Origin of the sequence: Methylobacterium endophyticum (assembly GCF_050591105.1) — a bacterium.
GTDB lineage: Bacteria > Pseudomonadota > Alphaproteobacteria > Rhizobiales > Beijerinckiaceae > Methylobacterium.
The window spans coordinates 111,781-165,404 of sequence record NZ_JBNHES010000006.1; the positions used below are offsets into that span (position 1 = coordinate 111,781).

Sequence of the window (53,624 nt, forward strand, 5' to 3'; positions counted from 1 at the left end):
GCGGCGAGGGGTTTTCCGAGGAGGATCTCTCCGCGCGGGGCGCCAACCGCAGCCTGATCCATATCGACTGGATGATCGGCTCGGCCGAGGTCGACGTGGATGGGCTGACGCCGGAGGGGCGCCCGGTTCCGGTCATGCGCAAGGGGGAGTGGGTCTGAGGGCGGGGATGGGTCCGAGGCCCGTTCAGAGACCCGGTCCGCGCGCCGCGCCGTAGATCCGGCCGGCCCGGCCGCCGGACATTGTCTGGAGCAGGATCGCGTAGGAATCCGCCTCCCGCACGCGCGCGGCCGAACGGGGCGCCTCGAAACGGACGGCGCGTCCCGTCCAGGTGCCGATGCGCTGGACGCCCCGCGCCGCGTGGACGTAGAGGGCGCGCCCCGGCCGCTCGCCCCCCTCGATCGCCACCGTGCGGCTGCGCAGGACGGGGACCAGCAGCACCTCGGCGCGGACCGACGGATCGGCGGCGGCTCCGACATCGACGACGATGCGCTCGCCCTGCTCGTTGCACGAGACCGGCACCGAGGCAGCCCCCGACATCTCCCGCAGCGCCCGTTCGAGCGTCATCCGGTCCGACCCGACGACGGAGAGCTTGCCGTTGACCACCGATTCCGGGGTCAGGATCTGGCGCTCGCCCCGCGCGGCCGCGTAGCCGCGCTGGCGCTCGGCGGACGCGGGCTGGGCGAGGGTGTCGCGCCAGCCGAGATAGTCCCAGTAGCCCACCGGCCATGTGAGCAGCAGCAGGCCGGGCCGCTTGGACAGTTCGGCCGCCAGAAGCTCGGCGGGCCGGCAGCCGGGGCAGCCCTGGCTGGTGAACAGCTCCACCACGACGGGAGGCGCGTCCGCCGCCTGGGCCGCCGTCGCGAGCAGGGCGCCGAGGCAGAGGAGCAGCACGGCCGTCCCGCGCGTCGTGGTGAGGCGGAGGGAGCGGCGCATGCCGTCAGGACGTCCCCGGTCGCGACGGGGCCGCCGCCGCGCCGTCGGCCGCCGCCTTCGGCAGCATGTTCGGCCGCCAGCGCCGATGCATCCAGAGCCACTGGCCGGGGTTCTCGCGCACCCAGCCTTCCACCGTCGCGGTCATGGCCTGCATGGCGCCCTTCACGTCGATCTGCCCTTGCGCGTCGCGCGGCAGGTCGAGGGCGGGGGTGAGCTCCAGGCGATAGCGCAGGCCCGGCAGCCGCACGACGCGCACGCCGTGCACCGGGCAGTCGTAATGCCGGGCGAGCTTGGCGAGCAGCGGGTTGGCGAGGCAGGGCTGGCCGAAGAACGTGACCACCACCCCGCGGGTGAAGTGCTGGTCGATGAGCTGGCCGAGATGGCCGCCGCGCTCCACCACGCCCTGCATGCGGAAGGCGGCGCCCGGCCCCGCCGCGGCGAGCCCGCCCATGGTCTCCCGGCGCACCTCCTGGACGAGGCGGGCGGCGGCCGGGTTGTTCGGCGGCCGGAACACGGCGGTGGCCTCGAGCCCGTATTTCGCCGCGCAGATCGCCGGCAGCTCCCAGTTGCCGAGATGGGCGGAGAAGATCAGGCCGGGCTTGCCGTCGTCGCGCAGCGCCGCGAACTCGTCGATCCCCGAGACCTCGATGCGCAGGCTCTCGGGCATGGCGGGGTCGCCGTCGAACAGCGTGTGGAGATGGGCGTATTCCGCCCCCGTGCGGCCGAGATTGTCCCAGGCCTCGCGGGCGATGGCGGCGAGCGCCGCCTCGTCCTTCTCGGGGAAGGCCGCGCGCAGGTTCGCCATGGCCGTGCGGTGGGAGGGCAGCAGCGGCCCGACCCGTCTCAGCAGGGCGCCGCCGCAGTCGCTGGCGCGTTCGGCGCCGAGGGCGCGGGCGAGCCAGAACAGGCTTCGAATCAGGGGAAGCGTCGCCAGGCCCGCCATGCGGGGCAGGTGCCGCTTCAGGATGAAGGCGAGACGCAGCACATCGTCACTCTGGAGGGTGGCGTTCCACGCACGCCGATCTGGCGGCCACGCTTAGCGCATTTCGCGGGCGGGCGGCAGTCCACCCGGCGCGGCCGGGGCTCTCCGTCACAGGGTGACGAGGATCTTGCCGAAGACCTTGCGCGATTCCAGGCGTTCGAGCCCCTGCGCGAAGTCGGCAAGCGGGTAGATCGTGTCGATCACCGGGGTGAGGCCGCCGGCCATCTTGTCGAGGCTCTGGCGGATATTGGCGATGGAGCAGCCGAACGAGCCGGTGATCCGGTATTGCTGCTGAAAGAGCTGCATCAGGTTCATGGTGGTCGAGACGCCCGAGGTCGAGCCGCAGGTCACGAGCCGTCCCCCGCGCTTGAGGCAGAGCAGCGAGCCGTTCCAGGTGTCGGGCCCGACATGCTCGAACACCACGTCCACGCCCTTTCGCTTCGTCAGCCGCCGGACCTCCCCCTCGAAGCGCTCCGTGCGGTAGTTGACGACGTGGTCGGCCCCGAGGGCGGCGGCCTTGGCGCCCTTCTCGTCGTCGCCGACCGTGGTGTAGACGGTGCATCCGATGGCCTTGGCCATCTTGATCGCCGCCGTGCCGATGCCGGAGCCGCCGGCATGGACGAGGATGCTCTCGCCGGGCTCCAGCCTCGCGTTGTCGAACAGCATGTGCTGGACGGTGCCGAAGGCGATGGGCGCGCAGGCCGCGTCGGTGACGGAGACGGTCTCGGGCACCGGCACCACGAGCCGGGCCGGCAGGGTCACGAACTCGCGGGCGAAGCCGTCGAGATGGAAGCCCATCACCCCGCCGACATCCTCGCAGAGATTGTCCCGCCCCTCGCGGCAGGCGCGGCATTTGCCGCAGGTCATGGCGCCGTACATCGCGACGCGCTGGCCGACGCTCAGGCCCTCGACGCCCTCGCCGAGGGCGGCGACCTCGCCGGCCGCCTCCGCGCCGACCGTCAGCGGCAGCTTGCGCTTGGCGAAGGCCATGCCGCGAAAGCCCCAGAGGTCGAGATAGTTCAGGCCGACGGCGCGCACGCGCACGCTGACCTCGCCGGGGCCGGGCGGGGCCAAATCGGGAATCTCGGTGAGGCGCAGGTCGCGGTCGCCGAAGAGCTGGAGCGCTTTCATGGGGTTCCGTCCCGTCACTCGGGCGCCAGATAGCGCCGCCTCGCCCAGCCGAGCGCCCTGCCGAAGCGGACCCGGCACCAGGTGGTGGCGCTCGGGGTGTCGTTGGTGCAGCCGAAGCCGAGGACGCGCCGGCCCACCGGGATCTGCCCCACCGCCGCCGCCGAGGCGTCCGGCGTCTCGCGGATGGTGAGGCTGTCGCCGTAGGGCAGGCCGTCGACGCGGAAGGTGTCGGCGGCGGCGGCCGGCAGGATCGACAGCGCCACGGTCAGGCAGGCCGCGCCGACGGTGGTGAGGGGCGAGCGAGGCATCGGAAGCGGTCTCAGGAGCGGTGCACGCCCATCATCGCGGTGAGGCCGCCGTCGACCGGCAGCACCGCGCCGGTGATGTAGCCCGCGCCCTCCCCCATCAGGAAGGCCGCCAGCGCCGCGACCTCGTCGGTCCGGGCGAAGCGCCCGGCGGGGATCTGGCGCTCCATGCCGGCGCGATGGGCGGCGTAGGGGGCCATCATCTCCGTGTCGACGAAGCCCGGCGCGATCACGTTCACGGTGACGCCGCGCTTGGCCGACTCGATGGCGAGCGTCCGGCAATAGGCGATCAGCGCGCCCTTGCTCGCCGCATAGGCGGCGTTGCCGGCATTGCCGCGCAGCGCCGCCACCGAGCCGATGGCGACGATGCGGCCCGCGCGTGCCCGGATCATGCCGCGCACCAGGCTCTTGGCGATCCGCGTCAGCGACCAGAAATTGACCTGCATCGCCTCCTCGGCGCGGTCGCGGTCGAGCATGGCGGCGAGCGCGTCGGAGGACTGGCCGGCATTGTGGACGAGCCCGTAATAGCTCTCCCCCTCCGCCGCCTCGCAGAACGCCTCGACGGCGGCGCGATCCGACAGATCGAGCGCGCGCGCCGAGAAGGCGCGGCCGGGATGGGCGTCGCGCAGCTCGGCGAGCAGCGCCTCCGCCGCCTCCCCCGACGAGCGGAAGGTGAGCTCGACCTCGTGGCCCGCCGCGGCGAGCGCGCGCACGATCGCCGCGCCGAGCCCCGAGGCGCCGCCCGTGACGAGGACGCGCCCGCTCATGCCGGTTCGGCCCCGAGCACGAGGCAGGTGTTCTGCCCGCCGAATCCGAAGGAGTTCGACAGCACCCGCGAGACCGGCACGTCGCGGGCCGTCGCCACCACGTCGAGGGGAATGGCCGGGTCCGGCAGGGCGTAGTTGATGGTCGGCGGGATGCGTCCGTGGAGGATCGTCAGGATCGACACCGCCGCCTCGATGGCGCCGGCCGCCGTCAGCGTGTGCCCGATCATCGACTTGTTGGAGGTCACGGGCAGCGACCCGATGCGCTCGCCGAACACGGCGGTGAGGCCCTGCGCCTCCATCTTGTCGTTCTCGGGCGTCGAGGTGCCGTGGGCGTTCACGGTGTCGATGCCCTCGGGCCCGAGCCCGGCGTCGTCCAGGCTGGCCCGGATCGCGGCGACCACCGGGGCGCCGTCGGGGCTCGAGCGGGTGCGGTGGAAGCCGTCGCCCTTCTCGCCGCAGCCGAGCACGTAGCCGAGGATCCTTGCCCCGCGCGCCGTCGCGGCTTCCGCGTCCTCCAGAACCAGGGCGGCGGCCCCTTCGCCCATGACGAAGCCGTCGCGGTTCTTCGAGAAGGGCTTGGAGGCCCCTTCCGGCGGGTCGTTCTGGGTGGAGAGCGCCGAGAGCAGCGAGAACCGGATCAGCGATTCCGGGTTCACCGAGCCGTCCGTGCCGATGCAGAGCGCCGCGCTCATCTCGCCCCGGCGGATCGCCTCGACCCCGAGCTGGATCGCCGTGGCGCCCGACGAGCAGGCGGTCGAGAGCGAGATCGGCGAGCCCTTGGTGCCGAAGCGGTCGGCGATGTGGTCGGCCACCGTGCCGAAGATGAAGAGATCGTGCCAGGCGTCGAAGCGGCGGCTCGCGGCGGCGCGCTGGAGGCCGCCATAGGTGACGCCGTCCGTCTCGCCCGCCGCCTCGGCCAGGGCCTGCCGCTGCGGCCATTCCATCTCGACGGGAGGCACCGCGATGAACAGCGCGCCGGGAAAATCCCCGGCCTGTCCGATCCCGGCCTGCGCCACGGCTTCCTCGGCCGCCACCTCGGCGAAGCGCTGCGAGAGGGCGGGCGCCACCAGCGGGTCGGTGTCGAGGAAATCGACGGTGCCGGCGATGCGGGTGCGCAGGCCCTCCGTGGGAAAGCGCGCGATGGCGTGGATGCCGGAGCGGCCGCCCGTCAGCGCGGCCCAGTTCTCGCCCTGCCCGCGCCCGAGCGAGGTGACGAGGCCGATGCCGGTGACGGCGACCAGGGGCCGGCCTTTCGCGTCGCGGTGGGGCTGTCCTGACATGGCGCCGTCCTATACCGATTCCGCGTGTCTGGCGCGGCCGTTCACGCGACCACCCGCACCACGCCCTCCCCGCGGCGGTGGCCGACGGTGGTGACGGCGACCTCGCTTGCGCGTCCGCGCGAGACCAGGCCGGCGGCGATGGCCGCGCCGAGGGGCGCCACGACCTCCATGCCGTGCCCGGCGAGGTCGCCGAGCGCGGCGATCCGCGCGCCGGGGGCGAGCTGAGCCAGCGCCGCGCGCTCCTCGGCCGTGATGCCGGGAACGCCCGTGGCGCCGGAGAGGACGGCGCCGGGGCGCTCGATCCCCGCCTTGCCCCAGAGCGACGCGAGGCTCTCCGAGACGCTGCCCGTGGCCCGCCGCGTCCGGTCGCTCTCCACCGCCGCGAGGCGGGCGAGCGCGGTCGCGCCGCGTGCCGTCGCATGCGCGGCGGATTCGAGAACGAGGAACGCGGCGCAGCTTCCCAGGATGAAGCCGCCGGCCTTCTCGCTCTCGCCCGCCCGCGCGAAGACCGGGCGGTATTCGCCGTGGCGCAGGTAGCCGCCCATCTCGTGGACCACGAGCACGTCCGGCCGCTCGGCGTTGTAGGAGCCGCCCACCAGCATGGCGTCGTTCTGCCCGGCGGCGATGCGGGCATGCGCGATGCGCAGCGCGTCGACCCCGGCCGCCTCCTCGCCCATGAAGGTGCGCGAGGCTCCCGTGACGCCGTGGACGATGGAGATGTTGCCCGCGAGCAGGTTCGAGAGCTGGGCCAGGAAGAGCGTCGGCCGCAGGTCGTTCAGAAGGTGCTCGTTGAGATAGGCGCCGGGATCGGCGGCGTCCCGCAGGCCGGTGAGGATGGCGCCGTCGACGGCGTAGTCGCGTTCGCCGCCGCCGCAGGCCACCACGAGATGGAGCGCCGCCTTGAAGGCCGCGTCGTCCTTGACGCCGGCGGCCTCGAGGGCCAGCCCGGCGGCGTAGACGCCGAGCCGCTGCCACGCCTCCATCTGCCGCTGGTCGGATTTTTTGGGGATCTGCCCGTCCCAGGCGAGCGCTGGAGCCGGATGGACCGGATAGGGCGCGAAGGTCTCTGTATCCGTGCGCGGCGGCGTGCCGGCCTCGAAGGCACCGAGATGCGCGTCGAGCCCCTCGCCCGCGCAGGAGACGAGCCCGACCCCGGTGACGACGACCTCGCGGCTGCTCACGGCCGGGCTCCGATCAGGGTATCGAGCCCGATCCTGGCGGCCCGCTCGCGCATGGGCGCGTCGAGCCCCTCGGGGAAGGGCATGGTGCGGAAGCGCAGCTCCGCGTCGGCGAGCGCCTTGCCGTCGTGGCGGATGGCGGCCTTGGTGACGGCGTAGCCCGAGCCGTCATGCTCCAGGCTCGCCGTGACCTGGAGCGTCGCGCCGGGGCCGACGAAGGAGCGGAAGCGCGCCTTGTCGACGGCCATCAGGAAGGGCATCTGCGCGAAATCGAGATGGGCGAGCACGAGATAGCCGGAGGCCTGGGCCATGGTCTCGGTGAGCAGCACGCCCGGCACCAGCGGGTGGCCGGGGAAATGCCCCTCGAAGACCGGGCTCTCCAGGGGCACGCGGGCGATCGCCTCGATCCGGCCGGCGGCGCGGTCGAGCGCCACCACCTCGTCGATCATCTCGAAATATTCGAGGCGCATGGGCCGGTCCGCCCTTTGCTCTTTACGTTCGGCTCAGGCCTTGGCGGCCTTCTCGGCGACGAGGCCGTCGATGCGCGCGCAGAGGTTCTTGAGGACGAAGTACTCCTCGGCCGGGACCTTGCCCTCGTTGACCTCCTGGGTCCAGCGCTCCAGCGGCAGCTTGATCCCGAAGGCCTTGTCCACCGCGAAGGCGATGTCGAGGAAAGCGAGGGAATCGATGCCGAGATCGTCGATGGCGTGGCTCTCGGGGGTGATCTTGTCGCGCGGGATGTCGGCGGTGTCCGCGATGATGTCGGCGACCCGATCGAAGGTGCCGCTCGTGCCGGTGGTCGAAAGCTCTGACATGCTGACTCGCCGTTCCCGTGAGGTGGCGCCGGGGACCGCCGCCCGCGCCGGAAAAGGGCCGCCTCACGGCTCCTTGAAGGTGGCAAGCGTCTACACGAGGGGGGGGGACCGGGCAACCTTGCCGGCTTCACGGGACGGCGCCCGTTTCACTCGGGGCCGCCCCATCCTAGATGAGACGCGCGGCCCGGCCGCCGGGAGGCCAGTGAGGATCATGGAACCGAAGCTTCGCGCCGCCAACGATCTCCGCCCCGACGATCCCGGTCCCATGGACCGCCGCGACGCCGCCCGCTCGCAGGGGACCGCCCGGATCCTGCTGTCCCTGGCGCTGGCGGCGCTGGGGCTGTGGATCCTGCACGAGTTCCTGCCGGCGCTGGTCTGGGCCCTGATCCTCTGCATCGCGCTCTGGCCGCTCTACGCGCGGGCCGAGCGGCGGTTTCCGCCCGGCCGGCACAACATCCTCCTGCCGGTCCTGTTCACCGCGCTCGTGGCGCTGGTCTTCCTGGTGCCGCTGGTGGTGCTCGCGGTGCAGGCGGGCCGCGAGGCGCATGACGTGCTCGACTTCGTCCGCGCCGCCGAGAAGACCGGCATCCCGGCCCCCGAGCTCCTCGGCCGCCTGCCCTTCGGCGCCGCCCAGGCCACGGCCTGGTGGACTGAGAACCTCAGCCATCCCTCCGCCGGCTCGGAGCTGCTGCACCGGCTCGACAATTCCTCGGTGATCGACCTCTCGCGCGACCTCGGCCGGCAGGTGGTGCGGCGCGCGGTGCTGTTCGGCTTCTGCCTGGTGGCGCTGTTCTTCCTGTTCCGCGACGGGCACCTGCTCGCCCGGCAGGCGCTCGTCGCCTGCGACCGGATGTTCGGCCCGCGCGGCGAGCGGGTCGGCCGCCAGATGGTCGCCTCCGTCCACGGCACCGTCGACGGGCTGGTGCTCGTGGGGCTCGGCGAGGGCTTCCTGCTCGGGGTCGTCTATTATGTCGCGGGCGTGCCGCACCCGGTTCTGCTCGGCGCCCTGACGGCGGTGGCGGCGATGATCCCGTTCGGCGCGCCGGTGGTGTTCGGCATCGCGGCGCTGCTCCTGCTCGCGGCGGGATCGGTGGTGCCGGCGGTGATCGTGGTGGCGGCCGGCTTCGTCGTGACCTTCGTGGCCGACCATTTCGTGCGGCCGGTCCTCATCGGCGGCACCACGAAGCTGCCCTTCCTCTGGGTGTTGCTCGGCATCCTCGGCGGCGTCGAGACCTTCGGCCTGCTCGGCCTCTTCCTCGGCCCGGCGGTGATGGCCGCGCTGGTGCTGCTCTGGCGGGATTTCACGGGCGGGGACGGGGCGGCCGATCCGGCCTGACACTATCTCGAGCGGGGAAGGACGCCGGCAACGCCCTCCCCCGCCCCCGGTCCCGTCCTCACATGGGGGTGTCCCTCACATAGGCGGCGTGAGGCCGTCCTTTCCGACGCCGACGAGCTTGCCGTCGAGCGTCCCGCCGTCCCTGGCGGCGACCACGAAGACCTTCGATCCCTTGGCGAGGATCGCCCTGTCGGCCGGCTCGAAGGCGACGATGGGCGCCTGCGGCGGCACCGCGATCTGCTTCGCGCCGTCCTTGCCATAGGTGACGGTGAGCATGCGCTCGGCCCCGGTGCCGCCGGTCGATGACACGGTGCCGTTGGTCATGGCGCTCTTCACCTTCGGCGCGCCGGCCCCGCCGGCCTTCACCGTGCCGTTGGTCATGGCGCTCTTGACCTTGCCGCCGCCGGCCAGGGGGTCGGGGATCATGTCCCAGCCGTAATGGCCCTCCGCCGTGCCGCGCATGGATTCGGGGAAGATCACCACCTCCAGCGCCGTCATCGGGTTCTCGCCCTTGGTGGCGGTGCCGATGAAGACGCCGTCCCTGATGGCGTCGAGGCTCGATTTCGCCACCCAGGCGAACTTGGCGCCGGCCACCGAGACCGTCTCGGAGGTGCCCTCCGTGGTGGCGATGGTGAGCGTATCGCCGTCGATCTTGTCGATGGTGCCGCGCACCCGCTGGAGCTCGGGGGCCGCGAAGGCCATGCCGGACAGGGCCATCAGGCCGGCGGCGGCGAGGATCGTGAGGCGTCTCATCGGAATTCTCCCTGGTTGACCGGCAGGGAGATGGCGCGACGGAGCGCCGCGACGAGAGTTGCGCGCAATGAATTGATGCGCAATCGTATTAGAATGTCCTTATGAGAAAGGCGGCCGCGCAGGACGCGGCCGCCTTTCGTCATCGCGTTCGCCGGCAGCCTCAGGCGGCGAGCGAGCGCAGCACGTAGGGCAGGATGCCGCCGTTGCGGAAGTAGTCGAGCTCGTCCAGCGTATCGATGCGGCAGGTGAGCGGGACGTCCTTCTTGGTGCCGTCCGCCGAGGTGATCTCGGCGATCAGCGTCTGGCGCGGCTTCAGGTCGCCGGTGAGCCCGCGGATGGTCACGGTCTCGTCGCCCTTCAGGCCCAGCGACTGCCAGGACGTCTCGCCCTGGAAGACCAGCGGCACGAGGCCCATGCCGACGAGGTTCGAGCGGTGGATGCGCTCGAAGCTCTCGGCGATGACGGCGCGCACGCCGAGCAGCTTGGTGCCCTTCGCCGCCCAGTCGCGCGAGGAGCCGGTGCCGTATTCCTTGCCGGCGAAGACGACGAGCGGCGTGTCGGTCTCGGCGTATTTCTTGGCGGCGTCGTAGATGAACATCTTCTCGCCGGAGGGCTGGAACAGCGTCCAGCCGCCCTCGACCACGTTGCCGTCGCCGTCCCGCACCATCTGGTTCTTGATGCGGATGTTGGCGAAGGTGCCGCGCATCATCACCTGATGGTTGCCGCGCCGGGTGCCGTACTGGTTGAAGTCCTGCACCCGGACCTGATGCTCTTGCAGGTACTCGCCGGCGGGCGAGGCCGCGCGGATGTTGCCGGCGGGCGAGATGTGGTCCGTCGTGATCGAGTCGAGGAAGAGCCCCAGGATGCGCGCGCCCACGATGTCCTCGACGGGGGCCGGCGTCTTGGTCATGCCCTCGAAATAGGGCGGGTTCTGCACGTAGGTCGAACCCGGATCCCAGGCGAAGGTCTCCGCTTCCTTGACCTCGACGGCCTTCCAGTAGCTGTCGCCGCCGAAGACGTCGGCGTAGCGGGACTTGAACAGGCCCGAGGTGATGTTCGCCTCGATGAACTGGGCGACCTCGGCGGTGGAGGGCCAGATATCGGCGAGATAGACCGGCTTGCCGTCCGAGCCCGTGCCGAGGGGCTCCTTGGTGAGGTCCACCTGGAGCGAGCCGGCGAGCGCGTAGGCCACCACCAGCGGCGGCGAGGCGAGGTAGTTCGCCCGCACGTCGGGGTTCACGCGGCCCTCGAAGTTGCGGTTGCCGGAGAGCACGGCGGCGGCGACCACGTCGTTGTCGTTGATCGCCTTCGAGATCGGCGCCGGGAGCGGGCCCGAATTGCCGATGCAGGTGGTGCAGCCGAAGCCGACGAGGTTGAAGCCCAGCGCGTCGAGGGGCTTCTGGAGGCCGGCCTTCTCGAGATACTCGGCGACCACCTGGGAGCCGGGCGCCAGCGAGGTCTTCACCCAGGGCTTCGAGGTCAGGCCCTTGGCCACCGCGTTGCGGGCCAGCAGCCCCGCGCCGATCATCACGCTCGGGTTCGAGGTGTTGGTGCAGCTCGTGATCGCGGCGATCACCACGTCACCATGGCCGATGTCGTAGTTCGCGCCCTCGACCGCGTAGCGCTTGGCGATGTCGGCGGCCTTCTTGAACTCGGTCTCCATGGACTGGGCGAAGCCGGTCTTGGCGCCGTCGAGGAGCACCCGGTCCTGCGGACGCTTGGGCCCGGCGAGTGAGGGCTTCACGTCGCCCATATCGAGCGCGAGCGTGTCGGTGAAGACCGGGTCGGGGGTGTCGGCGTCGCGCCACATCCCCTGCGCCTTGGCGTATGCCTCGACGAGAGCGATCCGGTCGTCGGCCCGGCCCGTCACCTTCAGGAAGGCGATGGTCTTGGCGTCGATGGGGAAGAAGCCGCAGGTGGCGCCGTATTCGGGAGCCATGTTGGAGATGGTGGCGCGGTCGGCCACCGCCATGTCGTCGAGGCCGGGGCCGTAGAATTCTACGAATTTTCCGACGACGCCCTTCTTCCTGAGCATCTGCGTAACCGTCAGCACGAGGTCGGTGGCGGTGGTGCCCTCGGGCAGCTTGCCCGACAGCTTGAAGCCGACCACCTCGGGGATCAGCATCGAGAGCGGCTGGCCGAGCATGGCCGCCTCGGCCTCGATGCCGCCGACGCCCCAGCCGAGCACGGCCAGACCGTTGACCATGGTGGTGTGCGAGTCGGTGCCGACCAGGCTGTCGGGATAGGCGTGCGGGAAGGGATCGCCGTCGCCCGTGCGGGTCCACACGGTCTGCGACAGGAACTCCAGGTTCACCTGGTGGCAGATGCCGGTGCCGGGGGGGACCACGGAGAAGTTGTCGAAGGCCGACTGGCCCCATTTCAGGAAGGTGTAGCGCTCGCCGTTGCGCTCGTATTCCAGGGCCACGTTGTCGGCCAGCGCCTTCGGGGTGCCGAACTCGTCGACGATCACCGAGTGGTCGATGACGAGATCCACCGGCACCAGCGGGTTGATCTTCTGCGGGTCGCCGCCGAGGGCGACCATCGCGTCACGCATGGCCGCGAGGTCCACCACGGCGGGCACGCCCGTGAAATCCTGCATCAGCACGCGCGAGGGGCGGAAGGCGATCTCGGTCTCGGTCTTGCCCTTGTTGCCGAGCCAGGCGACCGTGGCGTCGATATCGGCCTTCTTGACCGAGCGCTCGTCCTCGTAGCGCAGCAGGTTCTCGAGGATGACCTTCATGGAGAAGGGCAGCAGGGCCGCGTCGGCCAGGCCGTTCTTCTGCGCCTCGGGGATCGAGTAGTAGGTGTAGCTCTTGTCGCCCACGGTGAGCGTCTGGCGGGCTTTGAAGCTGTCGATGGATGCCACGGCTCGTCTGATCCTTCGCTGGCGTTTGTCGAACACGCGCAGGCATAACCCGCGCCACGGAAAGACGGTGTTCGGCTAGGATGCGCCCGATGGGCGCGCGCCGCTCCGGGGGTGCCCGGACAGGATGGTGCGCGAGGAGCGAATTGGACGCCCGAGAATCGCGCGGCGCAGCCTGAGCGTTCTATAGAACACCTCGAAACTGGCCGCTACCGGCGCGTGTGACAGGGGGGCGGGGCTGTCCCCGCTATACGTTCGGACGCGGCCGTCGTAAGCCTTCTTCGCCTGTGGAGTTCGCCATGCTCGCCCTCGACCTTCCCCCGGATGTCGAACGCCGCCTCGATGCGTTGGCGCGGCGCACCGGCCGCAGCCGCGACGAGCACGCGCGCGAGGCGATCCTCGAGCATCTCGAGGCGCTCGAAGACCTCGCCCTGGCCGAAAGCAGGCTCGAGGCCCTGCGGCGCGGCGCGAGCGACACCATCCCGCTCGAAGCCGTGATGAGCCGCCATGGCGTGGCGGATTGAGTTCGAGAGGGCGGCCGAGCGGGAACTGGCGAAGCTCGACCGCGATGCCGCGGCGCGGATTCTCCGCTTCCTGCGGGACCGCGTGTCGCCTCTCGAAGACCCGCGCGCGATCGGCGAGGCGTTGAAAGGCGCCCGTCTCGGCGAGCTCTGGAAGTACCGGGTGGGTGACTATCGCGTCATCGCCGCCATAGAAGACGGTGCCGTGCGCATCGTGGTGGTGCGGATCGGGCATCGCCGCGCGGTCTACCGATAGGCCGCGAACCGGCGTCTCAAGACAAGGCATCCTCCGCGTGCGGCTGACCGTCGAGAACCTGTGCTGCCGCCGGTCCGGGCGCCGGGTGTTTTCCGGCCTGTCCTTCGCGCTCGGGCCGGGGGAGGCGTTGGCCGTGACCGGGCGCAACGGCGCCGGCAAGTCGACGCTGCTCGCGATCCTCGCCGGGCGCCTGAGGCCGGAGAGCGGGCGGGTGGACATCGCCGATGCCGGCGAGGCGAGCCTGCCGGAATGCCTCCATGTCGTCGGCCATCGCGACGGGCTGAAGAGCGCGCTGACAGCCGGCGAGAACCTCGCCTTCGCGCAGAAGCTTCTCGGCGCGGCGCGGCTCGATCCGCGCGCGGCGCTGGGGCGGATGGGGCTGGCGCATGCCCACGACCTGCCGGTGGCCTATCTCTCCGCCGGGCAGCGGCGCCGGGTGGCGCTGGCCCGGCTCCTCGTCTGCGCGCGCCCGCTCTGGCTCCTCGACGAGCCCACCGCCGCGCTCGACACCGCCTCGCAGGCGCTGCTCGCGACCCTGATGGCGGAGCACCGCGCGCAAGGAGGGCTCGTCGTCGCCGCGACCCATCAGGCCCTCGGCCTCGACGACGCGAAGGAGCTGCGCATCGGCCCGCCGGCGGCCGGTGCCGCGCCCGCGCCGGAGGTGAGGCCGTGATCGCCGTCTTCGCCGCCCTGGTCTCCCGCGACCTGAAGCTCGCCTCCCGCGTCGGCGGCTCGGGCTCGCTCTCGCTCGTGTTCTTCCTGATGATCGTGGCGCTGGTGCCCTTCGCGCTGGGGCCCGATCTCAACCTGCTGTCGCGCATCGGCCCGGCGATCCTGTGGCTCGCCGCCGTCCTCGCCACCCTGATCGGCCTTGACCGCCTGTTCCAGGCCGACGAGGAGGACGGCTCCCTCGACCTGATGACCGGTGCTCCCGCCCCCCTCGAGATCGTGGTGCTGGCCAAGGTCGTGGCGCATTGGCTGACGACGGGGCTGCCGCTGGCGCTGGCCTCGCCGCTCTTCGGGCTGCTCGTGGCGCTCGACGGCACCGCCATGGGCGCGACGGCCCTGACGCTCCTCGTCGGCACCCCGGCGCTGACCTTCGTCGGAGCGGTGGGCGCGGCGCTCACCGCCTCGATCCGCCGGGGCGGCCTGATCCTCGCCGTGCTGGTGCTGCCGTTGATGATCCCGACGCTGATCTTCGGGGTCTCGGCGGCGCAGGCGGCGCTCGGCGGCACCGTGCCCGTCACGACGCCGCTCGCGATCCTCGGCGGCTTGAGCCTGATCGCCGGGGTCGTCGGAACGCTGGCCGCCGCCGCCGCGCTGCGCTGGGGCGAGTAGACCTCCGCGCCTTTCGTCCGCATTGCCGCTGCACCGCACCCTGCGCTAGGGCACGCGCATGTGGACTCGCATCGCCAATCCCGGCCATTTCCTGCGGTGGTCCGGCGCCGTCACGCCCTGGCTCGCCGGGCTCTCGGCCCTGACGCTCGGCGTCGGGCTGTACCTGACCTTCTTCGTCGCGCCCCCCGACTACCAGCAGGGCGAGACGGTGCGGATCATGTTCATCCACGTCCCGGCCGCCTGGCTCGGGGTGTTCTTCTACGGCTCCATGGCGCTCTCGGCCGTCGGCACGCTGGTCTGGCGCCATCCGCTGGCCGACGTGGCGCAGCGCGCGGCGGCGCCCATCGGGGCGGCCTTCACCCTGATCTGCCTCGTCACCGGCTCCCTCTGGGGCAAGCCGATGTGGGGCACCTACTGGGTCTGGGACGCGCGCCTGACCTCGATGCTGATCCTGCTGCTGATCTATTGCGGCATCATCGCCCTGTGGCGGACCATGGAGGACCCGAACCGCGCCGCCCGCGCCGTGGCGATCCTGACGCTCGTCGGCGCCGTGAACCTGCCGATCATCAAGTTCTCGGTGAACTGGTGGTCGACGCTCCACCAGCCCGCCTCGATCCTGCGCATGGGCGGCTCGAGCATCGACCCCTCGATGCTCCACCCGCTGCTGGTGATGATCTGCGGCGCGACGCTCGCCGGCATCACGCTCCATCTCTACACGATGCAGACCGAGATCCTGCGCCGCCGGGTGCGCACGCTCACCATCCGCGAGGCCGAGCGGCTCGATGCCGGCGCCGCGCTCCCGCCCACGGGCCTTCCCGCCGGACAGGCGCTCTGACGACCATGCTGCAAGACCACGCCGGCTTCATCCTCGCGGCCTATGCCTTCACCGCCCTGGTGATGCTGCTCCTCGTCGGCAACGCCCTGCGCGACCGGCGTTCGCAGGAGCGCACGCTCGCCGCGCTCAGGCAGGGCGAGCGCCGGTGAGCGGCCGGACCCCGTCCGTGGAGGAAGCTCCCGGCGCGCGCCGCTCGCTGCTGGTGGCGATCCCGGCGATCGTGTTCGCGATCCTCGCCGGGCTGTTCTTCCTGCGCCTGCGCTCGGGCGCCGACCCGGCGGCGATCCCCTCCGTGATGATCGGCAAGCCGGTGCCCGCCTTCGTGCTCGACGCGCTGCCGGGGCTGGAGGCCGGTGGCGCCCCCGTGCCCGGCCTGTCGAGCGCCGATCTCAAGGGCGGCGTCACGGTGGTAAACTTCTGGGCGTCCTGGTGCGCCCCCTGCCAGATCGAGCATCCGATGCTGATGCGTCTCTCGAAGGAGCCGGGGCTGCGGCTGGTCGGCATCGACTACAAGGACGCCCCCGAGGCCGGCCGGCGCTTCCTCGCCCGCAACGGCGTGCCCTTCGCGGCGGTGGGCCGCGACGAGAGCGGCCGGGTCGGCATCGATTTCGGGGTCTACGGGGTGCCCGAGACCTTCATCGTCGGCCCGGACGGGATCATCCGCGACAAGCTCGTCGGCATCGTCACGCCGGAGAACCTCGAGAGCGTGCTCGGCAAGGTCCGCGCCGCCGGCAAGGCCGGAGGCGGCTCGTAGAGTCCGTTCTGCCGTCTGTCCGTACGGAGAACCGGAATCCCCTTCTCCTGGACGGATTGATACCGCAGCACCTCCGAACGGCCTCGTTCGAAGGTGCGCGGCAAGCGCGAATGCTCGCCCGCGCCGATGCGCGGAATGCCTTCTCCTGACGAAGTCAGGGGGAAGGCGCGCTGTATCAGGCCGCTTCCCCGTTCTTGCGCTCGTAGCGCGACAGCAGCGGGGTCTGGGCGAGCGCGAACAGCACGGTCAGCGGCATGATGCCGAAGACCTTGAAGTTCACCCAGAAATCCTCCGTCTGCGTGCGCCAGACCAGCTCGTTCAGGCCCGCGAGCACGAAGAAGAACAGCCCCCAGCGGAAGGTGAGCTTCCGCCAGCCCTCGTCCGTGAGGGTGAACACGCTGTCGAGCACCACCGAGAGGAGCGGCTTGCCGAAGGCCAGCCCGCCGAGCAGCACGGCGCCGAACAGGCTGTTCACGATGGTCGGCTTGACCATGATGAAGGTCTTGTCCTGAAGGAGCAGGGTGAGGCCGCCGAACACCACCACGACCGCGCCCGAGACCAGCGGCATGATCGGCAGCCTGCGCACCAGCGCGTAGTGCACGGCGAGCGCCGCCACCGTCGCCGCGACGAAGAGGCCCGTGGCCACGAACAGCTTCTGCTCGGGGGCGACGCCGAAGCGCTCGGAATAGGCGTTGCCGAGGAAGAACAGCACCAGCGGCCCGAGTTCGAGGGCGAGCTTCGGCAGGGGCGCGAGATGGCGGCGGGGCGGTGCGTCTTCGATCTGCATGGCGGGTTCTGGCCCCGTCGGCCCGCCGCGGTCAACCGGGTTCGTCCGGCGCGGCCGTCGCGGCGCAGTCCCGTGCCGCGACGGTTCTGCTCCCGAAACGCAATTATGGGGCGAGTTCGGAAGCGCACATTCAATTGCAGGAAAATGCGAGGGGAATTCAGTGTTATCGCGGACTTAAACTTTTTGCCACAGAACCGAGGCTACGATTCGACGATCAATGACCGGCAGGGTAACGACGGCATGGACCAGGGACCGACCATTCTGGTTGCGGACGCCGACGAGGAGACGCGTCTCGCCCTCATCGAGACCATCATCGAGGTCGAGCCCTCGGCCAAGGTGATCTCGGCGACCAACGGCCTCGAGCTGAGCCGCGCGCTCGCCAGCGGCCCCATCGATATCGTGCTCATCGATGTCGTCCTGCCGCAGACCAACGGCGCCGACCTGCTGGCGTGGCGCAATTCCGGCTCCGCCGGGCCGCGCAGCATGGTCGTCCTCGTCACGGACCTGCTGGCGACCGGCTGGCCGTCCGTGGCCCGCCGGATCGGCGCCTACGACGTCATTCTCAAGCCGCTGGCGAAGCAGAATGTCGAGCGGGTGATCGAGGCGAGCCGCGTCACCCGGCGCCGGCTCAGCCTCATGGTGGTGGACCCGAGCGCCGCCACGCGCAAGCTGATTACCCGGCTCCTCGGACAGAGCCAGTTCTCCTTCGAGGTGGTCGAGGCGCCGGGCGGCAAGGACGCCGTGCGCCTGGCCAAGCGGCGCTCCTTCGACATGGCCATCGTCGAGCAGAACCTGCCGGATTTCCCGGCCCTCGAGGTCGCCTGCCTCGTCAACGACCGTTACCCGGAGGCCAAGCTCGTGATGATGGGCGTCGAGATCGAGGAGCGGCTGTTGAAGCAGCTCGAGACCTTCGGCGTCTCCGGCTTCCTGAAGAAGCCCTTCTCCTTCACCGACGTGGACAAGATCGTCCATCGCGTGTTCGGCCTCTGGCACCCCTACCTGATCACGGCCATCCAGGCGGAGGAGGCGAAGGCCGCCGCCGCCGCGGCGCTCGCCGGCTGAGCCGCGCGATGCCGACAGCTCAAGCCACCGCCAACCGTGCCGACAGGCTCGTCGACGAGATCGAGACCGCGATCCGCAGCGGCGACCGCGTCATGCAATCGCGGCTCGTGCAGGAATCGGCGGAAATGCTGGTCAAGCGCTGGTCGCGCCTGCCGCCGACCGCGAAGGACGTCTTCGACGGGCTGCTCTTCGCGCTGCTCGGCCAGGTGGATACCGCCGCCCGGCAGCTCTTCGCGCTCAAGCTCGCCGAGCTGCGCCTGCCGCCCGCGCGGACGGCGGCGATGCTCTCGCGCGACCCGTCCGCCGACGTGGCGATGCCGCTGCTGTCGCGCTCGCGCGCCCTCGACGCCGAGCTCCTGGGATCCGTCATCGAGACCTGCTCCGACCGGCACCGTCTCGCGGTCGCCTCGCGGGTCGACCTCGACATGGGGACCACCGACGCCCTGATCGCGCAGAACGCCCCCGCCGTGGCGGTGGGCCTCCTCGACAACCCGGCCGCGCCGATCTCCGAGGCCGGATTCGACGGGCTGATGCGCCTCGCCGCCGCCTCCGAGGCCGTCGCCGTGAGGCTCGGCGCCCGCGCCGGCCTGCCCGGCCGCTGCCGCGCGCCGCTCCTGGCCCTGGCGCGGCAGCGCGCGGCGGAGGAGGTCGAGCTCGTCTGGAGCGACGATCGAGCGCGGGCCGCCTCCGTGCAGGCGGAGGTCCCGGCGATCTTCGAACGGCCCCTCGACGCGCTCATCCTGGCCCGGTTCGCCGCGTCCGCCAACACCGATCCCGAGGAGTTCGCGCCCGCCGTCGCGACGAGCGCGCGGCTGGAGCGGTGGATCGCGCTGCGCCGCATCGAGGACGTGCTGGCGGCGCTCTCCTACCAGGCCGGATTGCCGGTGGAGGCGACGGTGCGCGCCTATCTCGCTCCGAGCGCCTCCGGGCTGTGCGCGATCCTGCGCGGGCTCCAGCGCCCGTGGTCGCTGCTCAAGAGCCTCCTGCTCTACCGCCACGCGGAGGACGTGCCCGTCGCGCATCTGCGCGAGGTCTACGACCTGTTCGAGGCCCTGACGCCGCTCGCGGCCCGGCGGCTTGCGCGGCTCGCCATGCTGCCGCGCGGCCACGCGGCCTTCGCCGATCGGCGCTGGCCGGAACTCGCCGAGCCGCCGCGCGACTCCTGAGAGCCGCATCGGAGCGCGTCTTGGCCCCCTTGCCGGGACGCGCCTTCGCTCGCGCGGAACGGCAGCCGCCGCGCGAGTCCTAGCCGCGCTCGATCCCCGCGATCGCCCGCGCGAAGTCGCGCGCGGCGAAGGGCTCCAGATCCTCGACGCCCTCGCCGACGCCGATGAAATGCACCGGCAGGCCGAACTTGGCCGCGAGCGCCACCAGGATGCCGCCGCGCGCGGTGCCGTCGAGCTTCGTCATCACCAGCCCGCTCACCGGCGCGGCCTGGGAAAAAAGCTCGACCTGCGAGAGCGCGTTCTGGCCCACCGTGGCGTCGAGCACGAGGATGGTGGCGTGCGGCGCCTCCGGGTCCATCTTGCGGATGACGCGTACGATCTTCTCGAGCTCGGCCATCAGCCCGGCCTTGTTCTGGAGGCGGCCGGCGGTGTCGATGAGCAGCACGTCGGTGCCGCTCTCCGTCGCCTCCTTCAGCGCGTCGAAGGCGAGCCCGGCCGCGTCGCTGCCCTGGGGCCGGGTGACGACGGGGGTGCCGGTGCGCTCGCCCCAGACCTTCAACTGCTCGACCGCCGCGGCGCGGAAGGTGTCGCCGGCCGCGAGCATGACGCTGCGCCCTTCGGCCTTCAGCTTCAGCGACAGCTTGCCGATGGTGGTGGTCTTGCCGGCGCCGTTGACCCCCACCGTGAGGATGACGAAAGGCTTCTTCGTGCCGTCGACGGCCAACGGCCGGGCGACCGGATCGAGGGCGCGTTCGACCTCCGCCGCGAGGATGGAGCGGACCTCGTCGGCGGAAATGCCCTTCTCGTAGCGGCCCTTGCCGACCGCCTCCGAGACCCGCATGGCGGTCTCGACGCCGAAATCGGCCTGGATCAGCGCGTCCTCCAGCTCCTCCAGGGTGGTGGCGTCGAGCTTGCGCTTGGTGAAGAGGCCCGTCACCCGCTCCGAGAGCGAGGAGGAGGTGCGCTTCATCCCCGAGGTCAGGCGGCCCCACCAGCCCCGCGCCTCGGGCTCCCCGGCCGCGTCGCCGGCGAGCGCGGGGGCCGAATCGACGGGCTGGATGTCCGGGTCGGGACCGGCATGCGGCAGCGCGGCGACCTCCGTCGCCTCGGCCGGCTCCGCGCCGTGGCCGGCATCGTCCCCCGCCGTGCCGGGAGGGGGCGCATCCGGCTCCCTGTCGACGGGCTGGAGATCGGCCCCCTCGATCTCGTCGGGGACGGTGTTGCGGCTCTCGTCGTCCGGTGAGGGTTCGGAGGCCGGCAGCGGCACCTGCTCGACCGCATCCGCTCCGATGGCGAAATCCGGCTGGCCCTCGGACGGCGAGGCGGGCGATTCCGCCGGCAGGCTCTCGCCCTCCTCGCGCGCCGCGCCCTTCCGTCCGAACAGGCGGCCGAGCCAGCCCGGCTTCTCGTCTTGGCTCATCGATGCTTGCTCCCGCGCGCCGGACGCACTAGCCGACGCGCATGTCCCCGACAGCGGCGAACCCGCCTGACATAGGGCCACGGCTCCTCTACCGCGATGCCCTGCTGCTCGTCATCGACAAGCCGGCGGGTCTTCCCGTGCATCCCGGCCCGAAAGGCGGGGAGACCCTGACCGACCATCTCGATGCCTTGCGCTTCGGCCTGCCCCGCCGGCCCGAGGTGGTGCACCGGCTCGACCGCGACACCTCGGGCTGCCTCGCGCTCGGGCGCCACGCCAAGGCGCTCGCCCGCCTCAACAGGCTCTTCGCCACGAAGGAGGCGGAGAAGGTCTACTGGGCGCTGGTCGAGGGCGGGCCGGCCGCCGACAAGGGCAGCATCGACCTGGCGCTCGCCCGCCGCTCCGACGATCCGCGAAGCTGGTGGATGAAGGCCGACCCGGAGGGCGATCCGGCGCTGACCCACTGGCGCGTGCTCGGCCGCTCCCCGGATGCGACCTGGCTCGAATTGCGGCCGGTCACGGGGCGGACGCATCAGCTCCGGGTGCATTGCGCCGCCATGGGGTTCCCGATCCGGGGCGATGCCATCTACGGCTCCGGCTCCCGCGTCGGCGGCCCCGGTTTGCAGCTCCACGCGCGCAAGCTGACGCTGCCGCTCTACCCGAAGAAGCCCCCCGTGGTGGCCGAGGCGCCGGTGCCTGGGCATATGCGGGCGGGGCTGGCGGAATGCGGGCTGGCGGAGGGAACGGCTTAGGCCGCGATCAGCGCCCGGCCGTCATGGCCGGCGATGATGACATCCACGATGCGTCCCGCCTCGGCGTCGAGGCGCACGGGCGAGAAATCCTCGGTGCGTCCGGTGCCGCCGCGCTCGGTCAGCACCCGGCGGGTCCGGCCGATCTCTCCGTCGAGATGGCGCGCCAGCGCCGCCGCGCCCGCCTCCCGCAGGCGCGCCGCGCGCTCGCGCACGATCTCGGGCGCGACCGGCGGCATCCGCGCGGCGGGGGTGCCGGGGCGGGGCGAATAGGGGAAGACGTGCAGATGCGTCAGCCCGCATTCGGCCACGAGGTCGAGGCTCCGCGCGAACTGCTCCTCCGTCTCCGTGGGAAAGCCCGCGATCAGGTCTGCGCCGAAGACGAGGCCGGGGCGCAGGCGCCGCGCCTCCTCGCAGAAGCGGATGGCGTCGTCGCGCGAATGCCGCCGCTTCATCCGCTTGAGGACGAGGTCGTCGCCGGCCTGGAGCGAGAGATGGAGATGCGGCATCAGCCGGGGCTCGCTGGCGAGCGCCTCCATCAGCGCCGGGTCCGCCTCGACGGAATCGATGGATGACAGCCGCAGCCGCGCCAGATCCGGCACGCGGGCCAGGATTCTTTGGACGAGATGCCCGAGCGTGGGCGCCTCGGGAAAATCGCGGCCGTAGGCGGTGAGGTCGACCCCGGTGAGCACCACCTCGCGGCCGCCTTGATCGACCACGCGCGCGACCTGATCGATCACCGCGTCCATCGGGACCGAGCGCGAGTTGCCGCGCCCGAACGGGATCACGCAGAAGGTGCAGCGATGATCGCAGCCGTTCTGCACCGGCACGAAGGCGCGGGTATGCCCGGCAACGCCGTCGATGCGGGTCGGCTGGCCGGCGGCGGCGCGCATGATCGCGCCGACCTCGCCGGCCTCCTGCCCCGTCCATGTCCCGGCGCGCAGCTTCGCGGCGTTGCCCACGAGGCGGGAGACCTCGGGCATGGCGGCATAGGCCTCCGTTTCGATCTCGGCGCCACAGCCGGTGACGACGATGTTCGCGCCGGGCCGCTCGCGGGCGAGCCTGCGGATCGCCTTGCGGGCCTGGCGTCCCGCTTCCGCCGTCACCGCGCAGGTGTTGACGATGACGAGATCGTCGGAGGCCGCGCCCGCATGGCCGCGCATCACCTCGGATTCGACGGTGTTGAGGCGGCAGCCGAATGTCAGCGTCTCGACGGCCATCAGGGGGCCGCGTCGAACAGCTCCGGCGCGAGCGTCCCCTCCGCCTCGAGGAAGACGGGGCCCGTCATCATCACATGGTCGTCGGCCCGCCACTCGATGAAGAGCTCGCCGCCGGGCAGCGCGACGGTGGCTTGCCGCGCGATCATGCGCAGGCGCGAGGCCGCGACCACGGTGGCGCAGGCGGCGGTGCCGCAGGCGAGCGTCAGCCCGGCGCCGCGCTCCCAGACCCGCAGCACGATGCGGTCGCGCCCGACCACCTGCGCGATGGAGATGTTGGCCCGCTCCGGGAAGATCGGGTGGTTCTCGAGCAAGGGCCCGATCTTGGCGAGGTCGAACTCCGCCGGGTCGCGCTCGGTGAAGAAGATCGCGTGCGGGTTGCCCATGCTGACCACGCCCGGCGAATGCAGGATCGGATCGTCGATGGGGCCGATCTGAAGCTCGATGCGGCGGGTGTCGGGGAAGGGATCGCGCAGCGGGATCTCGTTCCAGGCGAGGCGCGGGCGCCCCATGTCGACGGTGAAGGAGCGCTCGGCCACGCGCTTCACCTCCACGAGCCCGGCGCTCGTTTCCAGGGTCAGCCGGCCGCTCTCGGCGGGGCGCGCCATGGCCGGATCGTCCAGCATGGCGAAGGCCACGCAGCGGGTGCCGTTGCCGCAGGCGGCCGATTCCGAGCCGTCGGTGTTGTAGATGCGCATATAGGCGTCGGTGCCGGGGCTCGCGGGATCGTGGATCGCCATGAGCTGGTCGAAAGACGAGCCCGGATCGGCGGCGATGGCGCGGGCCTCCTCCGGCGCGACGCGGGCGTCCGAGCCGCGCAGGTCGAGGACGACGATGGCGTTGCCGGCGCCGTGCATCTTCAGGAAGCGTCTGTGGGCGAGTGCGCTCATGCTCGGGCTTCGCATCGCTGGCCGCGTGGTCCGGCCGGGGCCCGCTATATGGCAAAGCGCGGCGCCGGGCGCGACCCCCGCCCCCGCATGACGGCCGTGGCAGAAGCGCCGCGCGCCCGGCCCATCGCGCGACGCTGCACCGGGCGGCGCTCGCGGGCGGCGGCGTTCGTGACTAGGTTCGGGCGTGCCGTCCCGCCGCGCGATTCGCTCCGACGGGCCGCCGGCAGCCTTGGAGCGCCATCGTGATCGGTCCCCGCGTCCCTCTCGCTCTCCTGCCGGCCGCAGGCGTCCTCGCCGCCGGACTCATGTTCTCGGTCGCAGGCATGCTCTCTGTCGCGGCCTTGGCGGAGCAGCCGGCGCCGCCTCCATCCGCCGCGCCTCCGCCCGCGGTGACGGCGCCGCTGCCGACCACCACGAAACCCGATCCCTCGACGGCGCCGGGCACGTCGAGCCCGCCTTCCGCGACGCAGGCGGTGACGCCTCCCGTGCCCCCTGCCGCGCCTCCCGCCGCCGGGGCCGCGCCGGCCTCGGGTGCCGCCCGCACCACGCTGGTCGAGACGCCCGGCGACGCCAACGACGTGGACGAGGTCTCGCTGCCGGCCAAACCCGCGCTGGTGCTCGCCGGGCATTCCAAATGGGAGGAGGCCGTGCCGAGCCTGAAAGCCTCCTTCGCCAGGATCGAGGCGGAGCTGGCCAGGCTCGGCATCGCCCCGACCGGCCGGCCGATCGCGGTGTTCACGCGCACCGAGGATGACGGCTTCCAGTACGAGGCGATGGTGCCGGTGGCGCGGATGCCCGATCCGAAGCCGCCGGAGACGGAGGGCTTCCGCTTCGCCGTCACCCCGAGCGGCAAGGCCCTGCGCTTTCCCCACAAGGGCTCCTACGATGCCATCGACGGCACCTACGAGACGCTGACCGCCTATCTCGACGTGAAGGACGTCGTGGTCCAGGACCGCTTCATCGAGGAATACGTCACCGACCTCTCCGACAAGGCCGACGACAAGCTCGACGTGAACATCTACGCGCTGTTGAAGTAGCCGCGCCCTTCTCGGAAACCGGGACGCCCCGACGGGGTTCGCCGATGATGGCGAGCCCCACCGACCTGCCCTTGCCGCCCGGCCGCCGCCGGACGCCCGCGCCCGTCGCCCCCGATCCGGCCCTGGCCGATCTGGCGCTCGCGGTGCACGCCCGGCTCTGCCCGGTCCACGGGTGCCCGATCCCCTACTTCCACAGCCTCGACCCGTTGAGCGAGCTGGTCTCGTCGCTGCTCTCGCACCGGACCCGCAACGCCGATTCCGGACGGGCCTTCAAGGCGCTGCGGGCGCGCTTTCCCGAATGGGGCGAGCTGCTCGACGCCCCCACCCACGAGATCGAGGCGTCGATCCGGGGCGTGACATGGCCGGAGCTCAAGGCGCCGCGCATCCGGGCGGCCCTGGGCGCGGTGCGGGAGCGCCACGGCGCTCTCAGCCTCGATTTCCTCGCGGGCATGGGCGTGCACGAGGCGCGCGCCTGGCTAGAGGCGATCCCCGGCATCGGGCCGAAGACGAGCGCCGCCGTGCTGTCCTTCTCGCGGCTGCGGATGCCGGCGCTGCCCGTCGACAGCCATCATCACCGTGTCGCCCTCCGCCTCGGCCTGATCGGCCGGACGGTGGGCGTCGGGCCGGCGCATGCGGTCCTGCGGGCGCAGCTTCCGGCGGATTGGAGCGCGCAGGCGCTCTACGACAACCACGAGGTCATGATGCTGCACGGACAGGCCGTCTGCCGCCACGCGCGGCCGGCCTGCGGCCGCTGCGTCCTGATCGACCTCTGTCCCTCGCGGCAGGTGTCGACGCGCGAGCCCTGAAGGCCGTCGCGGCGCCTTGACCGGTCCGAAGGCGCGGTCCAGAACCCCGGCCGACCCCGACAGGACGCTCGACGCAAGGGAAGCGCGCGATGGCCGCGTTCAACGACCTCGTTTTCTCCGGCGTCCAGCCGACCGGAAACCTGCATCTCGGCAATTATCTCGGCGCCATCAAGCGCTTCGTGGAGATGCAGGCGCGCGACGCACAGTGCCTCTACTGCGTGGTCGACCTGCACGCGATCACGCTCTGGCAGGATCCGGCCGAGCTGAAGACCCAGATCCGCGAGGTCACGGCCGCCTTCCTCGCCGCCGGCATCGACCCGAGGCGCTCCATCGTGTTCAACCAGAGTCAGGTCTCGGCCCATGCGGAGCTCGCCTGGATCTTCAACTGCGTCGCGCGCCTCGGCTGGCTCAACCGCATGACCCAGTTCAAGGACAAGGCCGGCAAGGACCGCGAGGCCGCGAGCATCGGGCTCTACGACTATCCCGTGCTGATGGCCGCCGACATCCTGGCCTACCGGGCGACGCATGTCCCCGTCGGCGAGGACCAGAAGCAGCATCTCGAATTGACCCGCGACATCGCGCAGAAGTTCAACACCGACTTCGCTGCGTCGATCCTGGCCCATGGGCATGGCGAGGGCTTCTTCCCGATCACCGAGCCGCTGATCGGCGGCCCGGCGGCGCGGGTGATGAGCCTGCGAGACGGGGCCAAGAAGATGTCGAAATCCGACCCGTCCGACTATTCGCGCATCAACCTCACGGACGATGCCGACGCCATCGCCACCAAGGTGCGCAAGGCCAAGACCGACGCCGAGCCCCTCCCCTCCGAGGCCGAGGGCCTGAAGGGGCGGCCGGAGGCGGACAACCTCGTCGGCATCTTCGCGGCGCTGAGGGACACCACCCGCGAGGCGGTGCTGGCGGAATATGGCGGCGCGCAGTTCTCCTCGTTCAAGGGCGCGCTGGTGGAGCTCGCCGTCGAGTCGCTCGCCCCCCTCGGCGCCGAGATGAAGCGGCTCGTGGCGGACCCCGCCCATATCGACGCGATCCTCGCGGACGGTGCCGAGCGTGCCGACGCGATCGCCCGGCCGACGCTGGACGCGGTCAAGGACATCGTCGGGTTCGTGCGACGGGGACCGACCCTGCGGACGGTCTGAGGGAGCATCCGCGCGCCGCTGGAGGAAAGCCATCCTCCGGCGCCGGAGTCCCGACAATACGGCATTGCTGTGGACTGGCGGCCCGAACGGTAGCGCCCGCTGCGGATTTCGGCTTACGGGAGCAGTCGAGGACTGTCGACAATGTGACGGACGCCGCGCAAGGCAGGCCGGCAGCCCTGAGGGACTATCCGATCGACGGCGGCGTCCGCCCGTCTATCCATCACGGGGCTACTATCATGACCATCAAACATCTTACGGCCGCCGCTCTCGCCATGGCAGCCCTCGTCGCGGTGCCTGCCGATGCCGCGAACCGCCATGTCGACATCGTCAACAAGACCGGCTTGTCGATGCACCACTTCTACGCGTCCGTGACCGGAACGGACGACTGGGAAGAGGATATCCTCGGCAAGGACACCATCGAGGACGGCGAGACCTTCGACATCAACATCGACGACGGCTCGGGCAAGTGCAAATACGACTTCAAGGCCGTCTTCGAGAACGGCAAGTCGCTCGTGCGCAACAACGTCAACGTCTGTTCGATCAGCACCTTCACCTACGAGCGCTAACCGGTCGCAGCCGGGGCGGGCGAGGCATGCGGCCTCGCCCGCCCCGTGGGCGCAGATCGTCGGCTGTCATCAAGGCGATGAAGGGGCTCCTCGGGGGCGTGCGCCGCGCCCCGCGCGTCGCGGGCGATCCGAGGATCGCCGGGTCAACGGATCGGCTTGCTTTCGCAGAAGCGGATGCGGTTGTAGAACGGATCTGTGACTTCCATCGCCAGACCCCATTGGGCGGTCTCGATGTCGGGACGCTCGTACGGATATTCCCGGTTGAGCAGTTCCTGCCGGTAGGCCTCGATCCCCGCCATCCTGACGAAGGCCGTGCAGCCGGGGCTGGCATCGCCGTGATGCTCGGTGAGATGCAAGGTCAGCCCGGCGCGGGAGACCTGGGCGTAGAGCGGGAACCCCTCGCCGAAGCGGTATTCCCAATCCATCCGGAAGCCCAGGAAGCCGAGATAGAACTCCCTCGCCTTGGCCTCGTCGAAGATCCGCATCAGCGGACAAGTCTCCTCGAAGCGCGGGGTTTCATCGGATGTCGTCCGTAACCGGGTGGCGAGCCTGTTCCAGTCGGCGAGACCATGCTGGGCGGCCACGATGTCCAGGGCAACACTATGTGTGATCTCGATGTCCCTGGCTTTTAGCGCCTTGCGCAGAGCCTGGGCCATGGCTTTGGGGTCGAGAATTGTATCGGAATCGAGGCGCATGCGGTTAAAGCTTCCGTACGACGCAGCAAACGTTCGTCAGTGCTCGCGTTGCTGACGCGTTCGCTGCCCGGAAGGTCGCGATGCGAAGAACTTTTGCGATGCTTTCACCGTCCCTTGCGGGTGCGAGCGGCAGGCAGCATCAGCCGATGAGCTAAGCTATGCGCTGCTTGCCTGTTCGTCAATAAACCAGCCCGTGTCGGGTGCCTGTCGAGCGCAACCAGAAATTCGCACCTTGTGACCTCAGGTTTACGTTTTCGGGCGGCGCGGGCCCTGTTCCAGTCGCTGTGGACATCGCCGGCGAGGAGAGGAGCCTTTCGGAAGTCGAGCGGCGTCTTCCCAGTAGCTATTAGCATGTATTTATTTTGAGCAATTATCTTGTGCTCGTGAGTATAACATAGGCAGTCGGCTCAAGCTCCGTTCCCGTGACGTGCGCCGGAGCTTGGTCTCGATGCCGCCGGCGGAGCGGCGCGCGGCAGCGTGGTGCTTGCGGTTGCGTCCATGGGACGGGCCGGTCCGGTTCGACGCGGGACGGCCCGTCGCTCGCGCTTCACGCCTCGCCGCGCATCAGCGTCTCACCATAGGCATCGAGGCCGGGGAAGGCCCCCGCGCTCCGGCGCGATGCCGCGCCCGCACGAAAAAGGCCGGCCCCGCGCGAGCGGCACCGGCCTTATGGGAACGGTGTGAGGCCGGGCGACGCCCGGCCCCGGACGCAGGATCAGTTGCGGGACTTGTCGACCAGCGCCTTCTCCGAGATCCACGGCATCATGCCGCGGAGCTTCGCGCCGACCTCCTCGATCGGGTGGGCGGCGAGCTTGGCGCGGGTGGCCTTGAACGAGGTCTGGCCGACCTTGTTCTCCAGCATCCAGTTGCGGGTGAAGATGCCGCCCTGGATGTCGTTGAGGACGCGCTTCATCTCGGCCTTGGTCTCGGGCGTGACGATGCGCGGGCCGGTGACGTACTCGCCGTACTCGGCGGTGTTGGAGATCGAGTAGTTCATGTTGGCGATGCCGCCCTCGTAGATGAGGTCGACGATGAGCTTCACCTCGTGGAGGCACTCGAAATAGGCCATCTCGGGGGCGTAGCCCGCCTCGACCAGCGTCTCGAAGCCGGCCTTGATGAGCTCGACGAGACCGCCGCAGAGCACGGCCTGCTCGCCGAACAGGTCGGTCTCGCACTCTTCCTTGAAGGTGGTCTCGATGATGCCGGCGCGGCCGCCGCCGTTCGCCGAGGCGTAGGACAGGCCGAGGTCGTGGGCGTTGCCCGAGGCGTCCTGAGCGATGGCGATGAGGGTCGGCACGCCGCCGCCCTTCAGGTACTCGCCGCGCACGGTGTGGCCGGGGCCCTTCGGGGCGACCATCAGCACGTCGAGATCCTTGCGGGGCTCGATGAGGTTGAAATGCACGTTGAGGCCGTGGGCGAAGAGGAGCGCGGCGCCCTCCTTCATGTTGCCCTCGAGCGACTCCTTGTAGATGTCGCCCTGGAGCTCGTCGGGGGTGAGCATCATCACCACGTCGCCCCACTTGGCGGCCTCGGCGACCGACATCACCTTGAAGCCCTCGCCTTCCGCCTTCCTGGCGGTGGCCGAGCCCTCGCGCAGCGCGATGACGATGTCCTTCACGCCGGAATCGCGCAGGTTGAGCGCATGGGCGTGGCCCTGGCTGCCGTAGCCGACGATGACGACCTTCTTGCCCTTGATGAGGTTCAGGTCGGCGTCGCGATCGTAATAGACACGCATCGTTGGTCTCCTTGGTTCGTGCGTCAGGGGTTGGAACTCGCCCGGCCGTGGAGGGCCAGGAACTGGGCGACGGCGCGGGCCGCCTCGCGGGCGATCGCGTCCTCGTCGAGGCTCAGCGCGTCGCCCAGCAGCAGCCGGATCTGGATGTCGCGGCCGACGAGGCCGAAGAAGGTGCGGAAGGCCTCCTCGCCGTCCTCAAAGGCGAGAAGGCCGGCGGCGCGGCCCGCCTCCAGCACGGGCTTCAGGCGCGCGCCGATGGCGAAGCGCCCGTTCTCCAGCACGATGCCGCCGAGATTGCTCTTGCGGGCGGTGGCGTGGCCGATGGCGATGCGGTTGAGCGCCACCGAGGTGCGGCTCGCGACGACGCTGAGCCAGGTCGCGGCGAAGGATTCGAGGTTCTCGCGCAGGCTCGCCGCGTCGAGGGCCTGGCCCTCGTAGCGGTCCGCGCGCACCTGGGCGGCCTGCCAGCGCACCGTCGCGGTGAGCAGCCCGTCGCGGTCGCCGAACCACTTGTAGAGGGTCTCCTTGGAGCAGCTCGCCCGGCGCGCCACCGCGTCCATGGTGAGCTGGTCGCCCTCCTCCACCATCAGCGCCAGCACGGCGCCGAGCACCGCCTGCTGGCGCAGGGAGGGCGTCGGGGGGGCTTCGGGAGAGGGCGACAACATCCGGCGAGGTCCGTACCGTACCGTACGGTTCGGCTTCTAGCGCCATCGACGGGCCGCCGCAAGACGGTCCGCGCCATGACGTCCGTCAGGCCGGAAGGTCGAGCCCCTCGCGCGCGAAGACCGTGCGCACCGCCGGCCGCTCGGCCATGGCGCGGGCGTGCGCCGTCCAGGCCGGAAAGCGCCCGGCCATGTCGAACCGGCAGGCCGGGCCGCGGCCCCAGGCCCAGAACAGCAGCAGGTAGGGGTCGACCACGCCGTAGCGCCCGCCGACCGCCCAGCCGCCGTTCGACAGGCGCACCTCGGTCATGGTGCAGAGGTCGCCATAGGTGTCGAGGCCCCTAGCGCGGATGCCGTCATGGGCGGATTCGTCCGCCGTGTAGCGCTCGGCCCGGCGGATATGGGCATAGGCCGGGTGATGGTTGGTGGAGAGCCAGCACAGCCACTCGTCGGCGGCCGCCTGCTCGCGCAGGTCCTCCGGCCAGAGCCCCGCCTGCGGATGGGCGCGCGCGACGTGGCGCAGGATCGCGGTGTTCTCGGTGAGGATCCAGCTGTCCTCGACCAGCGCCGGCACGCGCCCGCGCTCGTTCACGGCGAGATAGGAGGCGGCGCGCTGGTCGCCCTTGGCGAGATCGAGCCGCACCGTCTCGAAAGAGGCGCCGGCCTCCTCCAGCACGATATGCGAAGCGAGCGAGCAGGCGCCGGGGGCGTAGTAGAGGGTGGAGGTCATGAGCGAATTCCCGATCCAGAGGGCACGAGCGGTGCGCCGATGAGGAGAAGGATGCGCAGCCGGATCTCGTCCAAGACGGCCGGCGGGAGCGACCCGATCCTGCGAAAGCCACGCGAAGCCCGATCGACGCATCGGATCTGATCGGTCAGTACGGCGCCCGACACCGCCAATCCATCCGGCAGGATGACCTTGGTCGGCCATGGAGAGACGTTGCTGGTGATCGAGCAGATGATCGCCGTGGCGTTCAGGCGGTGGAACGCGGCGTCGGTAAGAACGACGGCCGGGCGGATTCCAGACTGCTCGCGCCCGAGCGTCGGTCTGAGGTCGAGCCAGACGAGATCGCCTGCGTCGAGCGGTGCGGGTTCAGGAGTAGTCGTCACGGATGATTTCCGCGCCGACATCCGGCCCCCAGTCGATCAACGCCGGTCGATTGGCCGGTCCGAGCCGATCCATCTCCGCGATCATGTCGGCGAGCGTCAGTCGTGAAGGTCTCGGCACGACCTCCACGGTCTGCCCTTCGCTCAGCCCGAGCGCGCGCGCCTCTTCGGCCGACAGCCTCACGGCGAGATCCTCGCCCCAGCGCACAACCTTGGCTTCCATCGTCCGCTCCTCCGGCCGGCGGCGTCACGATAGCACGCCGCCGGGGAAGGCGTCACAGAGGCTCGGCGCCGCGTCCCATGGCGGCGATGCCGGTGCGGCAGATCTCGACGAGGCCGATCACCGACAGGAGCCGGATGAAGCGGTCGACCTCCTCGGTGGAGCCCGTCAGCTCGAAGACGAAGGAGTTGAGCGTCGCGTCCAGCGTCTTGGCGCCGAAGGCGGCGGCGAGGCGCAGAGCCTCGCTGCGGTGCTCGCCGTGGCCGACCACCTTCACGAGGCAGATCTCGCGCTCCAGCGCGTTGCCCTGGAGGGTGAGGTCGACGATCCGGTGCACGGGCACCAGCCGGTCGAGCTGCGCCTTGATCTGCTCGATCACCGCGTTCGTGCCGGTGGTCACGATGGTGATGCGCGAGATGTGGCGCGCCTCTTCCGTCTCGGACACGGTGAGGCTCTCGATGTTGTAGCCGCGCCCCGAGAACATCCCCGAGATGCGTGCCAGCACGCCCGGCTCGTTGTCCACGATCACGGCGAGGGTATGCCGGTTGACCGTCTCGACCCGGACCGGATCGGGGTAGTGGGTGTTCATGGCGTTCATCTCGGGCGCGTCCTCGTCGTCAATACTTCTTCGCGTCGGTGTCCTCGCGCTCCTGCGCGAGGAAAGCGCGACCGCGCGTCGCCGCGCGTGCGGCGGATCGCCGGCCCGACCGGAAGGCCGGGCCGCACCAAAGCTCACACCAGCATCTTGCCTTCCTCGGAGATCACGTCGCCGATCTCGACGCCGGTCTCGCCGAGATAGTCGGAGAGCAGCATCTCGTTATGCGCCTTGCCCGAGGGGATCATCGGGAAGCAGTTCTCGGTCTTGTCGACCACGCAGTCGAAGATCACCGGCCCGTCATGGTCGAGCATCTCCTGGATCGCGGCGTCGAGCTCGCCGGGCTTCTCGCAGCGGATGCCCTTGGCGCCGTAGGCCTCGGCGAGCTTGACGAAGTCCGGCAGGCTCTCCGAGTAGCTCTGCGAGTAGCGCGAGCCGTGCAGCAGCTCCTGCCACTGGCGCACCATGCCCATGTACTCGTTGTTGAGGATGAAGATCTTGATCGGCAGCCGGTACTGCACGGCCGTCGACATCTCCTGCATGTTCATCAGGATCGAGGCCTCGCCGGCGATGTCGATGACGAGCCCGTCCGGGTTGGCGAGCTGCGCGCCGATGGCGGCGGGCAGGCCGTAGCCCATGGTGCCGAGCCCCCCGGAGGTCATCCAGCGGTTCGGCTCCTCGAAGCGGAAATACTGCGCCGCCCACATCTGGTGCTGGCCGACCTCCGTGGTGACGAAGGTCTTGCGGTCCTTGCAGGCCTCGTAGAGCCGCTGCACCGCGTATTGCGGCTTGATGATCGTGCCCGAGGGCCAGTAGGCGAGGCAGTCGCGCGCGCGCCAGGTGGCGATCTTGGAAAACCACGGCTTCAGGACGGCCTTGTCCGGCCGGGCGGGCAGCGCGCGCCAGGCGTCGAGCATGTCCTCCAGCACCGAGGCGCAGTCGCCGACGATGCCGATATCGACCTTGACCACCTTGTTGATCGAGGAGGCGTCGACGTCGATGTGGATCTTCTTCGAGTAGGGGGCGAAGGCGTCGAGCCGGCCGGTGATGCGGTCGTCGAAGCGCGCCCCGACGCAGATCATCACGTCGCAGTCGTGCATGGCGAGGTTGGCCTCGTAGGTGCCGTGCATGCCGAGCATCCCGAGGAACTGGTGGTCCGCCGCCGGGAAGGCGCCGAGCCCCATCAGCGTCGAGGTGACGGGAAAGCCCGTCTCCGCGGCGAGCTCGCGCAGCAGCTTCGCGGCGCGGGGCCCCGAGTTGATGACGCCGCCGCCCGTGTAGAAGATCGGCCGCCTGGCGGTGGCCATCAGCTCGACCGCCGCGCGGATGCGCTCGCCGTCGCCCTTCACAGCCGGGTGATAGGTCTTGTGGCCCTCGTTCGCCGGGCGGGCGTAGAGGCCGCTGGCGAACTGGATGTCCTTCGGCAGGTCGACCACGACCGGGCCGGGGCGCCCGTGCGAGGCGACGTAGAACGCCTCGTGCAGGATGCGCGGCAGGTCGTCGATGGATTTGACCAGGTAGTTGTGCTTCGTGCAGTGGCGGGTGATGCCGACCGTGTCGCATTCCTGGAAGGCGTCGGAGCCGATCAGATGCGTCGGGACCTGGCCCGTGATGCAGACGAGCGGGATCGAATCCATCATCGCGTCGGTGAGGCCGGTGACGATGTTGGTGGCGCCGGGCCCCGAGGTGACGAGGACGCAGCCGACCTTGCCCGAGGAGCGCGCGTAGCCTTCCGCCGCGTGGACGGCGCCCTGCTCGTGGCGCACGAGGACGTGCTTGAGCGCGTCCTGATGGTAGAGCGCGTCGTAGATCGGCAGCACCGCGCCGCCCGGATAGCCGAACAGCGTGTCGACACCCTGATCCCGGAACGCCCGGATGACCATCTCGGCCCCGGTCATGACCTCGCCGCTCATGTTGTCCTCCTGCCTCTCACTCGTCTCGACCGTGTCGTGCGTGGATGTCTCTCGGGTGGCTCCGACCCGTGCGCGGGCAACAAAAAAGGGCCCCGAAAGGGACCCTGCATGCGCCACCGCCCGGATCGCGGCCCCTGGTTCAGGGCCGCCCCGTCGATGGCGCTTCCGTTACGATAAGGATCGAACGCATCGGTCTCGATTGCCGCTTTGGGGCCGCCGGTATCGGGCGGGCCTGAAAAGTGTCGCGTTGCATAGCGGAGGGCGCGGGCCGGGTCAACGGCGGCGAGGCCCTGTTTTTCGCGGCGAAGCGCTCCTTCTCGGGCGGTCCCTCGCGCTGTCGCATTCGTGATGGCCGGCCACGATCGCCGGCAACGGCCGCCGGCACCTGCGGACTACCGCCCGTTGTAGACATGATGCAGACATAAGGTATCCGCCCCGGCCGAGCCCGCGATGCTCGTGCGGGCGCGCGAGAATTGAGTGTGACGGGACCCGAGGGATCATGATCAGCGGCTTCGTCGTGTCCTACAACCGCGAGGCGGTGATCGAGACCTGCCTGCGCTCGATCCGCTTCGTCGACGAGCTGGTCGTCGTCGACAAGTCCTCCACCGACGGGTCCGCCGCCATCGCGAGACGCTACGCCGACCGCGTCGTCACGGTGCCGTGGTCGCCCTCCGTCGAGGAGACGCGGACGCTGGCCTATGGCGAATGCAAGGGCGACTTCATCGTCTTCCTCGACGACGACGAGTGCCTGAGCCCGGAAGCGATGACCTTCCTCAAGGCCGAGGCCGCCGCCCCCTCGGCGGACCTCTACATGCTGCCCTGCCGACAGCACATCCTCGGCCGCCACGACGAGCGGGCCTATTACTGGCCCGAGGCGCATGTGCGCGCCTTCCGGCGGGGCGCGATGGAGTTCCGCCCCACCGTCCATGGCGGGTTGCGCAACCTGAGCGACAGCATCTGCCGCCCCGATCCGGCGTCCGGCATCTGCTACCACAACGTGTCCCATGCCGACGCCCACGAATGGATCGCCAAGGCCAACCGCTACACCTCGATCCGCGACCGCAACCTCACGGTGGACCCCGCCGGCCGGGAGAGCCCGGTGCTGCTCGCCCGGCGCTGCATCGAGTACTATGCCGGCCTCGTGCCCGAGGGCGGCGACGTCTATCTCGAGGCGGTGGCAGTGCTGCGGGCCCTCTACACCATCATCGACGGCATCAAGGATTGGGAGCAGGAGCAGGAGGCCACCGGCTCCGAGATGTTCGACGCGTTCTGCCTGGAGATGCGCCGCGCCTACGACACTCTGGAGGCCGCCACCGGCCTGCGCACCGGCGCCGAACCGCCCCCGGCCACGGCGTCCTGACGGCGTCGTCCCGCCCGCGCGATTGCCGGCGGCCGCCGCCCGGCCTATCTCCGCTCCGACGATCCTCCACCCTGCCGGGAGCCGTGACGCCGGTGCCAGCGACGATGCGCGCGGCCTATCTCCTCCTCGATGTCGCCGGCACGCCCTGCGCGCTGCCGCGCGAGGCTGTGGCCGAGGTGCTGCCGCTGCCGGACCTGTCCGCGCCGCCCGTCGCCGGCCGGGTGCTGGCGGGCTTCCTCAACCTCGGCGGCGAGCCGGTGCCGGTGATCGACCTCGCCCGCCTCTTCGGCCTGCGCGACGAGGCGGGGCCCCCCGCGCTCTACGCCCATCTCGTCCTCGCCGCCGACCGGGGGACGGCCTTCCTCGTCGACCGGGTCACGGACCTCGCCGCGGTGGAGGCGGGGGCCCTGCGCGGGGTGCCGGACGGACGCACGCTGAACGGCTGCGTCGAGGCGACCTTCTCCCGAGACGACCGGCTCGTCCATGTGCTCGGGCCGGGGCGGATCCTGACGGCGGAGGAGGCCGCGCGCGTCGCCGTGCTGACGCGGGCCGCCCGCGAGCGCCTCGCCGCCCTGGCCTCCGTCTGAGGGCCGGCATGAGCCGCGCGCGGGCCCACGATCCCCATGCCGATCCGGGCTATGCCGCGCTCAAGGCGGCGGTGGTGGCGCGCACGGGGCACCATTACTACGCCGACAAGGACGACCTCCTGTTCGAGCGGCTTGCCCGGCGCTTCCGCGCCTGCGGCGTCGGCGATTCCGCCGGCTATCTCGCGCGCCTGTCGGATGCCGCCGCCGGCCCGAGGGAATGGGCCGCGCTGGAGGCCGAGGTCACCATCGGCGAGACCTTCTTCTTCCGCTACGCCGAGCAGTTCGCGGCGCTGCGCGGCACGATCCTGCCCGGCCTCGTCGCGGAACGCGCCGTCGCGCGGTCCCTGAGGGTCTGGAGCGCCGGCTGCTCCACGGGCGCGGAGCCCTATTCCGTGGCGATCCTGCTGAACGAGCTGCTCGGCGAGGCGCTGCCGGACTGGCATGTCGGCATCCTCGGCACCGACATCAGCGCCGAGGCGCTCGCGACGGCGCGGGGGGGGCTGTACGGGCGCTGGGCGCTGCGCACCATGCCCACGGAGGAGCGCCTGCGCTACTTCCGCCGGGTGCCGGCGCGCGCGGGCGCCACCCGCGACGGCGGCTATGTCCTGCGGCCGGAATTCGCCCGCATGGTGCGCTTCGAGCGCCACAACCTCCTCTCCCTGGTCGGGGGACGGGGCGGCGCTGCGCTCGGCGAGTTCGACCTGATCCTGTGCCGCAACGTGCTGATCTATTTCGATGCCGCCACGGTGACGGCCATCGTGCGCGCGCTCGGCGAGCGGCTGCGGCCGGGCGGGTGGCTTCTCATCGGCCATGCCGAGCCGAACCCGAGCTTCGCCACCTTCCTCGACGCCATCAACCTCCCCGGAACCGTCGCCTACAGGCGGCCGGAGAGCGGCGCGCCCGTGGCCGCGCCGCCGCCGCCCCTGCCGTTGTCGCCCTTGCCGTTGTCGCCCCTGCCGCTCCCGCCATCGTCGCCGCCGTTATTGTCGCCGCCGGTCTTGGAGCCCGCCGCCGGGCCGCCGCCGCCGGCCGCTCCGGCACGCGAGGAGGCCGCGCCGCCGGAGGGGCTCGCAGGCATCCGCGCCCTCGCCGATGCCGGCGACACGGCCCGCGCCTGGACCGCGCTGCGCGCCGCGCTCTCGGCGACGCCGTTCGATCCGGCGCTGCGGCTCTACGAGGGGCTCGTCGCGCACAGCCTCGGCCGGGACGCGGAGGCCGAGCGGGCCCTGCGCGGAGCGGTGTATCTCGATCGGGATTTCGTCATGGCGCACTACCATCTCGGGCTGCTGCTCGCCTCCCTCGGCCGCCCTGCGGACGCGCGCAGGGCCCTCGACAACGCCGTCGCCCTGGCCGAAACGCTCCCGCCGGACATGGCGGTGCCGGAGGGAGACGGCGCCCGTGCCCGGCAGGTGGCCGAGAGCGCGCGGACGGCGCGGGCGGGAATCGCGGGAGCGGCGGGTTGAGCGGCAGGGCGGCCATCGACGAGCGGGCGCTGCGCGAGGCGCGCACCGCGCTCCTCGCCCGGCGCGGGCGGGAGGCCGTCCGCGAGGCCCAGGGCGTCGAGGCGCTCGTGTGCCTGTGCGGCGAGGAGCGCTTCGGCCTCCCCCTCTCCGAGGTGGCGCAGGTGCTGCCGGCGCGGCCCTGCACGCCGGTGCCGGGCGCTCCCCCCGCACTTCTGGGGATCGTCGCCCTGTCGGGGAGCGTCGTCAGCGTCCTCGGCCTCGCCCGCGCCATGGGACGGGGCGGCGCGGAGGGGGCGGTCGAGACCGGCCATCTCGTCGCCCTGCGCGGCGGCTCCGCGCCGGTCGCCCTCGCGGTGGACAGGGTGCTCGGCGTCGGCCGTGCCCCCCCGGCGGAGGCGTCGGGATTCGGCACGGGCCCGGTTTCGGGCTATGCCCCGGCCGCCGCGGGCGGGACGGGCGATTTCGTCCTCGTCGACCTGGCCCGCCTGCTGCGGCGCTACCGGCCGTGAGGCGGCGGGCCATCGCCATCATCTTCAGCGGCGCGGCCGAGGCGGTCCCGCCGCCGGTCGCCGGAAACGGAGCCTGACGCGCTGTGTCGATCTCGATCGGAAAACGCATCCTCCTCGGCTTCGGGGCGATCACGACGGTGCTGGTCGCGCTGGGGCTCTACGCCATCGGCCAGATCGGCTCGGTCCGCGACACCACCGACAACATAGTCGCGCGCGACCTCACGGTGCTGCGCCAGCTCGACGTGCTCGGCAACCAGGCGCGCGACCTCGGCATCATGCGCCGCAACGCCGTCATCGCCACGCTGCTGAAGGCGCAGGGCCAGCCCGTGCGCAACGAGGACTTCCTGCCGGCCTGGCGCCGGATCGCCGCCTCCACCGACGCGCTCTTCGCCGACCTGATCCGCGAGACCACCGAGTATCGCAACCTCGCCATCTCCGGGGACCGGAGGGCGGCCTGGGACCGGCTCCTGATCGTCGTGAACCAAGCCGTCGAGACCTACCGCCCCTACCGGGACGCGAGCGACGCGCAGCTCGTGGCCTCGGTGGCCGGCGATGTGAGCACGGTCGAGGCGCGCAATGCCGATATCGGCCGGGCCTACGAGGCCACGGTGGCGGCCATCGAGCGCACCCGCTCCGCCCTCGACGAGACCATCGGCGTCGGTCAGCGCGGGATCGGCGACATCCACGAGCGCTCGCGGTTCTCGATCATGCTCACGCTGGCCGCCAGCGTCCTGCTCGCGGTCCTCGTCACCATCCTGATCAGCCGTGCGGTGGTGCGTCCGCTGGAAGGGGTGATGGCGTTCGCCGAGCGCGTCGGCTCCGGCGACCTCTCCGGCAAGCTGGACGCGAGGGGCGGCGACGAGATCGGCCGGCTCGCCAGGGCGCTCAACGGCATGGTCGAGGGGCTCGCCGATCTCGCCCGCACCAACCGCTCCGCCACGGCCGACCTGAACGCCGCCGCCGCCGAGATTAGGGCCTCGGCCCAGGAACAGGCGGCCAGCGTCGAGGAGCAGTTCGCCGCCGTGCAGGAGACCGCCGCCACCGTCGACGAGATCACCCATTCGGGCGCGCAGATCAACAAGCGCGCCGGCGACGTCATCGCCGCCGCCCAGGCCACCGCCCAGACCTCGAAGCAGGGCCTGCGCGCCGTCGCCGACACCGCCCGCGCCATGGAGGCGATCCGCGAGCAGGCGGAGGCGGTGGCCGGCAACATCGTCGCGCTGTCGGAGAAGACCCAGGCCATCGGCGACATCATCACCACGGTCAACGACATCTCCGAGCGCACGCATCTGCTGGCGCTGAACGCGGCCATCGAGGCCGCCGCCGCCGGGGACGACGGGCGCAGCTTCGCGGTGGTGGCTTCCGAGATGAAGCTGCTGGCCGATCAGGCCAAGGGCGCCACCACCCAGGTCCGCGCGATCCTCTCGGAGATCCAGCGCGGCATCAACACCTCGGTGATGCTCACCGAGGAGGCGGTGAAGCGGGCCGCCGCCGGCAAGTCGCGCTCCGACACCACGCAGCGCACCATCGAGGAGATCACCGCCCGCGTCGAGGAGAGCGTGCAGACCTTCCAGCAGATCGTGGCCTCCACGAACCAGCAGCAGCTCGGCATCGAGCAGGTGATGGGCGCGCTCCAGAACATCCGCCAGGCGAGCCAGCAGACGGCCGCCGGGACCCGCGAGGTCGAATCGGCCTCCGCCAACCTCACCCAGCTCGCCCAGGCCCTGATGACCCTCGCCGAACGCTACCGGCACTGAGCCGGGACCGGGCCGGCACGCCGCCTCATGGATATCCGCCAGCAGCTCCTCGCCGCCTTCGAGGCCGAGCATCGCGAGCATCTCGACGCGATCCGCGCGGGGCTCGCGGGCGGCCGCGAGGGCCGCACGCCGGACTGGAACGACATCTTCCGGCGGGCCCACAGCCTCAAGGGCGCGGCCCGCGCCGTCGACCTGCCCCCTGTCGAGGCGGTGGCCCACCGGCTGGAGGCACTGTTCGAGCGGGTGCTCGCCGGGGCGCCCCTGGACCGCGCGGGGGAGGCCGCGACCCATCTCGCGCTCGACCGCATCGAAGCCTATGTCGCCGCCCTGAAGACCGAGGCCACGCCCCGGATGCCGGAGGACGCCCTGGCCGCCCTCGACGGCTGCCTCGCTCCCGCCGAAGGCGCGGACGCCGGCCCGTCCCGTCCCGCGCCGCCCGTCGCGGAGCCCGCGATCCAGTCCGCGATCCCGCCCGCTGCCCCCTCCCCGCCCTCCCAGGACCATGCGCCCGATCCGGCCGCCGCGCTCCTGCGGGTTCCCGCCGACGCGGTGGAGGCCCTGACGCGGGCGACGCACGACCTTGCCTCGACCCTCGGCGGAGAGGCCCTGGTGGCGGACGGTCTCGCCGGGATCGCGCGGGCGGCCGGCGACCTGCGCCGCCGCGCCGAGGCGGCGCGCGGGCGCGGCGCCCTGTCGTCGCTGGCGGGGATGCTGGGCGAGGACCCGGCCGATCCCGTCCGCGTCGCCGTCGAGGCGGTCAAGGCCGATCTGCGCGGCCTGGAGGCGGCGCTCGACGGCCTGATCCGCGAGACGGCCGAGCTCGTCCGCCGGCAGGCCGGGGTCGCCGGTGCCGTCGAGGGCGCCGCCGCCCGTGTCCGCGTCCAGGCCGAGCGCCTCGCCCTGGTGCCGGCCGAGACGGTGTTCGGAGGCTTCGCCCGCTTCCTGCGCGAGGCCGCCCGCGAGCAGGGCCGCGACATCGACGTGAGCGAGCGCGGCCTCGACCTGCCCGTCGACCGGGGGATGCTCCAGGCGCTGAAGGACCCGGTGCTCCACGCCCTGCGCAACGCGCTCAGCCACGGGGCCGAGACGCCCGAGGCGCGGCTCGGCGCGGGCAAGCCGGCGGCCCTGGGCGTCGTCTTCGAGATCGGCATCCGGGGCGGACGTCTCGTGATCGGCATCCACGACGACGGGCGCGGGCCCGACCTTCCGGCCATCGAGGCCGCCGCCCGGCGGCGGGGGCTGCTGGCGGACGACGATCCGGCGGATGCCGGCACGCTGCTGGCGCTGGTCTTCGAGCCGGGCTTCTCCACCGCGCGCAGCGTCGACGCGCTGTCGGGGCGCGGCTTCGGCCTCTCCGTGGTGGCGGATGCGGTGCGGGCCCTGCGCGGCAGCGTGCGCCTGGAGCCCCGCCTGCCCTTCGGCACCTCCGTGACCATGAGCCTGCCCCTCTCGGCGGCGCGGCGGGCGATGCTGCTGGCGGAGGCCGGCGGCTCCACCTACGCCCTGCCGGGGGCCGCCGTCTCGCGCCTGATCCGCGTCGAGCGCGCCGCGCTCGGGCAGGCCCTGGGCCGCCCGGTGGTCCGCTGCCCCGGCCCGGACGGCAAGGACATCGCCCTGCCCGTCTTCACCCTGGCGGAACTCGTCGGGCTCGCCGCGCCGGCGGCGCGGGAGGGCCCCCTCACCCTGGTCCTGCTGCGCGCGGAGGGGCGCGTCTGCGCGGTCGCGGTGGAGCGGCTTCACGACGTGCGCACCCTGCTGGTGCTGCCCGCCCCGCCCATCGGCGCCGATGCGGGGCTGGTCTCCGGCACGGTGATCCTGCCCGGCGACCGGCCCGCCCTCGTCCTCGACCCGGAGGGGCTTGCCGCGCGCGCCGGCGAAGCTAGCTTCGGGCCCGCCCCGGAAGGTCCCGCGGCGGGAGCCGTCCCGCGCGGAACGATGCCGGGACCGCGACGTTCGACCATTCTCGTCGTGGACGATTCGATCACCACCCGCACTCTGGAGAAGGGCATCTTGGAAGCCGCCGGCTACCGCGTGGTCGTCTGCGTGGACGGGCAGGACGCGCTCGACCGCCTGCGGGCGGAGGTCGAGCCCGTGGACCTCGTCGTCGCCGATGTCGAGATGCCGCGCCTCGACGGTTTCGGCCTGCTCGGCGCGCTGCGCGCCGACGAGCGTTTCGCGCGGCTGCCCGTCATCCTGATGACCTCGCGCGGCGACGCCGAGGACGTGGCGCGCGGGCTCGAGCTCGGGGCGGACGCCTACCTGACCAAGCAGAAGTTCGACCAGCGCGGGCTTCTCGACACCATCGGGCAACTCCTGTGAGCGGAGGGCTCGGCGAGCGCGAGGCGCCGCGCGGACGGATCCGCGTGATGCTGGTGGAGGACAGCCGCGTCGTGCGCGAGCTGCTCACCCACATCGTCGGCCGCGACGCGCGGCTCGAGGTGGTGGCGGCGGTGGCCTCCGGCGAGGAGGCGCTGGCGCAGCTCGCCTGCGCGCGGCCCGATGTGATCTCCATGGATATCCGCCTGCCGGGGATCGACGGCCTGGAGACGACCCGCCGGATCATGGCCGAGCATCCGACGCCCATCGTGGTGGTGGCCGATTCCGTCGAGGATTCCTCGCTGCGCATCTCGATGAACGCGCTGCGCGCCGGGGCGCTCTCCGTGGTCGAGAAGCCCGTGGCGACCACCCATGCCGGCTACGACGCGGTGGCCGACGAGATCTGCACGCAGCTGCGCATCATGGCGGAGGTGCCGGTCATCCGCCGCCGCCCCATCGGCACGCAATGGGCCGTGCGCGGCGCCTCGCCGGCCGCGCTCGCGCCCTTCCCGTCCCAGGCCGGGCGCCCCACGGTGCTGGCGATCGCGGCCTCGACCGGGGGGCCCCCCGCGCTCGCCCGCGTGCTCGGCGGCCTGCCGGAGACCTTCCCGCTGCCGGTGCTGCTGGTGCAGCACATGGGCGCCGCCTTCATGGAGGGCTTCGCCTCCTGGCTGAACGGGGTCGTGCCCATGCCGGTGGCCCTCGCCCGCGACGGCGAGCGCATGGAGCCGGGCCGGGTCTACGTGGCGCCGGGGGACCGCCATCTCGAACTCGGCTCGGGCGGCTTCCTGCGCATCCTCGATACGGCCCCGGTGGGCGGGCAGCGCCCGGCGGCGACGGTGCTGTTCCGCTCGGTCGCGCGCCAGGCCGGGGCCGGCGGCATCGGCGTGCTGCTCACCGGCATGGGCGAGGACGGCGCGCAGGGCCTCCTCGACATGCGCCGGGCCGGCGCGGCGACCACGGCCGAGCACGAGAGCACGGCGGTGGTCTACGGCATGCCGGCCGCCGCCGTCCGGCTCTCCGCCGCGAGCGCCGTGCTGCCCCTGGAGCGCATCGCCGGGCATGTCCTGCGCGCGGCGATGCCGGAGACCTCGCCGTGAGCCCCGCGGCGGCGGAGGCGGCGCGCGAGCCGGGGGTGCGCATCCTCCTCGTGGAGGATTCCGAGACCCAGGCCCTCGAATTGCGGCTCTTCCTCGAAGGACAGGGCTTCGCCGTCGAGCGCTGCCCCACGGCGGAGGCCGCCCTCGACCATCTCAACACCAGCCTGCCCGATCTCGTGGTGGCGGATTTCCACCTGCCGGGGATGAAGGGCGACGAGTTCACCCGGCAGCTTCGGCTCTCGCTGCGCACCCGCGCCCTGCCGCTCCTGATGCTGACCGGCGCCCGCGACGGCGAGCGCCAGGGGCTCGAGAGCGGGGCCGACGCCTATGTGGCGAAATCCGCCGACCGCGACCTGCTGGCGCTGCGCATCCGCGCGCTCCTGCGCGAGCGCCGCACGGGGGCCGTGGAGGCGCCGGGCGTCGCCGCCTTCCGGCGCGGGCGGGTGCTCGTGATCGACGGCAGCGCCACCTTCCGCACCTTCCTGGCGGGCCTCCTCGCCCAGGAGGGCCATGCCGTCTCCACGGCGCGGGGGCCGGAGGAGGCGCTGGCGGCGCTCGATGCCGCGTCCCCCCCCTTCGATTGCGTCGCCGTCGACCTGCTCGGGCCGTCCTATGACGGCCTGGGCCTCTGCCGTGCCATCGACCAGCGCCGCAAGGCGGCCGAGGCCGCCGTCGCCTTCCATCTCGTCGGGATCGCCGGGAGCACGCCCTCCAAGGAGTTCCTGGTCGACGCCTTCGCGGCGGGCGCCGACGACGTGGTCTCGAAGGAGGCCGGCGAGACCCTGGTGCTGCGGGTGCGCGGCCTCGTGCGCCGCCGCCTGCTGGAGGAGGACGACCGTCGCATCGCAGGCGAGTTCGGGGAGCGCGAGCGCGCCTTGGAGACCGCCCGCGCGGAAGCGGAGGCCGCCGAGGCCCGCGCCGCGCTCGCCGGGGCGCTGGCCCGCGCCAACCGCGATCTCGCCGATGCCAACCGCAAGCTCACGGAGGCGCAGGCCAAGCTCGTCCAGGCCGCCAAGATGGCCTCCCTCGGCGAGTTGGTCGCCGGCATCGCCCACGAGATCAACAACCCGCTGGCCTTCATCCTCGCCCATCAGGGCACCGTCGAGCGGCTGCTGGGCGGGCTCGACGGGGCGGACGCGGCGACGGCCGGGAAGCATGTCGCCAAGGCGCGCGACCGCGTCGGCGCCATGCGCATGGGGCTCACCCGCATCCAGGACCTCGTGCTCAACCTGCGCAAGTTCTCCCGGCTCGACGAGGGCGAGCGCTCGCTGGTGAACGTGCCGGAGGCGATCGAGACCGTCCTGGCGCTGATCCAGCACAAGCTCGGCGCGGGCATCACCGTGCAGACCGACTTCTCCGGCCGCCCCGAGATCAACTGCACGCCGGCGCTGCTGAACCAGGTGGTGATGAACATCCTCGGCAACGCCGCCGACGCCATGCCGGAGGGCGGCACCATCCGGGTCGAGACCCGCAGCACCCCCGAGACCGACGTGATCCGCATCAGCGACAGCGGGCCGGGCATTCCCGAGGATCTGCGCGAGAAGATCTTCGAGCCGTTCTTCACCACCAAGCCGGTCGGGGCCGGCACCGGCCTCGGCCTCGCGATTGCCTACAGCGTCGTGCAGGCGCATAGCGGCTCGCTCGCGGTGGAGGCGGCGCCGGGCGGGGGCGCCAGCTTCGTGATCGGCATTCCACGGCAGGCGGGTGGTCCATGACCAAAGGCACGATCCTCGCCGTCGACGACGAGCCCGACATCCTCATCGCCCTCGAGGACCTGTTCGAGGACGAGTACCGCGTGCTGACCACGACGAAGGCCGAGGAGGCCCTCTCGATCCTGCGCGCCGAACCGGACGTCGCCGTCATCGTCTCCGACCAGCGCATGCCCGGACTGACCGGGGACGCGCTGCTCGCGGAAGCCCGCGCCTTCCACGACGCGCAGGCCATCCTGCTGACGGGCTATGCCGACATCAGCGCGGTGATCGCGGCGCTGAACCGGGGCGGCATCATCGGCTACGTCACCAAGCCCTGGGACGCCGCGCTGCTGCGCGCCACGGTGCGCAACGCCTTCGACCGGCACCGCCTCGGCCGCGACCTCGCCACCGAGCGCGCCCTGCTGCGCGGGCTGCTCGACCATTCCGAGGACGCGATCTCGTTCAAGGACGCGGAGGGGCGCTTCGTGCGCCTCAACGCGGGCAAGGCCCAGGCCCTCGGGCGGGACGTCGCCGCCTGCCTCGGCCGGACGGAGCAGGAGCTCGCCGGCGAGGCCGCGCGCGCCGCCATGCTGGCGGATGCCGCTGCCCTCGCGGGTGGCGAGGTCGCTCACGAGACGGTGGCGGACGGTCCGAAGGGCGCGGAGCGCTGGCGGCATGTCGTGCGCATACCGCTTCGCGGGCCCTCCGGCGCGGTCGCGCATCTCGCCACCGTCGAGCGGGACGTCACCGAGCAGAAGATCCTCGAGGCGCGCCTGCGCCAGTCGGACAAGATGCAGGCGCTGGGCACCCTCGCCGGCGGCATCGCGCACGACTTCAACAACCTGCTCACGGCGATCCTGGGCAGCCTCGAACTCGTCGGGCCGAAGGTTCAGGACCAGCCGCGCGTGCGGCGCCTGATCGACAACGCCGCCGGAGCGGCCCATCGCGGCGCCTCCCTGACCAAGCGGCTCCTGAGCTTCAGCCGCTCGCACGACCTCAGCGCCGCCTCCACCGACGTGAACGCGCTGATCGCCGGCATGGACGACCTCTTCCGGCGCAGCCTCGGCGGTCTCGTCTCGGTGGAGGCGCGGCTGGCGCCGGACGCTCCCGCCGCCTTCGTCGATCCCGACCAGCTCGAGCTCGCGATCCTCAACCTCTGCATCAACGCCCGCGACGCCATGCCGGAGGGTGGGGTCGTCACGGTCTCGACCGCGCGGCGCCGGATCACCGACGACCCGGAGATCGAGGCGGGGGACTACCTGCTCGTGAGCGTGGCCGATACCGGCACCGGCATCCCGCCCGAGCTTCTCCAGAGGGTGGTCGAGCCGTTCTTCACCACCAAGCCGGTGGGACGGGGCACGGGGCTCGGCCTCGCCATGGTGTTCGGGCTCGCCCAGCATGCCCATGGCCGCATGACCATCGACAGCGAGGTCGGCCGGGGCACGACCGTCGACCTGTTCCTGCCGGCGGCGGAGGCCGGCGTCGCGGCGAAGGAGCCGAGCAGCCCAGAGCCCCCCGTCGCGGCGAAGCCGGCGAGCATCCTCGTGGTCGACGACGATGCCGAGGTGCGGCATGTGACGACCTCATTCCTGTCCTCCTTCGGCTACGCCGCCACCGAGGCGCGGGACGCCACCACGGCGCTCTCGATGCTCGATACACGCGCCTTCGACATGGTGGTCGCGGACCTGGCGATGCCCGGCATGACGGGAGTCGAACTCGCCGAGATCGTGCGCCGGCGCTGGGCCGGCCTGCCGGTCCTCATCCTGACCGGCCATGCCGAGGCGGTGCGGATCCCGGACGACATCCCGGTGCTGAGAAAACCCTTCCGCTCGTCCGATCTCGCGGCGCGCGTGCACTCGATCCTCGCCGCCTGATACATTTCGGATTGATCAATTCTGCGTCGCTCGTCTCCCTCCCCCCTTCTGCGGGGGAGGGTGGCCCTCGCGTCAGCGAGGGTCGGGAGAGGGGAGCGCCGTATCCGGAAAGGGCGCTCCCCTCTCCCGACCCGCTTCGCGGGCCACCCTCTCCCGCAGAGGGGAGAGGGGCGCAGCACGCCGCCGAACCGATCCCCCTCGCCCTTCCGATCCCTCCCCCCCTGCCGGGTCCCGCGCATGAAAAAGGGCGGCCCCGAAGGACCGCCCCTGAAAACCCGTCGCTGATCGCAGGCGCTTACGCGTCGGCGGTGGTGGCGGCCTGGGAGGGGCCGGAATCCTTGCCGCGGGCGTTCACGTCGCGGTCCACGAACTCGATCACGGCCATGGGGGCGTTGTCGCCGTGGCGGAAGCCGGCCTTCATGATGCGGCAATAGCCGCCGGGACGGCCCTTGTAGCGCGGACCGAGCACTGCGAAGAGCTTCTTGACCATGCCCTCGTCGCGAATCTGCGACATGGCGAGGCGGCGCGCGTGCAGCGTGTCGGTGCGGCCGAGGCTCACCAGCTTCTCGACGACCGGACGCAGGTCCTTGGCCTTGGGCAGTGTGGTGATGATCTGCTCGTGCTTGATGAGCGCGGCGGACATGTTGGCGAACATCGCCTTGCGATGCTCGACGGTGCGGTTGAAGCGGCGACCCGCGAAACCATGACGCATGATTGGCTTTCCTTCGTGATGCTCGGCCGCCGTGCCACGGAACGGCCGGTGCCTCGAAAACGAGGCGTCTTCATTGATCCGCTTGACCCCGCGGCGGGATTCTTTCGGGACTTCAGGCCGGCGCTTCCGCAGCGCCGGCCGGGATCATCGGCCAAACAAACGGCGCCGAGACGCGCCGCCAAGTCCAGCCCGAGGCGGCTCGCCTCAGTAGTGTTCTTCGAAGCGCTTGGCGAGGTCCTCGATGTTCTCCGGCGGCCAGCCGGGGATGTCCATGCCGAGATGCAGGCCCATGCCGGCGAGCACTTCCTTGATCTCGTTCAGCGACTTGCGGCCGAAGTTCGGGGTGCGCAGCATCTCGCCTTCCGACTTCTGGATGAGGTCGCCGATATAGACGATGTTGTCGTTCTTCAGGCAGTTCGCCGAACGGACCGAGAGCTCCAGCTCGTCGACCTTCTTGAGCAGCGCCGGGTTGAAGGGGAGCTGCGGCGCGAGCGGCTGCGCCTCCTCCTTGCGGGGCTCCTCGAAGTTCACGAACACCTGGAGCTGGTCCTGGATGATGCGCGCGGCATAGGCCAGCGCATCCTCAGGGCTCACCGCGCCGTTGGTCTCGACCGTCATGGTCAGCTTGTCCTTGTCGAGATCCTGGCCCTCGCGGGTGGTCTCGATGCGGTAGCTGACCTTGGTGACGGGGGAGAACAGCGCGTCGACCGGGATGAGCCCGATGGGCGCGTCCTCGGGACGGTTGCGCTCGGCCGGGACGTAGCCCTTGCCGGTGGCCACCGTGAACTCCATGCGGATCTCGGCGCCGTCGTCGAGGGTGCAGATCACCAGGTCCGGGTTGAGGATCTGGATGTCGCCCACCGCGCCGATATCGCCGGCGGTGACGATGCCGGGGCCGGTCTTGCGCAGGGTCATGCGCTTGGGCGCGTCCGTCTGCGAGCGGATGGCGATGGTCTTGATGTTGAGGACGATGTCGGTGACGTCCTCGCGCACGCCGGGAATTGACGAGAACTCGTGCAGCACGCCGTCGATCTGCACGGAGGTCACGGCCGCGCCCTGGAGCGAGGACAGCAGTACCCGGCGAAGCGAGTTGCCGAGCGTCGTGCCGAAGCCGCGCTCCAGCGGCTCGGCGACCACTGTCGCCATGCGCTTGGGGTCGTCGCCCGCCGAAACCTGGAGCTTGTTCGGCTTGATGAGCTCTTGCCAGTTCTTCTGAATGACCACGATCCTACCTCTCGCAATACGGGCGCGGTCCGCCTGCCGTGGTCCGCGCCGGAGTCCGGTCCGCCTGCCCCCGCAGACCGGCCTCCGAATGGGTCTCTTACTGTGCCGCGACCCAGAGTTCGGGCACGAAGGCGTATCCGGCCCCATCGCGGACGACGTAGCCGAGCGCCGGGAATTCGAGATGCGAGCCGGCGATGAACGTGCGCTCGCTCGCCACCTCGTCGAGGATGCGCCGCCGGGTCGCGACCGCCTGCGCTCCGTCGACGTCGTAGACGAGCCCCGCCTCCGGCCGCTTGAACTGGATCGCCGGGAGATGGACCACGTCGGTCCACATCATCAGCGACCGCTTGCCCGACACGATCCGGAAGCCGCAATGTCCGGGGGTATGGCCGGGCAGCGGGACCGCCGTGATGCCGGGGGCGACCTCGCCTCCCGAGATCCGCCGGACCCGGTCGCCATAGACGGCGACGGTCTTCCGCGCGTTCTCGAAATAGGGCTTGGCCTCGTCCGGCGCGCGCGAGAGCGCGGCGTCGGGGAGCCAGTAGGCCGCCTCGTCTTCCTGGAGGACGAGTTCGGCGTTCGGGAAGGCCGCCGTCCCCGCGTCGGTCAACAGCCCGCCGATATGGTCCGGGTGCATGTGGGAGACCAGCACCGTCGCGATCTCCTCCGGGGCGACCCCCGCCGCCGCGAGGGCCGGCTGAAGCCGTCCGACCGACTCGACCGGGCTGAGCACGCCATAGCCGGAATCGATCAGGAGCGGCTTGCGGCCGGCTCCCGTGACGAGGAACGCGTTGATCGTGATGCGCGGCGCCTGCGCCCGGAAGCCGGCCGCCTGGAGCGAGCCGGCATCCTCCCGAGGGATCCCCGTCACGAGGTCGAGCGATCCGTCGAAGCAGCCGTCGTTGAGCACGGTGACCGTGAGGTCGCCGAGGCTCCAACGCAGCACGCCCGGAAGCGGCTTCGGATCGTCCGCCACTGATGCCACCGTCAGCCGAGAGCTCCGCTCAGACGCGCCGACGCTTGCGCGGGCGGCAGCCGTTGTGCGGGATGGAGGTCACGTCGCGGATCGAGGTGACGGTGAAGCCCGCCGCCTGGAGGGCGCGAAGGGCCGACTCGCGGCCGGAGCCGGGACCGGAGACCTCGACCTCGAGGGTGCGCATGCCGTGCTCGGCGGCCTTGCGGGCGGCGTCCTCGGCCGCGACCTGGGCGGCATACGGGGTCGACTTGCGCGAGCCCTTGAAGCCCATGGCGCCGGAGGACGACCAGGAGATGGTGTTGCCCTGCGCGTCGGTGATGGTGACCATCGTGTTGTTGAACGACGCGTTCACATGCGCGACGCCGGAGACGATGTTCTTGCGTTCGCGCCGGCGGACGCGGGTCGGTTCCTTGGCCATATCTGTTCAGTCTCTTCCTTCAGGCACGCCCGTAATTCCAGGCGCTCGGGATTTTTTTTGGGACTTGGCCGGCGCGCTTACGGACTGCCGGCCTGTCACGCCGGAGCCCGTTGCGGGACACCCGTCGCGACGCGAAGGAGGCCGAGCGAAGCACGGCCTCCCAAGTTCAAAAAATTACTTCTTCTTGCCGGCGATCGGCTTCGCCTTGCCCTTACGGGTGCGGGCGTTGGTGTGGGTGCGCTGGCCGCGCACGGGAAGCTGCTTGCGGTGACGCAGGCCGCGATAGCAGCCGAGATCCATCAGCCGCTTGATATTCATCGAGACTTCGCGGCGCAGATCGCCCTCGACGATGTAGTCGCGGTCGATGGCTTCGCGGATCTGGAGCACCTCGGCGTCGGTGAGCTGGTTCACGCGCCGCTCGGCCGGAATGCCGACCTTCTCGGTGATCTCCTCGGCCTTCTTGGAGCCGATGCCGTGGATGTACTGAAGCGCGATGACGACGCGCTTGTTCGTCGGGATGTTGACGCCTGCGATACGGGCCAAGTTTCTCACTCCATGTGAGCCCGGCGCCTTGCGGCCGGGCCGTTTTCTGCGTTCTTCAGCGCGCGTCCGGTGGAGGCCGGCCCCTGCGCGCTGCCCGTCAACGACAAATCGGCCCGCAGCCGCTCCGCGAGGAGCGCCCCGAACCAAGTACCGCCTGGACGAAGTCCGGCCTGCTAGCGCGGGCCGGCATCGATGTCAACCGATGTCGGCGCTCAGGAGGCGGCCGTCTCGGCATGCTGCCCGAGCACGGACATGGTCTTCTGCGTCACCGTGTCGATCGGCTGCATCCCGTCGATGACGTGCAGCAGGCCGGTCTTGGCGTAGTAGTCCGACAGCGGCGCGGTCTGCTTGCGATAGGCGTCGAGGCGGGTCTTGAACACCTCCGGCGTGTCGTCCTTGCGCACCGGCTGGCCGCGGGCGGCGGTCTCCTCCGCGCGCTTGGCGATGCGGCCGAGAAGCGCCGTCTCGTCGACCTTGAACTCGACCACGGCGGAGAGCGCGATGCCCTTCCTCGCCAGCATGGCGTCGAGGGCGGCGGCCTGTTCCACGGTGCGCGGGAAGCCGTCGAGGATGAAGCCGCGCTTGGCGTCCGACTCCTCGATGCGGTCGGCGACGATGCCGACGACGGTGGTGTCGGAGACGAGCCCGCCGCTCTCCATCACCGCCTTGGCTTCGAGACCGACCGGGGTGCCGGCGGCCACCGCCGCGCGCAGCATGTCGCCCGTCGACAACTGCGGGATGCCGAAGCGCTCCACGATCCGCTCGGACTGCGTTCCCTTCCCCGCGCCGGGGGGGCCAAGCAGAATGATGCGCATGGCGTCGTATTCCTCGTCCGTGCCTGTCCGCGTCGTACCCGGCGCGGGGCTTATCTGGGCGAACGGCGAAGCCTCCCAGCGACGCCGCGTCTCAAGCCCTTCTAGACGGTTTCCCGGCTCCTGCGAGTCGGAGAAAAGTAGGAGGGCTTATGGTCCGGCCGAGTTTGTTGCCGGCGAATCGATCGAGCCTTTTAGCGTCGCCGCCCGGCCGGGGAGGCTCCGCGCAGCTTCGCCTTCTTCACGAGCCCCTCGTACTGGTGGGCCATGAGGTGCCCGTGCACCTGGGCCACGGTGTCCATGGTCACGGAGACCACGATCAGCAGCGAGGTGCCGCCGAAGCCGAGGCTGGCCGAGGCATAGGACGCCAGGATCTCCGGCACCAGACAGACGAAAGTCAGGTAGAGCGCGCCGATGGCGGTGATCCGCGTCAGCACCTTGTCGATGAAGGCGGCGGTGCGCTCGCCGGGCCGGATGCCGGGGATGAAGCCGCCATGCTTCTTCAGGTTGTCGGCGGTCTCCTGCGGGTTGAACACCACCGCCGTGTAGAAGAAGGCGAAGAAGATGATCAGCGCCGCATAGAGCAGCATGTAGAGAGGCCGCCCGTGGCCGAGATAGGTGGTGAGCGTGCCCAGGAAACCCGAGGAGCCCTGGTTCGCCGAGAAGCTCGCCACGGTGGCCGGCAGCAGCAGCAGCGAGGAGGCGAAGATCGGCGGGATGACGCCCGAGGTGTTGAGCTTCAGCGGCAGGAACGAGGTCTGGCCCTCGTACATGCGGTTGCCGACCTGGCGCTTGGGGTAGTTGATCAGCAGCCGGCGCTGGGCCCGCTCCATGAACACGATGAAGTAGACGAGGCCGACCGCCGCCAGGCCGACCCCGAGGATCACGACGGTGGAGAGCGCGCCCGTGCGGCCGAGCTCAAGCGCGCCGAGGATGGCGGTGGGCAGATGCGCCACGATGCCGGCGAAGATGATGAGCGAGGAGCCGTTGCCGATGCCGCGCGAGGTGATCTGCTCGCCGATCCACATCAGGAACAGCGTGCCGCCGGTGAGCGTGATCACAGTCGAGAGCAGGAAGAACGGGCCGGGGTCGATGGCCGCGCTCGACGATTGCAGGCCCACCGCGATGCCCCAGGACTGCACCAGCGCCAGCAGCACGGTGAGGTAGCGCGTGTACTGGTTGATGACCTTGCGGCCGGATTCGCCCTCCTTCTTCAGCGCCTCGAGGCTCGGGATCACCGAGGTGAGGAGCTGGATGATGATCGAGGACGAGATGTAGGGCATGATGTTGAGCGCGAAGATCGCCATGCGCTCGACGGCACCGCCGGAGAACATGTTGAACAGCCCCAGCACGCCGCCGGCCTGCTGCTGGAAGTTGCGCGCGAACTGCTCGGGATCGATGCCCGGAATCGGAATGTAGGTGCCCAGCCGGAACACGACGAGCGCGCCGAGGGTGAACCAGATGCGCTTCTTGAGCTCGTCCGCCTTGGCGATGGCGCCGAAGTTGAGATTCGCGGCAAGCTGCTCGGCGGCTGAGGCCATGGCGCTACTGATCCTGAGACGGTCGAGGGACCGCTTGAATGAGCAACGGCGGCCGCGCGAGGTTGCACGGGCCGCCGCTGACGCTTCGACTTAAGGGCTGCGCCTGGGAGGCGCAACCGGGCTCGTCAGGCGGAGGCTTCGGCGCCGCCGCGGGTCGAGACGCCCTGGGCGTACACGACCGTGACGCTGCCGCCGGCCTTCTCCACCGCCTCGACAGCGGACTTCGACGCGCGGGTCACCTCGAAGGAGAGCTTCGCGGTGAGGTCGCCGACGCCGAGCAGCTTCACGCCGTCGCGGGGACGGGCGAGGATGCCGGCGGCCACCAGGGTCTCGACCGTGACGGTCGCGGCCTTGTCGAGCTTGCCCGCGTCCACGGCCTCCTGGATCCGGCCGAGATTGACCTCGTTCAGATCGGCGGCGTGGATGTTGTTGAAGCCGCGCTTCGGCAGGCGACGATGCAGCGGCATCTGGCCGCCCTCGAAGCCCTTGATGGACACGCCGGTGCGGGCCTTCTGGCCCTTCACGCCGCGCCCCGCGGTCTTGCCCTTGCCGGAGCCGATGCCCCGTCCGACGCGCATCCGGTTCTTGGTGGCGCCGTCGTTGTCGCTGATGTCGTTGAGCTTCATGGTGCCCTCCTCAAGCCGCGCCGTCGAGGACGCGCACGAGGTGCTGCACCTTGCGGATCATGCCGCGCACGGAGGGAGTATCCTCCAGCTCGGAAACCCGGTGCAGCTTGTTGAGCTTCAGGCCGACCAGCGTCGCGCGCTGGGAGGCCTCGCGGCGGATCGGCGAGCCGATCTGCTCGACGCGAACGGTCTTCGTTGCCATTGCACCCTCCCCTTAGGCGACGGCCGCTTCGGACGTGTCCGAAGGGTCGGCGTCGCGGCGGCGCGACTGGAGGGCGGAGACCTTGAGGCCA

At 71.1% G+C, this 53,624-nt stretch carries 58 protein-coding genes (2 of these 58 only partly in view); 25 read left to right on the plus strand and 33 right to left on the minus strand.

Annotated elements, in window-relative coordinates; genetic code table 11:
• Positions 1 to 158, plus strand: partial view of an aminopeptidase gene (locus ACP56T_RS09095; protein ID WP_430911826.1) — the 3' portion only. The gene continues 1,102 nt to the left of window position 1, outside the view; 158 of the gene's 1,260 nt are visible here — the last part of the coding sequence; its start codon lies beyond the left edge, outside the window; its stop codon occupies positions 156 to 158.
• Between the two features lie 25 nt (positions 159 to 183).
• Here the strand turns inward: ACP56T_RS09095 and ACP56T_RS09100 are convergent, their stop codons facing one another.
• From ACP56T_RS09100 to ACP56T_RS09140, 9 genes are all read right to left on the minus strand, one after another.
• A complete protein-coding gene (locus ACP56T_RS09100; protein WP_430911827.1) occupies positions 184 to 933 on the minus strand; it encodes a DUF1223 domain-containing protein in 750 nt (249 codons plus the stop codon).
• 4 nt (positions 934 to 937) lie between these two features.
• Complete coding sequence (locus ACP56T_RS09105; RefSeq protein WP_430911828.1) at positions 938 to 1,918, minus strand: lipid A biosynthesis lauroyl acyltransferase; 981 nt, start codon at positions 1,916 to 1,918, stop codon at positions 938 to 940.
• Positions 1,919 to 2,023: 105 nt separating this feature from the next.
• The gene (locus ACP56T_RS09110) at positions 2,024 to 3,046 is read right to left on the minus strand and encodes a zinc-binding dehydrogenase (RefSeq protein ID WP_430911829.1); all 1,023 of its coding nucleotides are present in this window, start codon (positions 3,044 to 3,046) and stop codon (positions 2,024 to 2,026) included.
• Between the two features lie 14 nt (positions 3,047 to 3,060).
• Positions 3,061 to 3,354, minus strand: coding sequence for an SH3 domain-containing protein (locus ACP56T_RS09115; protein WP_430911830.1), 294 nt, complete (start codon positions 3,352 to 3,354; stop codon positions 3,061 to 3,063).
• 11 nt (positions 3,355 to 3,365) lie between these two features.
• Positions 3,366 to 4,118, minus strand: coding sequence for an SDR family NAD(P)-dependent oxidoreductase (locus tag ACP56T_RS09120; protein WP_430911831.1), 753 nt, complete (start codon positions 4,116 to 4,118; stop codon positions 3,366 to 3,368).
• Complete coding sequence (locus ACP56T_RS09125) at positions 4,115 to 5,398, minus strand: beta-ketoacyl-ACP synthase (RefSeq protein WP_430911832.1); 1,284 nt, start codon at positions 5,396 to 5,398, stop codon at positions 4,115 to 4,117. Before ACP56T_RS09125 ends, ACP56T_RS09120 begins: the two co-directional genes overlap by 4 nt.
• 41 nt (positions 5,399 to 5,439) lie before the next feature.
• The gene (locus ACP56T_RS09130; protein ID WP_430911833.1) at positions 5,440 to 6,579 is read right to left on the minus strand and encodes a beta-ketoacyl-ACP synthase; all 1,140 of its coding nucleotides are present in this window, start codon (positions 6,577 to 6,579) and stop codon (positions 5,440 to 5,442) included.
• Entirely contained in the window at positions 6,576 to 7,046 is a 471-nt protein-coding gene (locus ACP56T_RS09135) for a 3-hydroxyacyl-ACP dehydratase FabZ family protein (RefSeq protein WP_430911834.1), read from the minus strand. Before ACP56T_RS09135 ends, ACP56T_RS09130 begins: the two co-directional genes overlap by 4 nt.
• A 33-nt stretch (positions 7,047 to 7,079) precedes the next feature.
• The gene (locus ACP56T_RS09140) at positions 7,080 to 7,391 is read right to left on the minus strand and encodes an acyl carrier protein (protein ID WP_430911835.1); all 312 of its coding nucleotides are present in this window, start codon (positions 7,389 to 7,391) and stop codon (positions 7,080 to 7,082) included.
• A 265-nt stretch (positions 7,392 to 7,656) separates the two neighbouring features.
• Here ACP56T_RS09140 and ACP56T_RS09145 point away from each other — a divergent pair, with 265 nt between their 5' ends.
• On the plus strand, positions 7,657 to 8,727 hold the full coding sequence (locus tag ACP56T_RS09145; RefSeq protein ID WP_430911960.1) for an AI-2E family transporter: 1,071 nt from the start codon (positions 7,657 to 7,659) through the stop codon (positions 8,725 to 8,727).
• A gap of 75 nt (positions 8,728 to 8,802) precedes the next feature.
• Here the strand turns inward: ACP56T_RS09145 and ACP56T_RS09150 are convergent, their stop codons facing one another.
• Positions 8,803 to 9,480, minus strand: coding sequence for a metal ABC transporter permease (locus ACP56T_RS09150; RefSeq protein ID WP_430911836.1), 678 nt, complete (start codon positions 9,478 to 9,480; stop codon positions 8,803 to 8,805).
• Between the two features lie 160 nt (positions 9,481 to 9,640).
• Entirely contained in the window at positions 9,641 to 12,346 is a 2,706-nt protein-coding gene (acnA, locus tag ACP56T_RS09155) for an aconitate hydratase AcnA (protein WP_430911837.1), read from the minus strand.
• A gap of 296 nt (positions 12,347 to 12,642) precedes the next feature.
• Here acnA and relB point away from each other — a divergent pair, with 296 nt between their 5' ends.
• Genes relB through ACP56T_RS09190 form a run of 7 tightly spaced genes read left to right on the plus strand, consistent with a single transcriptional unit; the run spans position 12,643 to position 16,047 of the window.
• Entirely contained in the window at positions 12,643 to 12,867 is a 225-nt protein-coding gene (gene relB, locus ACP56T_RS09160) for a type II toxin-antitoxin system RelB family antitoxin (protein WP_430911838.1), read from the plus strand.
• Positions 12,851 to 13,120, plus strand: a complete 270-nt coding sequence (locus tag ACP56T_RS09165) for a type II toxin-antitoxin system RelE family toxin (protein WP_430911839.1) — start codon at positions 12,851 to 12,853, stop codon at positions 13,118 to 13,120. The genes relB and ACP56T_RS09165 overlap by 17 nt, the downstream gene beginning before the upstream one ends.
• A 37-nt stretch (positions 13,121 to 13,157) precedes the next feature.
• Complete coding sequence (ccmA, locus tag ACP56T_RS09170) at positions 13,158 to 13,793, plus strand: heme ABC exporter ATP-binding protein CcmA (RefSeq protein ID WP_430911840.1); 636 nt, start codon at positions 13,158 to 13,160, stop codon at positions 13,791 to 13,793.
• Positions 13,790 to 14,458 (plus strand): heme exporter protein CcmB, encoded by a 669-nt coding sequence (gene ccmB / locus ACP56T_RS09175; protein ID WP_430911841.1) that lies wholly within the window; start codon positions 13,790 to 13,792, stop codon positions 14,456 to 14,458. The genes ccmA and ccmB overlap by 4 nt, the downstream gene beginning before the upstream one ends.
• A 58-nt stretch (positions 14,459 to 14,516) precedes the next feature.
• Positions 14,517 to 15,293, plus strand: a complete 777-nt coding sequence (locus tag ACP56T_RS09180; protein ID WP_430911842.1) for a heme ABC transporter permease — start codon at positions 14,517 to 14,519, stop codon at positions 15,291 to 15,293.
• Positions 15,294 to 15,298: 5 nt separating this feature from the next.
• Complete coding sequence (ccmD, locus tag ACP56T_RS09185; protein WP_430911843.1) at positions 15,299 to 15,442, plus strand: heme exporter protein CcmD; 144 nt, start codon at positions 15,299 to 15,301, stop codon at positions 15,440 to 15,442.
• Positions 15,439 to 16,047 (plus strand): DsbE family thiol:disulfide interchange protein, encoded by a 609-nt coding sequence (locus ACP56T_RS09190; RefSeq protein WP_430911844.1) that lies wholly within the window; start codon positions 15,439 to 15,441, stop codon positions 16,045 to 16,047. The genes ccmD and ACP56T_RS09190 overlap by 4 nt, the downstream gene beginning before the upstream one ends.
• Before the next feature lie 175 nt (positions 16,048 to 16,222).
• Here the strand turns inward: ACP56T_RS09190 and ACP56T_RS09195 are convergent, their stop codons facing one another.
• The gene (locus tag ACP56T_RS09195; protein WP_430911845.1) at positions 16,223 to 16,834 is read right to left on the minus strand and encodes a septation protein A; all 612 of its coding nucleotides are present in this window, start codon (positions 16,832 to 16,834) and stop codon (positions 16,223 to 16,225) included.
• Positions 16,835 to 17,074: 240 nt separating this feature from the next.
• On the opposite strand from ACP56T_RS09195, the gene ACP56T_RS09200 reads away from it, so the two are divergent.
• Positions 17,075 to 17,896, plus strand: a complete 822-nt coding sequence (locus tag ACP56T_RS09200; RefSeq protein WP_430911846.1) for a response regulator — start codon at positions 17,075 to 17,077, stop codon at positions 17,894 to 17,896.
• Between the two features lie 8 nt (positions 17,897 to 17,904).
• Positions 17,905 to 19,062, plus strand: a complete 1,158-nt coding sequence (locus ACP56T_RS09205; RefSeq protein WP_430911847.1) for a DUF2336 domain-containing protein — start codon at positions 17,905 to 17,907, stop codon at positions 19,060 to 19,062.
• A gap of 79 nt (positions 19,063 to 19,141) precedes the next feature.
• Here the strand turns inward: ACP56T_RS09205 and ftsY are convergent, their stop codons facing one another.
• The gene (gene ftsY / locus ACP56T_RS09210) at positions 19,142 to 20,482 is read right to left on the minus strand and encodes a signal recognition particle-docking protein FtsY (protein ID WP_430911848.1); all 1,341 of its coding nucleotides are present in this window, start codon (positions 20,480 to 20,482) and stop codon (positions 19,142 to 19,144) included.
• A 41-nt stretch (positions 20,483 to 20,523) separates the two neighbouring features.
• On the opposite strand from ftsY, the gene ACP56T_RS09215 reads away from it, so the two are divergent.
• Positions 20,524 to 21,231: an RluA family pseudouridine synthase gene (locus tag ACP56T_RS09215; RefSeq protein ID WP_430911849.1), complete on the plus strand. Its 708-nt coding sequence runs from the start codon at positions 20,524 to 20,526 to the stop codon at positions 21,229 to 21,231.
• On the opposite strand, the gene mtaB is transcribed toward ACP56T_RS09215, so the two are convergent.
• Both mtaB and dapF read right to left on the minus strand, forming a co-directional pair.
• Positions 21,228 to 22,448, minus strand: a complete 1,221-nt coding sequence (gene mtaB / locus ACP56T_RS09220) for a tRNA (N(6)-L-threonylcarbamoyladenosine(37)-C(2))-methylthiotransferase MtaB (RefSeq protein ID WP_430911850.1) — start codon at positions 22,446 to 22,448, stop codon at positions 21,228 to 21,230. The genes ACP56T_RS09215 and mtaB overlap by 4 nt on opposite strands.
• Positions 22,448 to 23,335, minus strand: a complete 888-nt coding sequence (dapF, locus tag ACP56T_RS09225; RefSeq protein WP_430911851.1) for a diaminopimelate epimerase — start codon at positions 23,333 to 23,335, stop codon at positions 22,448 to 22,450. The genes mtaB and dapF overlap by 1 nt, the downstream gene beginning before the upstream one ends.
• 323 nt (positions 23,336 to 23,658) lie before the next feature.
• Between dapF and ACP56T_RS09230 the strand changes: the two genes are divergently transcribed.
• From ACP56T_RS09230 to ACP56T_RS09245, 4 genes are all read left to right on the plus strand, one after another.
• A complete protein-coding gene (locus ACP56T_RS09230; protein ID WP_430911852.1) occupies positions 23,659 to 24,372 on the plus strand; it encodes a GyrI-like domain-containing protein in 714 nt (237 codons plus the stop codon).
• 44 nt (positions 24,373 to 24,416) lie between these two features.
• The gene (locus ACP56T_RS09235; RefSeq protein ID WP_430911853.1) at positions 24,417 to 25,178 is read left to right on the plus strand and encodes an endonuclease III domain-containing protein; all 762 of its coding nucleotides are present in this window, start codon (positions 24,417 to 24,419) and stop codon (positions 25,176 to 25,178) included.
• A gap of 89 nt (positions 25,179 to 25,267) precedes the next feature.
• On the plus strand, positions 25,268 to 26,329 hold the full coding sequence (gene trpS, locus ACP56T_RS09240; RefSeq protein ID WP_430911854.1) for a tryptophan--tRNA ligase: 1,062 nt from the start codon (positions 25,268 to 25,270) through the stop codon (positions 26,327 to 26,329).
• A 236-nt stretch (positions 26,330 to 26,565) separates the two neighbouring features.
• Positions 26,566 to 26,895, plus strand: coding sequence for a hypothetical protein (locus tag ACP56T_RS09245; protein WP_430911855.1), 330 nt, complete (start codon positions 26,566 to 26,568; stop codon positions 26,893 to 26,895).
• A 143-nt stretch (positions 26,896 to 27,038) separates the two neighbouring features.
• On the opposite strand, the gene ACP56T_RS09250 is transcribed toward ACP56T_RS09245, so the two are convergent.
• The 8 genes from ACP56T_RS09250 to ACP56T_RS09285 all read right to left on the minus strand — a co-directional run bounded on the left by ACP56T_RS09250 (position 27,039) and on the right by ACP56T_RS09285 (position 33,822).
• Positions 27,039 to 27,590 carry a glyoxalase superfamily protein gene (locus ACP56T_RS09250; protein ID WP_430911856.1) on the minus strand — a complete coding sequence of 184 codons (552 nt, stop codon included), beginning with the start codon at positions 27,588 to 27,590 and terminating at the stop codon, positions 27,039 to 27,041.
• 715 nt (positions 27,591 to 28,305) lie between these two features.
• Positions 28,306 to 29,325, minus strand: a complete 1,020-nt coding sequence (ilvC, locus tag ACP56T_RS09255; RefSeq protein ID WP_430911857.1) for a ketol-acid reductoisomerase — start codon at positions 29,323 to 29,325, stop codon at positions 28,306 to 28,308.
• Positions 29,326 to 29,348: 23 nt separating this feature from the next.
• The gene (locus ACP56T_RS09260) at positions 29,349 to 29,987 is read right to left on the minus strand and encodes a TetR/AcrR family transcriptional regulator C-terminal domain-containing protein (protein WP_430911961.1); all 639 of its coding nucleotides are present in this window, start codon (positions 29,985 to 29,987) and stop codon (positions 29,349 to 29,351) included.
• Between the two features lie 88 nt (positions 29,988 to 30,075).
• Entirely contained in the window at positions 30,076 to 30,717 is a 642-nt protein-coding gene (locus tag ACP56T_RS09265; RefSeq protein ID WP_430911858.1) for a glutathione S-transferase family protein, read from the minus strand.
• Positions 30,714 to 31,097 (minus strand): type II toxin-antitoxin system PemK/MazF family toxin, encoded by a 384-nt coding sequence (locus ACP56T_RS09270; protein ID WP_430911859.1) that lies wholly within the window; start codon positions 31,095 to 31,097, stop codon positions 30,714 to 30,716. Before ACP56T_RS09270 ends, ACP56T_RS09265 begins: the two co-directional genes overlap by 4 nt.
• Positions 31,081 to 31,317: an AbrB/MazE/SpoVT family DNA-binding domain-containing protein gene (locus ACP56T_RS09275; protein WP_430911860.1), complete on the minus strand. Its 237-nt coding sequence runs from the start codon at positions 31,315 to 31,317 to the stop codon at positions 31,081 to 31,083. The genes ACP56T_RS09270 and ACP56T_RS09275 overlap by 17 nt, the downstream gene beginning before the upstream one ends.
• A 52-nt stretch (positions 31,318 to 31,369) precedes the next feature.
• The gene (gene ilvN, locus ACP56T_RS09280; protein ID WP_430911861.1) at positions 31,370 to 31,912 is read right to left on the minus strand and encodes an acetolactate synthase small subunit; all 543 of its coding nucleotides are present in this window, start codon (positions 31,910 to 31,912) and stop codon (positions 31,370 to 31,372) included.
• A 134-nt stretch (positions 31,913 to 32,046) separates the two neighbouring features.
• Positions 32,047 to 33,822 (minus strand): acetolactate synthase 3 large subunit, encoded by a 1,776-nt coding sequence (locus ACP56T_RS09285; RefSeq protein ID WP_430911862.1) that lies wholly within the window; start codon positions 33,820 to 33,822, stop codon positions 32,047 to 32,049.
• Between the two features lie 499 nt (positions 33,823 to 34,321).
• Between ACP56T_RS09285 and ACP56T_RS09290 the strand changes: the two genes are divergently transcribed.
• The 9 genes from ACP56T_RS09290 to ACP56T_RS09330 all read left to right on the plus strand — a co-directional run bounded on the left by ACP56T_RS09290 (position 34,322) and on the right by ACP56T_RS09330 (position 46,479).
• Positions 34,322 to 35,182, plus strand: a complete 861-nt coding sequence (locus ACP56T_RS09290) for a glycosyltransferase (RefSeq protein WP_430911863.1) — start codon at positions 34,322 to 34,324, stop codon at positions 35,180 to 35,182.
• A 104-nt stretch (positions 35,183 to 35,286) separates the two neighbouring features.
• The gene (locus ACP56T_RS09295; protein ID WP_430911962.1) at positions 35,287 to 35,769 is read left to right on the plus strand and encodes a chemotaxis protein CheW; all 483 of its coding nucleotides are present in this window, start codon (positions 35,287 to 35,289) and stop codon (positions 35,767 to 35,769) included.
• Positions 35,770 to 35,777: 8 nt separating this feature from the next.
• Positions 35,778 to 37,232, plus strand: a complete 1,455-nt coding sequence (locus tag ACP56T_RS09300) for a CheR family methyltransferase (protein WP_430911864.1) — start codon at positions 35,778 to 35,780, stop codon at positions 37,230 to 37,232.
• A complete protein-coding gene (locus ACP56T_RS09305) occupies positions 37,229 to 37,741 on the plus strand; it encodes a chemotaxis protein CheW (RefSeq protein ID WP_430911865.1) in 513 nt (170 codons plus the stop codon). Before ACP56T_RS09300 ends, ACP56T_RS09305 begins: the two co-directional genes overlap by 4 nt.
• 83 nt (positions 37,742 to 37,824) lie before the next feature.
• Positions 37,825 to 39,498 (plus strand): methyl-accepting chemotaxis protein, encoded by a 1,674-nt coding sequence (locus ACP56T_RS09310; RefSeq protein ID WP_430911866.1) that lies wholly within the window; start codon positions 37,825 to 37,827, stop codon positions 39,496 to 39,498.
• 27 nt (positions 39,499 to 39,525) lie between these two features.
• Positions 39,526 to 41,817, plus strand: coding sequence for a hybrid sensor histidine kinase/response regulator (locus ACP56T_RS09315; RefSeq protein WP_430911867.1), 2,292 nt, complete (start codon positions 39,526 to 39,528; stop codon positions 41,815 to 41,817).
• Positions 41,818 to 41,864: 47 nt separating this feature from the next.
• Complete coding sequence (gene cheB, locus ACP56T_RS09320; protein ID WP_430911963.1) at positions 41,865 to 42,914, plus strand: chemotaxis-specific protein-glutamate methyltransferase CheB; 1,050 nt, start codon at positions 41,865 to 41,867, stop codon at positions 42,912 to 42,914.
• A complete protein-coding gene (locus ACP56T_RS09325) occupies positions 42,911 to 44,629 on the plus strand; it encodes a response regulator (protein WP_430911868.1) in 1,719 nt (572 codons plus the stop codon). The genes cheB and ACP56T_RS09325 overlap by 4 nt, the downstream gene beginning before the upstream one ends.
• Positions 44,626 to 46,479: a response regulator gene (locus tag ACP56T_RS09330; protein ID WP_430911869.1), complete on the plus strand. Its 1,854-nt coding sequence runs from the start codon at positions 44,626 to 44,628 to the stop codon at positions 46,477 to 46,479. The genes ACP56T_RS09325 and ACP56T_RS09330 overlap by 4 nt, the downstream gene beginning before the upstream one ends.
• Before the next feature lie 295 nt (positions 46,480 to 46,774).
• Here ACP56T_RS09330 and rplQ read toward each other — a convergent pair whose 3' ends face one another.
• From rplQ to rpsE, 10 genes are all read right to left on the minus strand, one after another.
• A complete protein-coding gene (gene rplQ, locus ACP56T_RS09335; RefSeq protein ID WP_430911870.1) occupies positions 46,775 to 47,191 on the minus strand; it encodes a 50S ribosomal protein L17 in 417 nt (138 codons plus the stop codon).
• 204 nt (positions 47,192 to 47,395) lie between these two features.
• The gene (locus tag ACP56T_RS09340; protein ID WP_430911964.1) at positions 47,396 to 48,433 is read right to left on the minus strand and encodes a DNA-directed RNA polymerase subunit alpha; all 1,038 of its coding nucleotides are present in this window, start codon (positions 48,431 to 48,433) and stop codon (positions 47,396 to 47,398) included.
• A 79-nt stretch (positions 48,434 to 48,512) separates the two neighbouring features.
• The gene (locus tag ACP56T_RS09345; RefSeq protein WP_430911965.1) at positions 48,513 to 49,391 is read right to left on the minus strand and encodes an MBL fold metallo-hydrolase; all 879 of its coding nucleotides are present in this window, start codon (positions 49,389 to 49,391) and stop codon (positions 48,513 to 48,515) included.
• 28 nt (positions 49,392 to 49,419) lie between these two features.
• Entirely contained in the window at positions 49,420 to 49,809 is a 390-nt protein-coding gene (gene rpsK, locus ACP56T_RS09350; protein ID WP_430911871.1) for a 30S ribosomal protein S11, read from the minus strand.
• A 174-nt stretch (positions 49,810 to 49,983) separates the two neighbouring features.
• Entirely contained in the window at positions 49,984 to 50,352 is a 369-nt protein-coding gene (gene rpsM / locus ACP56T_RS09355; RefSeq protein ID WP_430911872.1) for a 30S ribosomal protein S13, read from the minus strand.
• Positions 50,353 to 50,564: 212 nt separating this feature from the next.
• A complete protein-coding gene (locus ACP56T_RS09360; protein WP_430911873.1) occupies positions 50,565 to 51,167 on the minus strand; it encodes an adenylate kinase in 603 nt (200 codons plus the stop codon).
• Positions 51,168 to 51,358: 191 nt separating this feature from the next.
• Entirely contained in the window at positions 51,359 to 52,705 is a 1,347-nt protein-coding gene (gene secY, locus ACP56T_RS09365) for a preprotein translocase subunit SecY (protein WP_430911874.1), read from the minus strand.
• 125 nt (positions 52,706 to 52,830) lie between these two features.
• Positions 52,831 to 53,331 (minus strand): 50S ribosomal protein L15, encoded by a 501-nt coding sequence (rplO, locus tag ACP56T_RS09370; RefSeq protein ID WP_430911875.1) that lies wholly within the window; start codon positions 53,329 to 53,331, stop codon positions 52,831 to 52,833.
• Positions 53,332 to 53,341: 10 nt separating this feature from the next.
• Positions 53,342 to 53,533, minus strand: a complete 192-nt coding sequence (gene rpmD / locus ACP56T_RS09375; RefSeq protein WP_430911876.1) for a 50S ribosomal protein L30 — start codon at positions 53,531 to 53,533, stop codon at positions 53,342 to 53,344.
• A 12-nt stretch (positions 53,534 to 53,545) separates the two neighbouring features.
• Positions 53,546 to 53,624, minus strand: partial view of a 30S ribosomal protein S5 gene (rpsE, locus tag ACP56T_RS09380; RefSeq protein ID WP_430911877.1) — the 3' portion only. 509 nt of this gene lie beyond the right edge of the window; only the last 79 of its 588 coding nucleotides appear in the window; the start codon falls outside the window, past its right edge — the gene reads right to left on this strand; the stop codon is at positions 53,546 to 53,548.

Bases quoted from the DNA above. Each gene is read 5' to 3' on its own strand.
- ACP56T_RS09235 (WP_430911853.1), top strand. From the start codon at position 24,417: ATGATGGCGAGCCCCACCGACCTGCCCTTGCCGCCCGGCCGCCGCCGG.
- rplO (WP_430911875.1), bottom strand. From the start codon at position 53,331: ATGAAGCTCAACGACATCAGCGACAACGACGGCGCCACCAAGAACCGG.
- ACP56T_RS09330 (WP_430911869.1), top strand. From the start codon at position 44,626: ATGACCAAAGGCACGATCCTCGCCGTCGACGACGAGCCCGACATCCTC.
- ACP56T_RS09360 (WP_430911873.1), bottom strand. From the start codon at position 51,167: ATGCGCATCATTCTGCTTGGCCCCCCCGGCGCGGGGAAGGGAACGCAG.
- rplQ (WP_430911870.1), bottom strand. From the start codon at position 47,191: ATGCGTCATGGTTTCGCGGGTCGCCGCTTCAACCGCACCGTCGAGCAT.
- ACP56T_RS09165 (WP_430911839.1), top strand. From the start codon at position 12,851: ATGGCGTGGCGGATTGAGTTCGAGAGGGCGGCCGAGCGGGAACTGGCG.
- ftsY (WP_430911848.1), bottom strand. From the start codon at position 20,482: ATGAGCCAAGACGAGAAGCCGGGCTGGCTCGGCCGCCTGTTCGGACGG.
- mtaB (WP_430911850.1), bottom strand. From the start codon at position 22,448: ATGGCCGTCGAGACGCTGACATTCGGCTGCCGCCTCAACACCGTCGAA.
- ACP56T_RS09245 (WP_430911855.1), top strand. From the start codon at position 26,566: ATGACCATCAAACATCTTACGGCCGCCGCTCTCGCCATGGCAGCCCTC.
- ACP56T_RS09315 (WP_430911867.1), top strand. From the start codon at position 39,526: ATGGATATCCGCCAGCAGCTCCTCGCCGCCTTCGAGGCCGAGCATCGC.
- trpS (WP_430911854.1), top strand. From the start codon at position 25,268: ATGGCCGCGTTCAACGACCTCGTTTTCTCCGGCGTCCAGCCGACCGGA.
- ACP56T_RS09275 (WP_430911860.1), bottom strand. From the start codon at position 31,317: ATGGAAGCCAAGGTTGTGCGCTGGGGCGAGGATCTCGCCGTGAGGCTG.
- ACP56T_RS09300 (WP_430911864.1), top strand. From the start codon at position 35,778: ATGAGCCGCGCGCGGGCCCACGATCCCCATGCCGATCCGGGCTATGCC.
- ilvN (WP_430911861.1), bottom strand. From the start codon at position 31,912: ATGAACGCCATGAACACCCACTACCCCGATCCGGTCCGGGTCGAGACG.
- ACP56T_RS09205 (WP_430911847.1), top strand. From the start codon at position 17,905: ATGCCGACAGCTCAAGCCACCGCCAACCGTGCCGACAGGCTCGTCGAC.
- ccmD (WP_430911843.1), top strand. From the start codon at position 15,299: ATGCTGCAAGACCACGCCGGCTTCATCCTCGCGGCCTATGCCTTCACC.
- secY (WP_430911874.1), bottom strand. From the start codon at position 52,705: ATGGCCTCAGCCGCCGAGCAGCTTGCCGCGAATCTCAACTTCGGCGCC.
- ACP56T_RS09230 (WP_430911852.1), top strand. From the start codon at position 23,659: ATGCTCTCTGTCGCGGCCTTGGCGGAGCAGCCGGCGCCGCCTCCATCC.
- ACP56T_RS09100 (WP_430911827.1), bottom strand. From the start codon at position 933: ATGCGCCGCTCCCTCCGCCTCACCACGACGCGCGGGACGGCCGTGCTG.
- ACP56T_RS09135 (WP_430911834.1), bottom strand. From the start codon at position 7,046: ATGCGCCTCGAATATTTCGAGATGATCGACGAGGTGGTGGCGCTCGAC.
- ilvC (WP_430911857.1), bottom strand. From the start codon at position 29,325: ATGCGTGTCTATTACGATCGCGACGCCGACCTGAACCTCATCAAGGGC.
- ACP56T_RS09125 (WP_430911832.1), bottom strand. From the start codon at position 5,398: ATGTCAGGACAGCCCCACCGCGACGCGAAAGGCCGGCCCCTGGTCGCC.
- rpsK (WP_430911871.1), bottom strand. From the start codon at position 49,809: ATGGCCAAGGAACCGACCCGCGTCCGCCGGCGCGAACGCAAGAACATC.
- ACP56T_RS09200 (WP_430911846.1), top strand. From the start codon at position 17,075: ATGGACCAGGGACCGACCATTCTGGTTGCGGACGCCGACGAGGAGACG.
- ACP56T_RS09115 (WP_430911830.1), bottom strand. From the start codon at position 3,354: ATGCCTCGCTCGCCCCTCACCACCGTCGGCGCGGCCTGCCTGACCGTG.
- ACP56T_RS09195 (WP_430911845.1), bottom strand. From the start codon at position 16,834: ATGCAGATCGAAGACGCACCGCCCCGCCGCCATCTCGCGCCCCTGCCG.
- ACP56T_RS09250 (WP_430911856.1), bottom strand. From the start codon at position 27,590: ATGCGCCTCGATTCCGATACAATTCTCGACCCCAAAGCCATGGCCCAG.
- ACP56T_RS09150 (WP_430911836.1), bottom strand. From the start codon at position 9,480: ATGAGACGCCTCACGATCCTCGCCGCCGCCGGCCTGATGGCCCTGTCC.
- ACP56T_RS09120 (WP_430911831.1), bottom strand. From the start codon at position 4,118: ATGAGCGGGCGCGTCCTCGTCACGGGCGGCGCCTCGGGGCTCGGCGCG.
- ACP56T_RS09215 (WP_430911849.1), top strand. From the start codon at position 20,524: ATGTCCCCGACAGCGGCGAACCCGCCTGACATAGGGCCACGGCTCCTC.
- ACP56T_RS09285 (WP_430911862.1), bottom strand. From the start codon at position 33,822: ATGAGCGGCGAGGTCATGACCGGGGCCGAGATGGTCATCCGGGCGTTC.
- ACP56T_RS09180 (WP_430911842.1), top strand. From the start codon at position 14,517: ATGTGGACTCGCATCGCCAATCCCGGCCATTTCCTGCGGTGGTCCGGC.
- rpmD (WP_430911876.1), bottom strand. From the start codon at position 53,533: ATGGCAACGAAGACCGTTCGCGTCGAGCAGATCGGCTCGCCGATCCGC.
- ACP56T_RS09290 (WP_430911863.1), top strand. From the start codon at position 34,322: ATGATCAGCGGCTTCGTCGTGTCCTACAACCGCGAGGCGGTGATCGAG.
- relB (WP_430911838.1), top strand. From the start codon at position 12,643: ATGCTCGCCCTCGACCTTCCCCCGGATGTCGAACGCCGCCTCGATGCG.
- dapF (WP_430911851.1), bottom strand. From the start codon at position 23,335: ATGAGCGCACTCGCCCACAGACGCTTCCTGAAGATGCACGGCGCCGGC.
- ACP56T_RS09145 (WP_430911960.1), top strand. From the start codon at position 7,657: ATGGACCGCCGCGACGCCGCCCGCTCGCAGGGGACCGCCCGGATCCTG.
- cheB (WP_430911963.1), top strand. From the start codon at position 41,865: ATGCTGGTGGAGGACAGCCGCGTCGTGCGCGAGCTGCTCACCCACATC.
- ACP56T_RS09140 (WP_430911835.1), bottom strand. From the start codon at position 7,391: ATGTCAGAGCTTTCGACCACCGGCACGAGCGGCACCTTCGATCGGGTC.
- ACP56T_RS09295 (WP_430911962.1), top strand. From the start codon at position 35,287: ATGCGCGCGGCCTATCTCCTCCTCGATGTCGCCGGCACGCCCTGCGCG.
- ACP56T_RS09265 (WP_430911858.1), bottom strand. From the start codon at position 30,717: ATGACCTCCACCCTCTACTACGCCCCCGGCGCCTGCTCGCTCGCTTCG.
- ACP56T_RS09110 (WP_430911829.1), bottom strand. From the start codon at position 3,046: ATGAAAGCGCTCCAGCTCTTCGGCGACCGCGACCTGCGCCTCACCGAG.